This is a genomic window from Nostoc sp. PCC 7524, assembly GCF_000316645.1.
GTDB lineage: Bacteria > Cyanobacteriota > Cyanobacteriia > Cyanobacteriales > Nostocaceae > Trichormus.
Map to the genome: position 1 here is coordinate 2,483,529 of NC_019684.1, position 57,671 is coordinate 2,541,199.

General features: G+C 40.6%; 50 protein-coding genes and 1 pseudogene (2 of these 51 cut by a window edge). 35 read left to right on the forward strand and 16 right to left on the reverse strand.

Going from position 1 to position 57,671, the window contains the following annotated elements; all coding sequences use genetic code 11:
- Window positions 1-99: the 5' portion of a hypothetical protein gene (locus NOS7524_RS29935; protein ID WP_171815363.1), read on the reverse strand. It extends 57 nt beyond the left edge of the window; only the first 99 of its 156 coding nucleotides appear in the window; the start codon lies at window positions 97-99; its stop codon lies off the left edge, out of view.
- Window positions 100-266: 167 nt separating this feature from the next.
- Between NOS7524_RS29935 and NOS7524_RS09835 the strand changes: the two genes are divergently transcribed.
- From NOS7524_RS09835 to NOS7524_RS28495, 3 genes and pseudogenes are all read left to right on the forward strand, one after another.
- Window positions 267-1,067 (forward strand): RMD1 family protein, encoded by an 801-nt coding sequence (locus tag NOS7524_RS09835; RefSeq protein WP_015138326.1) that lies wholly within the window; start codon window positions 267-269, stop codon window positions 1,065-1,067.
- 147 nt (window positions 1,068-1,214) lie between these two features.
- Window positions 1,215-1,736: a hypothetical protein gene (locus tag NOS7524_RS09840; protein WP_015138327.1), complete on the forward strand. Its 522-nt coding sequence runs from the start codon at window positions 1,215-1,217 to the stop codon at window positions 1,734-1,736.
- Window positions 1,733-4,486, forward strand: a pseudogene (locus NOS7524_RS28495) (NACHT and WD repeat domain-containing protein); the annotation flags it as partial. The gene NOS7524_RS09840 and the pseudogene NOS7524_RS28495, both read left to right, overlap by 4 nt.
- 41 nt (window positions 4,487-4,527) lie before the next feature.
- Here the strand turns inward: NOS7524_RS28495 and NOS7524_RS31085 are convergent.
- On the reverse strand, window positions 4,528-9,558 hold the full coding sequence (locus NOS7524_RS31085) for a beta strand repeat-containing protein (RefSeq protein WP_015138329.1): 5,031 nt from the start codon (window positions 9,556-9,558) through the stop codon (window positions 4,528-4,530).
- A 33-nt stretch (window positions 9,559-9,591) separates the two neighbouring features.
- Complete coding sequence (locus NOS7524_RS09855; RefSeq protein WP_015116159.1) at window positions 9,592-10,857, reverse strand: IS701 family transposase; 1,266 nt, start codon at window positions 10,855-10,857, stop codon at window positions 9,592-9,594.
- Window positions 10,858-11,423: 566 nt separating this feature from the next.
- On the opposite strand from NOS7524_RS09855, the gene NOS7524_RS09860 reads away from it, so the two are divergent.
- Both NOS7524_RS09860 and NOS7524_RS09865 read left to right on the forward strand, forming a co-directional pair.
- Entirely contained in the window at window positions 11,424-13,637 is a 2,214-nt protein-coding gene (locus NOS7524_RS09860; protein ID WP_015138330.1) for a phosphoketolase family protein, read from the forward strand.
- 140 nt (window positions 13,638-13,777) lie between these two features.
- Window positions 13,778-14,083: a hypothetical protein gene (locus tag NOS7524_RS09865; protein WP_015138331.1), complete on the forward strand. Its 306-nt coding sequence runs from the start codon at window positions 13,778-13,780 to the stop codon at window positions 14,081-14,083.
- Between the two features lie 228 nt (window positions 14,084-14,311).
- On the opposite strand, the gene NOS7524_RS09870 is transcribed toward NOS7524_RS09865, so the two are convergent.
- Window positions 14,312-14,746 (reverse strand): hypothetical protein, encoded by a 435-nt coding sequence (locus NOS7524_RS09870; protein ID WP_041555265.1) that lies wholly within the window; start codon window positions 14,744-14,746, stop codon window positions 14,312-14,314.
- 351 nt (window positions 14,747-15,097) lie between these two features.
- Between NOS7524_RS09870 and NOS7524_RS09875 the strand changes: the two genes are divergently transcribed.
- From NOS7524_RS09875 to NOS7524_RS09915, 9 genes are all read left to right on the forward strand, one after another.
- The gene (locus NOS7524_RS09875) at window positions 15,098-15,649 is read left to right on the forward strand and encodes a restriction endonuclease (protein ID WP_015138334.1); all 552 of its coding nucleotides are present in this window, start codon (window positions 15,098-15,100) and stop codon (window positions 15,647-15,649) included.
- Window positions 15,646-16,197: a hypothetical protein gene (locus NOS7524_RS09880; protein WP_015138335.1), complete on the forward strand. Its 552-nt coding sequence runs from the start codon at window positions 15,646-15,648 to the stop codon at window positions 16,195-16,197. The genes NOS7524_RS09875 and NOS7524_RS09880 overlap by 4 nt, the downstream gene beginning before the upstream one ends.
- Window positions 16,198-16,250: 53 nt before the next feature.
- Window positions 16,251-16,556 carry a CopG family transcriptional regulator gene (locus NOS7524_RS09885; RefSeq protein WP_015138336.1) on the forward strand — a complete coding sequence of 102 codons (306 nt, stop codon included), beginning with the start codon at window positions 16,251-16,253 and terminating at the stop codon, window positions 16,554-16,556.
- On the forward strand, window positions 16,553-16,969 hold the full coding sequence (locus tag NOS7524_RS09890) for a PIN domain-containing protein (RefSeq protein ID WP_015138337.1): 417 nt from the start codon (window positions 16,553-16,555) through the stop codon (window positions 16,967-16,969). Before NOS7524_RS09885 ends, NOS7524_RS09890 begins: the two co-directional genes overlap by 4 nt.
- A 159-nt stretch (window positions 16,970-17,128) precedes the next feature.
- Window positions 17,129-17,470, forward strand: coding sequence for a hypothetical protein (locus NOS7524_RS09895; protein ID WP_015138338.1), 342 nt, complete (start codon window positions 17,129-17,131; stop codon window positions 17,468-17,470).
- A 93-nt stretch (window positions 17,471-17,563) separates the two neighbouring features.
- Window positions 17,564-17,791 (forward strand): ribbon-helix-helix domain-containing protein, encoded by a 228-nt coding sequence (locus tag NOS7524_RS09900; protein WP_015138339.1) that lies wholly within the window; start codon window positions 17,564-17,566, stop codon window positions 17,789-17,791.
- Window positions 17,792-18,048: 257 nt separating this feature from the next.
- On the forward strand, window positions 18,049-18,642 hold the full coding sequence (locus NOS7524_RS09905; protein WP_015138340.1) for a Uma2 family endonuclease: 594 nt from the start codon (window positions 18,049-18,051) through the stop codon (window positions 18,640-18,642).
- A 346-nt stretch (window positions 18,643-18,988) separates the two neighbouring features.
- Window positions 18,989-19,984 carry a ketol-acid reductoisomerase gene (ilvC, locus tag NOS7524_RS09910; protein WP_015138341.1) on the forward strand — a complete coding sequence of 332 codons (996 nt, stop codon included), beginning with the start codon at window positions 18,989-18,991 and terminating at the stop codon, window positions 19,982-19,984.
- A gap of 102 nt (window positions 19,985-20,086) precedes the next feature.
- On the forward strand, window positions 20,087-20,905 hold the full coding sequence (locus NOS7524_RS09915) for an EndoU domain-containing protein (protein ID WP_015138342.1): 819 nt from the start codon (window positions 20,087-20,089) through the stop codon (window positions 20,903-20,905).
- Between the two features lie 94 nt (window positions 20,906-20,999).
- Here the strand turns inward: NOS7524_RS09915 and NOS7524_RS09920 are convergent, their stop codons facing one another.
- Window positions 21,000-21,557 (reverse strand): alpha/beta hydrolase, encoded by a 558-nt coding sequence (locus NOS7524_RS09920; RefSeq protein ID WP_015138343.1) that lies wholly within the window; start codon window positions 21,555-21,557, stop codon window positions 21,000-21,002.
- Between the two features lie 299 nt (window positions 21,558-21,856).
- Here NOS7524_RS09920 and NOS7524_RS09925 point away from each other — a divergent pair, with 299 nt between their 5' ends.
- Together NOS7524_RS09925 and NOS7524_RS09930 are read left to right on the forward strand one after the other, a co-directional pair.
- Window positions 21,857-26,431, forward strand: a complete 4,575-nt coding sequence (locus tag NOS7524_RS09925) for a PAS domain-containing protein (protein ID WP_015138344.1) — start codon at window positions 21,857-21,859, stop codon at window positions 26,429-26,431.
- Between the two features lie 204 nt (window positions 26,432-26,635).
- A complete protein-coding gene (locus NOS7524_RS09930) occupies window positions 26,636-27,073 on the forward strand; it encodes a hypothetical protein (protein WP_015138345.1) in 438 nt (145 codons plus the stop codon).
- 33 nt (window positions 27,074-27,106) lie between these two features.
- Here the strand turns inward: NOS7524_RS09930 and NOS7524_RS09935 are convergent, their stop codons facing one another.
- Both NOS7524_RS09935 and NOS7524_RS09940 read right to left on the reverse strand, forming a co-directional pair.
- Window positions 27,107-27,523, reverse strand: coding sequence for a hypothetical protein (locus tag NOS7524_RS09935; protein ID WP_015138346.1), 417 nt, complete (start codon window positions 27,521-27,523; stop codon window positions 27,107-27,109).
- Between the two features lie 62 nt (window positions 27,524-27,585).
- Window positions 27,586-28,278 carry a hypothetical protein gene (locus NOS7524_RS09940; RefSeq protein ID WP_015138347.1) on the reverse strand — a complete coding sequence of 231 codons (693 nt, stop codon included), beginning with the start codon at window positions 28,276-28,278 and terminating at the stop codon, window positions 27,586-27,588.
- Between the two features lie 478 nt (window positions 28,279-28,756).
- Between NOS7524_RS09940 and acs the strand changes: the two genes are divergently transcribed.
- From acs to NOS7524_RS09960, 4 genes are all read left to right on the forward strand, one after another.
- Complete coding sequence (acs, locus tag NOS7524_RS09945; protein WP_015138348.1) at window positions 28,757-30,727, forward strand: acetate--CoA ligase; 1,971 nt, start codon at window positions 28,757-28,759, stop codon at window positions 30,725-30,727.
- A 141-nt stretch (window positions 30,728-30,868) separates the two neighbouring features.
- Entirely contained in the window at window positions 30,869-31,354 is a 486-nt protein-coding gene (locus NOS7524_RS09950) for a DUF4365 domain-containing protein (protein WP_015138349.1), read from the forward strand.
- A gap of 4 nt (window positions 31,355-31,358) precedes the next feature.
- Window positions 31,359-31,841, forward strand: coding sequence for a DUF4365 domain-containing protein (locus NOS7524_RS09955; RefSeq protein ID WP_015138350.1), 483 nt, complete (start codon window positions 31,359-31,361; stop codon window positions 31,839-31,841).
- A gap of 107 nt (window positions 31,842-31,948) precedes the next feature.
- Complete coding sequence (locus NOS7524_RS09960; RefSeq protein ID WP_015138351.1) at window positions 31,949-32,653, forward strand: tetratricopeptide repeat protein; 705 nt, start codon at window positions 31,949-31,951, stop codon at window positions 32,651-32,653.
- Window positions 32,654-32,733: 80 nt separating this feature from the next.
- Here NOS7524_RS09960 and hisA read toward each other — a convergent pair whose 3' ends face one another.
- The 3 genes from hisA to NOS7524_RS09975 all read right to left on the reverse strand — a co-directional run bounded on the left by hisA (window position 32,734) and on the right by NOS7524_RS09975 (window position 34,219).
- Complete coding sequence (gene hisA / locus NOS7524_RS09965; RefSeq protein ID WP_015138352.1) at window positions 32,734-33,507, reverse strand: 1-(5-phosphoribosyl)-5-[(5-phosphoribosylamino)methylideneamino]imidazole-4-carboxamide isomerase; 774 nt, start codon at window positions 33,505-33,507, stop codon at window positions 32,734-32,736.
- 65 nt (window positions 33,508-33,572) lie between these two features.
- A complete protein-coding gene (locus NOS7524_RS09970) occupies window positions 33,573-33,875 on the reverse strand; it encodes a DUF3593 domain-containing protein (protein ID WP_015138353.1) in 303 nt (100 codons plus the stop codon).
- Window positions 33,872-34,219, reverse strand: a complete 348-nt coding sequence (locus NOS7524_RS09975) for a DUF2499 domain-containing protein (RefSeq protein ID WP_015138354.1) — start codon at window positions 34,217-34,219, stop codon at window positions 33,872-33,874. The genes NOS7524_RS09970 and NOS7524_RS09975 overlap by 4 nt, the downstream gene beginning before the upstream one ends.
- Window positions 34,220-34,443: 224 nt before the next feature.
- On the opposite strand from NOS7524_RS09975, the gene csaB reads away from it, so the two are divergent.
- Window positions 34,444-35,496, forward strand: coding sequence for a polysaccharide pyruvyl transferase CsaB (csaB, locus tag NOS7524_RS09980; RefSeq protein WP_015138355.1), 1,053 nt, complete (start codon window positions 34,444-34,446; stop codon window positions 35,494-35,496).
- A gap of 780 nt (window positions 35,497-36,276) precedes the next feature.
- A complete protein-coding gene (locus NOS7524_RS09985) occupies window positions 36,277-37,047 on the forward strand; it encodes a hypothetical protein (RefSeq protein ID WP_015138356.1) in 771 nt (256 codons plus the stop codon).
- Here the strand turns inward: NOS7524_RS09985 and NOS7524_RS09990 are convergent.
- Window positions 37,031-37,897 carry a phosphate/phosphite/phosphonate ABC transporter substrate-binding protein gene (locus NOS7524_RS09990; protein WP_015138357.1) on the reverse strand — a complete coding sequence of 289 codons (867 nt, stop codon included), beginning with the start codon at window positions 37,895-37,897 and terminating at the stop codon, window positions 37,031-37,033. The two genes, NOS7524_RS09985 and NOS7524_RS09990, sit on opposite strands and share 17 nt — an antisense overlap.
- A 275-nt stretch (window positions 37,898-38,172) precedes the next feature.
- Between NOS7524_RS09990 and NOS7524_RS09995 the strand changes: the two genes are divergently transcribed.
- On the forward strand, window positions 38,173-39,069 hold the full coding sequence (locus tag NOS7524_RS09995) for a c-type heme family protein (RefSeq protein ID WP_015138358.1): 897 nt from the start codon (window positions 38,173-38,175) through the stop codon (window positions 39,067-39,069).
- 115 nt (window positions 39,070-39,184) lie between these two features.
- On the opposite strand, the gene NOS7524_RS10000 is transcribed toward NOS7524_RS09995, so the two are convergent.
- Entirely contained in the window at window positions 39,185-40,567 is a 1,383-nt protein-coding gene (locus NOS7524_RS10000; RefSeq protein ID WP_015138359.1) for a serine/threonine-protein kinase, read from the reverse strand.
- Window positions 40,568-40,857: 290 nt separating this feature from the next.
- Here NOS7524_RS10000 and NOS7524_RS10005 point away from each other — a divergent pair, with 290 nt between their 5' ends.
- The gene (locus NOS7524_RS10005) at window positions 40,858-41,106 is read left to right on the forward strand and encodes a hypothetical protein (RefSeq protein ID WP_015138360.1); all 249 of its coding nucleotides are present in this window, start codon (window positions 40,858-40,860) and stop codon (window positions 41,104-41,106) included.
- A 10-nt stretch (window positions 41,107-41,116) separates the two neighbouring features.
- Window positions 41,117-42,370, forward strand: coding sequence for a murein transglycosylase A (mltA, locus tag NOS7524_RS10010; protein WP_015138361.1), 1,254 nt, complete (start codon window positions 41,117-41,119; stop codon window positions 42,368-42,370).
- 41 nt (window positions 42,371-42,411) lie between these two features.
- On the opposite strand, the gene NOS7524_RS10015 is transcribed toward mltA, so the two are convergent.
- Window positions 42,412-43,281 carry a DUF5895 domain-containing protein gene (locus NOS7524_RS10015; protein WP_015138362.1) on the reverse strand — a complete coding sequence of 290 codons (870 nt, stop codon included), beginning with the start codon at window positions 43,279-43,281 and terminating at the stop codon, window positions 42,412-42,414.
- Window positions 43,282-43,790: 509 nt separating this feature from the next.
- On the opposite strand from NOS7524_RS10015, the gene NOS7524_RS10020 reads away from it, so the two are divergent.
- The 4 genes from NOS7524_RS10020 to NOS7524_RS29940 all read left to right on the forward strand — a co-directional run bounded on the left by NOS7524_RS10020 (window position 43,791) and on the right by NOS7524_RS29940 (window position 45,517).
- A complete protein-coding gene (locus NOS7524_RS10020; RefSeq protein WP_015138363.1) occupies window positions 43,791-44,165 on the forward strand; it encodes a hypothetical protein in 375 nt (124 codons plus the stop codon).
- Window positions 44,166-44,665: 500 nt separating this feature from the next.
- Window positions 44,666-44,914: a FitA-like ribbon-helix-helix domain-containing protein gene (locus NOS7524_RS10025; RefSeq protein WP_015138364.1), complete on the forward strand. Its 249-nt coding sequence runs from the start codon at window positions 44,666-44,668 to the stop codon at window positions 44,912-44,914.
- Entirely contained in the window at window positions 44,911-45,339 is a 429-nt protein-coding gene (locus tag NOS7524_RS10030) for a type II toxin-antitoxin system VapC family toxin (RefSeq protein ID WP_015138365.1), read from the forward strand. The genes NOS7524_RS10025 and NOS7524_RS10030 overlap by 4 nt, the downstream gene beginning before the upstream one ends.
- A 16-nt stretch (window positions 45,340-45,355) precedes the next feature.
- Window positions 45,356-45,517, forward strand: a complete 162-nt coding sequence (locus NOS7524_RS29940) for a hypothetical protein (protein WP_171815364.1) — start codon at window positions 45,356-45,358, stop codon at window positions 45,515-45,517.
- On the opposite strand, the gene NOS7524_RS10035 is transcribed toward NOS7524_RS29940, so the two are convergent.
- The 3 genes from NOS7524_RS10035 to NOS7524_RS29365 all read right to left on the reverse strand — a co-directional run bounded on the left by NOS7524_RS10035 (window position 45,514) and on the right by NOS7524_RS29365 (window position 48,203).
- Complete coding sequence (locus tag NOS7524_RS10035; protein ID WP_235622416.1) at window positions 45,514-46,251, reverse strand: phytanoyl-CoA dioxygenase family protein; 738 nt, start codon at window positions 46,249-46,251, stop codon at window positions 45,514-45,516. The two genes, NOS7524_RS29940 and NOS7524_RS10035, sit on opposite strands and share 4 nt — an antisense overlap.
- Before the next feature lie 882 nt (window positions 46,252-47,133).
- Window positions 47,134-47,535, reverse strand: a complete 402-nt coding sequence (locus NOS7524_RS30630) for a transposase (protein ID WP_327084611.1) — start codon at window positions 47,533-47,535, stop codon at window positions 47,134-47,136.
- Window positions 47,451-48,203, reverse strand: a complete 753-nt coding sequence (locus NOS7524_RS29365) for an IS630 family transposase (RefSeq protein ID WP_015137665.1) — start codon at window positions 48,201-48,203, stop codon at window positions 47,451-47,453. The genes NOS7524_RS30630 and NOS7524_RS29365 overlap by 85 nt, the downstream gene beginning before the upstream one ends.
- A gap of 93 nt (window positions 48,204-48,296) precedes the next feature.
- On the opposite strand from NOS7524_RS29365, the gene NOS7524_RS10050 reads away from it, so the two are divergent.
- From NOS7524_RS10050 to NOS7524_RS10075, 6 genes are all read left to right on the forward strand, one after another.
- Entirely contained in the window at window positions 48,297-48,554 is a 258-nt protein-coding gene (locus NOS7524_RS10050) for a hypothetical protein (protein ID WP_015138367.1), read from the forward strand.
- A gap of 155 nt (window positions 48,555-48,709) precedes the next feature.
- Window positions 48,710-52,906, forward strand: a complete 4,197-nt coding sequence (locus NOS7524_RS10055) for a CheR family methyltransferase (RefSeq protein ID WP_015138368.1) — start codon at window positions 48,710-48,712, stop codon at window positions 52,904-52,906.
- A 372-nt stretch (window positions 52,907-53,278) separates the two neighbouring features.
- Window positions 53,279-55,045, forward strand: coding sequence for a peptidoglycan-binding protein (locus NOS7524_RS10060; protein ID WP_015138369.1), 1,767 nt, complete (start codon window positions 53,279-53,281; stop codon window positions 55,043-55,045).
- A 41-nt stretch (window positions 55,046-55,086) separates the two neighbouring features.
- Window positions 55,087-55,506, forward strand: a complete 420-nt coding sequence (locus NOS7524_RS10065; protein WP_235622417.1) for a DUF4112 domain-containing protein — start codon at window positions 55,087-55,089, stop codon at window positions 55,504-55,506.
- A 92-nt stretch (window positions 55,507-55,598) separates the two neighbouring features.
- Window positions 55,599-56,534, forward strand: a complete 936-nt coding sequence (locus tag NOS7524_RS10070) for an alpha/beta fold hydrolase (RefSeq protein WP_015138371.1) — start codon at window positions 55,599-55,601, stop codon at window positions 56,532-56,534.
- A 225-nt stretch (window positions 56,535-56,759) separates the two neighbouring features.
- Window positions 56,760-57,671, forward strand: the 5' portion of a protein-coding gene (locus NOS7524_RS10075) for a protochlorophyllide reductase (RefSeq protein ID WP_015138372.1). Its footprint extends 72 nt past the window's final position; only the first 912 of its 984 coding nucleotides appear in the window; the start codon lies at window positions 56,760-56,762; the stop codon falls past the right edge of the window.

The following is a 57,671-nucleotide window of genomic DNA, read 5'->3' on the forward strand; positions in this document are numbered from 1 at the left end:
AGAGCTATATTGAATTGATAACTGAGTCAGGGGGTGAAATTGGGCAGGGTGCGATCGCCTCCAGAGGGTGATGAGAGCAAAGCGATGGGTATCAACCACATCGCTTTGTTTTTTTTAAATTTTGGTATGTAATCGCACTTCCAGCTAAGTCACAAGAATACAAGCACATCTATTGGTAGACTAAGATTGTAGCAATATCCATAATATCGGCTCAATTGCGCTGCCACCACTCAAGATTAATAGGCAAAACCTAGCATAGGGCAACAATGCAGAAACTCCTTTTTAGTGATAGAGATAGTTTTAAAGCACAAGCCCTATTTCTTGGTAAGAAGATTAATCTACAGAGATTGGAAAACTATGAATGTTTGGCAACTATGCCTGTAATAGTGAAAGCAGGTAAGTGCGGTTGTGCTGTGCTGCTGGGCTATGGTGTAGTTGTTCTGTTTAACCTTGAGCCTGTGGAGAAGGTAGCCTTTTTAACCCAACTATCTTCTCAAGTTAGTGACTCTTTTACCGATCCTGAAACAGAAGAAGTGGAAGTTCATCTCAATATTTCCGAAAGTGAGCGAGTCAAGGAAGGAAAAATTTTCCTACATGAATTGAGTGTAGAACGCTTGCAGATAGTGGCTGATATTCTTGCCAAAAGTGTTGTGCTATCTCATTATGAAATTAGTATAGCGGCAGTATTCGATCAAATTGAACCGTTTGCAGCTAGTCTCCAGCGTGAAAACAGAAGTAGGCAACAGAGCCGGGAATTACTGCGCCAACTAGGAACAACGTTGTTAGTTCAACATAAGATAGTGGGTCGAGTCGAGATTATCGATAAGCCTGAGTTGCTCTGGGAATCTCCACAATTAGAAAACTTATATCTGCGCTTGGAGGATGAATATGAAATCCGTGAGCGTCACAATGCCTTGGAACGCAAACTAGAGCTAATTAGCCAAACCGCACAAACGGTACTAGAGTTCATGCAGCATAGTAGTAGCCAGCGAGTAGAATGGTATGTAGTGATTTTGATTCTGGTGGAAATTCTGCTGTCACTGTACGACATTATATTCAAACGCTGAAAATGCTTGTCGGTTTCGGACGGGGATAATTCTATTGTTTGTTGATGGCAGATTTTGGGAATAATCTCAGTCAGTATGTTCCTGTCAAAGATAGGAAAATTGATTTCGTAATTATACGTAATTCTGAGATATTTCTCTACCCTGCCTATGTTTAAGTTGAGCGTTGAACAAGTTTTAGCCAGCATTGCTGCACTTACTCCTGAAGAAAAAGCCCAACTCCAAATTCAGCTACCCAATGTCTTAGCTACTCAATCCCCAAATACACAACCAGGGCAAAACCAAGTTAATACTGTTAGTGGTACCAGTATGGGAGGAGAGAACAATGCTTTGAATTTCTCTCCTATACAAAATCGAGATGGCAATGTGACACTTTCTCAAAGTTTTACTCAACAAACTTCGCCACAAAAACAACAAGCCTTGGACTCCCTAGCGCAACTCAAACAAGCGATTCATGAAAGTGAAGCCCTTGATCCTCTAATTAAAGCTGGTGCTACAGCCCAAGTCGCCCAGGTGGAAGCAGAACTCAAAACACCCGAACCGAACCCAGGTATAGTCGGACAGGCGATCGCTACCCTCAAACAAGGGTTAGAAGGTGTCCAAACCTTAGCCGCCCCTACTTTAGCTGTGGCTTCTTTAGTTGCTAAAGCCTGGGGGATTCCCACTTTATGAATCAACCAGACTCACCCCAATCTCAAGAGAATCTGCTGCAAAATGTCAGTATTAGTGGCCAAGGAAATGTCTTGACTTTTGCCCCCGTACAGCAGATTACGCAAATTGCTACCCAAATTATCCAAATTTCTACCGAAAAAATTACCCAACGCCCCCTCAAATTATCTTCGCCCTACAAAGGCTTAATGCGGTTTAACTCTACAGACCGCGATTACTTTTTTGGTCGAGATAAACTGATTGCCAGGTTATTGAATGCAGTTAACAATAGCAGCTTTAGTGTGGTGCTGGGAGCTTCAGGAAGTGGGAAATCTTCTGTGGTGAGGGCTGGAGTCATACCGGAACTGCAAAAAACTTTAACAGTTGAACAACGATTCTGTAATTTTATTTTTACTCCCCGTCATCACCCCTTTGAATCACTGTATCAGTGTTTGCAAAACGAAGAAAAAGATTACAGATTTACAGAATCAGAAGCTGCGATCGCTCGACAAGTGAATTCACAAACCCTCTGGCAAGTGATTCACACACTCAAAAAACCTCATGAACGCTGGCTATTTTTTATTGATCAGTTTGAAGAATTATTTACTAATGGCAGTGATGCCGAGATGCGTCAGTGTTTCATTGATGGCATTGTCCAAGTTGCCAATGCTGGGGATAGCATGGTGCGAATTGTTCTGGCAATGCGGGCTGATTTTTTAGAGGAGTTTAGTTTCTATCCTACTTTAGGTGCGCTGGCTAATCAGAACAATATTCATCTCGTCACAGATATGCACCCGGATGAGTTGCGTTTAGCCATCGAACAACCAGCCGCTTTACATGGAGTAGTGTTTGAAACAGGTTTGGTAGAACGCATTATTCAAGATGTCCAAGGACAAAAAGGTTATTTGCCTTTGCTGCAATACACTTTAAATTTACTGTGGACGATGGAGTGTCAATTGATGGGGGCAAATAATTACCCCCATATTCAAGACCGACACCTGAATATTGCCAGTTATAACGTTATTGGTGGAGTGAGAGGGGCGCTACAAAAACGAGTCAACGAAATTTACAACGATTTAGCAGCCAACCAACAAAAAGCCACCCAGCAAATTTTCTTGACCTTGGTGAATATTGCCGAGTCGGAGTCTGGACGTAGACCAGTTAGCCGTCCTGCTTATCGTCGTGAGTTTGCCAAAGATACTGAGACATTGGGGACACTGACAACTTTTATTAATGCCAATTTATTGGTGAGTAGTCACGAAGCTACCAATGGCGATGAGGTGATGACACTAAATCAGAAAAATGCCACGATCGCGATCGCCCATGAAATTTTACTGTACTCTTGGGATAAACTCCAGCAGTGGATTCGGGATAAAGAAGAAGCGATTATCTTGAGAAATTGGTTAGCAGATGAAACTAACCGTTGGCAAAAACTGCGCCAAATTGATGAGGAGAAGGCCAGGGAAGAACTTTTGCGCGGAACTCGCTTAGAACAAATCTTTAGCTTCAGAGAAAAGCAAATATTTGCTCAACTGCGAGACTTGACCTGTGAAGAAAACGCATATATTGATGCAAGTATAGCCGAGCGCGATCGCCTAGCTCAAGAAAAAGAAGCACAAATTCTCGCCTTGCAAAAAGCCCTGACTAAAGCCACTTTACAAGAGCAAGCTGCAAAAATACTAAATTTGCTCCGAGTCCAGCCTGTAGAGGGATTAGCCTTAGCAATTCAGACTATGGGTGAAAATTTGACCAAATTACCAGAAGAAATTCTCACTCCAGTTCAGGAAGCTGGAGTCAAAGCGATCGAAATAGCTAGAGAGCAAAATCTTTTGCGGGGTCATACAGCTGGAGTAACAGCCATTGCTAGCAGTCCAGATAGTGAATTAATTGCCAGTGCAAGTGAGGATGGAACTATCCGGTTATGGAATCAACAAGGCCAATCTATTGGTTTACCGTTTACTGGCCATGAGGGCGCTATCACATCAATCGCTTTTAGCACTGATGGAGAATACATAATCAGTGGTTCTCAAGATACAACCTTGCGCTTGTGGGATATGCAAGGAAATTTGATTGGCGCACCTTGGCGGGGAGAAAAATTAGGACGCGGATACTGGCGACTACTGCGGCGTAACCTGTGGTTTTTAGGATTTGGCTTATTTGTTTTTTGGTTAATAGTATTTCCTTTGGGCGATGTAATTAAAACTACATACAAATATTTATTTGGTTTTTTTGGTTTGTGTTTTCCTTTTCTCTGGTTTTCTGTCGTTCGTCCTGGTAACAGTGCAGTCACATCAGTGGCATTTAAACCCAACGACGGATACATCGTTAGCGGTCATGAAGATGGCACAGTCAGATTATGGAATCGTCAAGGTGAATTAATTGATATCCGGGCTTGTTGGGGGTATAAAGAGGAACTGGGGAGAAAATTTCGCTTGTGGTTATACGGTGGTACTGTCACCTCAGTTGCCTTTAGTTCTGATGGTAAGCTGCTCGCTAGTGCCAAGCATAATGGCACCGTCCGGTTGTGGAATATACACAAAAAACTGAGCCGTCGTCAACTTGGTCGAGCAGGGAAAATTGCTGTCACTTCCATAGCTTTTTGTCCTTATGGGCAGAAAATGGTCAGTGGTAATCATGATGGTACAGTGCAATTGTGGAATCACCAAGGACAACCCATCGGTCAGCCTTTCTCTGCACATGAAGGGGCTGTGACCTCAGTCGCCTTTAGTCCCGACGGTGACAAAATCGTCAGTGGTGGTGATGATGGTACAGTGAAATTGTGGTCTAGTTATGGCATGGCGATCGCTGCACCTTTCTATGGACATGAAGCTGCTGTAACTTCAGTCGCAATATCTGCAAAGGTGGGAGTGCTACGGTTTCCCACATCTCGAATAATGATGGGGTTAGCAAAGTTAGGTATAGCAGCTCTACCTTGATTGTGAGCGACAGCAATTGTGCCGTCAAGTGCGCCGATGAATAAGTCTAAATCACCATCGTTATTTTCATCTATAAAGGTGGGAACGCTGTAGAAACCTACATCAACAGTAGATAAAGGATGATTTTGAGGTATAGGTTGCTCACTGGCAGCCATAGTTACAGTTGCACTATTATTAATAGGATCAACAGCATATCCTAAAGCCTCGTTGATATTCAAAGTGATGGTTTCTGCATCTTCTGTGATTAAGTCATCAACGCCAAATAAATCAATATTTAATTGTGATTGTCCCTGGGCAAAGGTAATACTAAAATTGCCATTAACGGGAGTAATAAATCTTCGGTTGACTTCTAAGATGTAATCATCCCCAAAAGTGGCAGTATTTCCAGGATCGAGACTGATATTAACAGTTAATTCTCTTAATTCTCCCTCGCTGTCCGTGCGAGTTAAGGAATATCTGCCTATGTCTCCTCCTCGTTCAAAAGATCGGGAATCAATAGCTCGAATGGCAACAATGGAAAGTGGGTCACTGGGGGCAATCGTTACAGTTCCACTATTATTATTAGGATCAACAGCATATTCTGACGACTGATTTAAGTTCAGAGTAATGGTTTCTGCGTCTTCATTAACAAACTCATTCACAGGAATTAAATCAATATTTAACTCTGATTGTCCTTCTGCAAAAGTGATATTGAAATTGTTATTGATAGGAGTAATAACTTCGCCATTTACTTCTAGATTGTAATCATTAGTGAGAGTGGCAGTATTTCCAGCATCGAGACTGAGATTAATAGTTAATTCTCTTAATTCTCCGTCGCTGGGTGTGCGAGTTAAGGTATATCGCCCTAAATCTCCTCCTCGTTCATTAGCTTGGGAGTCGGTAGCTTGGATAGTTACAATCGAAAGCGGATCACTGGGGTCAATAGTTACAGTTCCGCTATTATTATTAGGATCAACGGCATATTCTATAGCCTGATTTAAATTTATGGTGATGGTTTCTGCATCTTCAAGCAGAATATCATCAACAGGAATTAAGTCAATATTTAATTGTGATTGTCCCTGGGCAAAAGTGATGCTTAAATTGTCATTGATGGAATTAATAACTGTGCCATTAACTAATAGATTGTAATCATCGCTGAAAGTGGCAGTATTTCCACCATCGAGACTGAAATTAACAGTTAATGCTGTCAATCCTTCTCTGCTGGCCGTGCGAGTTAAGGTATATCTGCCAAAATTTCCACCCTTTTCATTCGCTTGGGAGTCAATAACTTGGAAACTAACAATCGAGCGAGTTTCAATATTTGATTCAAATGCACCAATGTCAACATAACCATTTTGAGCGCGAGTAACACCACGCTGATCAACTGGAAGCGGTTCGCTAATGTTATTATCGCCATCTAAATCTGCTATATCTTCAGGTAAATTAGCGTTATTTCCAGAATTTATGGCTATACTATCGTCAAGCAAAGCATGGGTAAATGTTGCACCACCATTATCTTGTAAAGTTCCTAATCTGGGATTGATGGGGTTGGTGTTAGTTCCGACTATATCGCCATTATTGGTATTAATAAAACCTGTACTACCTTCATTACTGCCAATTAAATTATTGCCATTACTGATGAAATTTCCTTCAACATCGAAATGATTGACGAGATTTACATTGCCGTCAATGATATTGTTTCCAGCCACAATGGTATTACCAAGAATTGCAGTACCACTGTTGACAATACCACCACCTTGGGAAGCAGAGTTATTAGTGATAGTGCTGTTGGTGACTCTTAAAGTTCCTGTATTAATAATACCGCCACCGCTATTAGTTGATTGATTGCCGCTAATGGTGGCGTTGTATAAATTGAGTGTGCCACTATTACGAATACCGCGACCATTGTTATTACTAACTGTACTGTTGATGAGGATGAAACTGCTATTATTGAGGATACCACCACTACTATTGTTACTGATGGTAGTATCAATTAAAGTTGTATTTCCTTGATTGAAAATACCTCCACCACCTTCTCCTTCTTCTTCAATGTTATTGTTAATTTTGCTGTTGATAACGGTTAAATTACCTTGATTTTCGATGCCACCAGCGAACCGTCCGCGACTGTTACGGACGATGCTATCACTAAGGATTAAAGTACCGTTATTGACAATAGCAGTATTATCAGCGTTGACCAGAGTTAAGCCACTGATATTAGTGTTTGCATTGTTGTTAATTGAGAAAATGCTAAAAGTATTGTTTCCATCTACTGTGAGATTATTTGCACCTAAACCTTGAATGGTAATATTTCTGTTGAGGTTGAGAGTTCCCAAAGTTAGAGAAATAGTTCCTCCCGTTAAACTTTGTGCAAAGTTAATATTTCCACCTGCTGCTGCGATAAAAAGAGCTTCCCGTAAAGATACATCTCCTGAACTTAAATCTCCATCAAATTCATCAGTGAGATTATCTACAGTGACGGTATCGAGTAATTTAAATTCTACCGCGCCAATATCTATACCATTAGCTTGAGGGCGAGATGTTCCCAAGCGATCGCTCCCTGTTAAACTTGGATCACCTGAATCAAATGCAGGGCCAATAATCGAAGGTACGTGATTATTTTCTAAGCTACCCAATAGCGGGTTAATGGGATTTGTTCTTGTCCCTACAATATTCCCATTTACACCATTAACAAAACCAATACTGCCATCATTAATGCCAATCAGGTTATAGCCATTGCTGGTAAAGAGTCCATTCACATCGGGACTTTCACCACCTTGATCAAAGTTGCTGGCAATAATTGTATTGTTAACCGTTGTCTGACCAATCAAACTGTAAATCCCGCCACCGTTACCGCTATTGACAATATTATTAGTAATGGTATTACTAACCAGTTGTAATGTGCCATTCAGATTAAAAATACCACCGCCATTATTTAGGGCTATGTTGGTACTAACAATACTATTGGTTGCTGTGATAGTTCCTCGGTTAGTAATCGCGCCACCATTAATTCCAGCAGTGTTATTACTGAGAGTAGTATTTAGCAGGTTTAGCGTTCCTAAATTGTTAATCCCCCCACCATCTGCTGTTGTGAAACTATTACGGACTGTGGTATTGGAGAGATTAAGAACACCCCGATTATCAATTGCACCACCATTAGTATCACTAAAACCATTGGTAATGGTTAAACCATCAATATTAACCTCTGCATTACCAGCAATGCGGAAGATTTGAGATTCATTGCTACCACTAATTGTTAGATTATTTTCACCTAAACCATTAATAGTGATGTTATTTGTAATTTCCAACTCACCTAAAGTTAGAGCAATTGCACCACCATTAAGAGTAGACGAAAAAGCGATCGTTGCCCCATTGCCAGCAATAGAAATTGCCTCCCGCAATGACACATCCCCTGGTGTTAAATCACCATCATTTTCATCAACCAACGTATCCACCAAGGGAATAAATCCGCCCCGTCGTCCATAGACAACATAGCTTTGACCTGAAAAATCGCCATTAGGGTCAGCGTAGGGTGCGCCAATAATCAAGTCATCAATACCATCACCGTTAATATCCCCTGCACCACTAACGGAGGCTCCTGACACATCTTCTGAGTTAATACCATTGAGAGCAAAGCCGTTACCACCATTTAAGTCTGCTAGGTTCAGACTGGGAGCAAATCCCCCCTCCCTTCCATAGACTACATAGCTTTGACCTGAAAAAGCGCCATTAGGGTCAGCAAAGGGTGCGCCAATAATCAAGTCATCAATACCATCACCGTTAACATCTCCTGCACCACTAATGGCAATGCCGGATAAATCACTACTGCCAATACCGTTGATAGCAAAACCATTACTACCATTCAGGTTTGATAGGTTAAAACTAGGGCTAAATTGCTCCCGTCGCCCAAACACCACATAGGTTTGACCTGAAGCAACACCATTAGATACTGCTCCAAATGCCCCAACAATCAAATCATCAATCCCATCACCATTGATATCCCCTGCATCACTAACTAAGCTTAAACGATCTCCGTCAGTGCCGTTGAGAATAAAGCCGTTACTGCCATTAAGTCGTGAAAGGTCAAAACTAGAGCTAAATCCTGCTTGGTTGCCAAACACCACATAAATTTGGCCTGTCCGACTACTGCCAAATCTTTGTGCGCCAATAACCAAGTCATCAATGCCATCACCATTTATGTCTCCTGCGGCACTAACAGAGAGTGCTACGCTCTCGTTTAAGTTAATGCTATTGAGAACAAAGCCGTTACTACCATTTAGGTCTGCTAGATTTAAACTAGGGCTAAATCCCTCTTGCTGACCATACACCACATAGGCTCGACCTGGGTTAGTTGAGAATGGGGATGTTCCCACAATCACATCGTCAATGCCATCACCGTTAATGTCTCCTGCATCACTAACGGAGTTTAACTCATATCCTGCTACATTGTTGTTGAGGGTAAAACCATTACTGCCATTCAGGTCTGCTAGGTTTAAACTAGGGCTAAATCCTCCTTGTTGACCAAACACCACATAGGCTTGACCTGAAGGCAAGCCATTGACACCTGCTCGTGATGCGCCAATAATCAAGTCATCAATACCATCACCGTTAACATCACCCGCACCACTGACTGGAGTTCCTGACAAATCGAACAAGTTAATACCGTTAAGTGCAAAACCATTACTGCCATTCAGGTCTGCTAAGTTTAAACTAGGGCTAAATCCTCCTTGCTGCCCAAAGATCACATAGCTTTGACCCGAAGAATCACCATTGACATCTGCTCCTTGTGCGCCAACAATCACATCGTCAATACCATCACCGTTAATGTCTCCTGCATCACTGACCACGCCTAACAAATCTTGGGCGCGAATACCGTTGATGATAAAGCCGTTAGTACCATCTAGTTCTGAAAGGTTGAAAGATAGAAGTGTCATGATTTTTTGTAATTAGCGGGACTTAGACAAAAATCAAGCCCAAATGTAACCCAAACTAGCTTTGTAAGCAGCAAACACGTCACGATTTAAGTTCAACCAATCAATAAATCGAAAAGACATGGCTGTTCTGAAAGCTTCTAAAGCTTCAGTAAAAGTATTTAAAGGTTTGTTTGCCCACCGTCGTCTTAATCCTCCAGTTAACTGATGCCAAAGAATAAAAGTATAGGCACAGAAAACCAAAATAAAATGGCGCAGTAAACTCCTTTTATCACGAACTTGATATTCTTTAAGTCCTAACCATCCTTTAGCTTCCCTGTAAAAAACTTCTACCCAATTCCTTTGAGAATATGTATCAACTATCCATTGTGGTGTAACAATTGATGAAGATATATTAGTGATGAAGTAGTCAATATCGGTGGCTGCTGAGAAAGTAGAAGCATTCATGACGATAGCAATATTTCGCTTTCCAGTTAAACTTGATATTTCCACTTCACAAGTTACTACCCATAATGTTTTGGGTTTATCCAAATCTGTTTGAATTTCTGTGAAAGCCTCTTTGGGTAAGCTCTGGGCTAATTCATCTAACCGAATTGTTTGTTGAATATTATCTGTTTGATTAACTGTTACTTTTCGATTTTTAGCTAATCCTCCTAAATATTTTAATTGCCGTTTTTCCAACTCTAATAAAAATGATGTATTGTTGCCATATCCAGCATCTACAATTACTATCCCAGGTTGATATTTTCTGTTTAGGGCTTGATCTATTAACTTGATTGCTAGTTCTGGTTTTTTCTCAAATAGAGGATCTTGTTTTCCTTGAGCTAAAGAATCAGCGTGTTGATATAACTCTATATCTAACGGTAAGCTTTTTCTGCCATCATATAAATGCGTTGTTACTACTACGATTCCATTATCTGTTTTGCCAATTTCTCCAATATACTGTCTCCCCACACCAGCAGTAAAATTACCACTTTTTCTATGACCAGAATCATCAATTATTAAGCTAAAACCTCTACTAATTCTCGTTTGACTGCACTTATTCATGATTTCCAATCGACGCTCATTCACCTGCCCACTAGACCAAGGTGCTTCGGTCAAAAAGTGATGTAATCGGTGGTAAGTTACACCTACAGCATTATCCGCCATTTGAAACAGGTTTTTTCTCTCACTTTCCCCCAGTAATCCCCCTATATAGTGTCTAAACTCTCTTTTTTGAGCTTTATGAGTAAACACATCATCAAATCTTTGACACCATCTTTCAAAGCACGGGGGCATCGCTGTGGGAGTGGTTTCTTTCATGAGCTTTTTCTAACGTGAAAGCTATGTTAGTTAAGCATTATACTCTTTTTGGGCTTAATTTTTGTTTAAGTCCCGTTAGAAAGATTCGGATTTTATGTATAGTCTGACCATTTTATCTGGACAAAAGACGGGATAAAAATTGTCGGTACAACTCCTACAGGGAGAGCTACAGTCAGCTTTGGTAATGCGTCCGCAATACTGGTTCTTTCGCTTGGCGGTAGCCTGTCTCTAACTCTTCCAAACTCAGATGTGGCTCAATTTTTATGACTTTTGGCATTACAACCGCACCCATTTATGCACCGATAACTTTATTACGGGTGATTTCCCAGACATCATATTAGATGTGCATGGCGCATGGGGCATTGAGGTAAAACTTCCTTGTCTCCCTTGTCCTTTTTGTTTCCCCCACACCCCCACACCCCCACACCCCCAATTCCCTACCATTTGAACTACTTATCTTTAGCATCACAAAACACTGATAATTGTTAACATCCCTAAAGATGTAAAATTTTTGTTAAATTCAACGAGCATCTATATTTACTCGTCATTATTACAAGGTACTCAGCATGACTGCAATCACACCAAAGGCATCTTCGGCACTTCCACATTTTTGCGAAGGGATTCAATATTTTGGGGAAGTGCTACCAAGTTTTGAAACTTATGGTGCGACTCCTGCAATAGCATCAGGACAAGTAGCGATCGCAGATCCTCAAGACCCTCAAGCTGTGTATCAAACTTTGCTGGCTGCTGATGCTTTGCGCTACTTAACTCTACAAATCACTGGCAGTAAGGCATCTGGACACCCAGGCGGGTTTGCTAGCCAAGCGGAAGCTTACGCAGCTTTGGTCATGCTGGGGTATAAAAATATTATTACAGAAGTCGGACATCACGCACCCGGTTTTTATAGTGCTATGTTCCTTGACCGTTCATTAGAGGACATGGGCATATTTACAGTACAACAATTGCGCGATCGCTTCCGCGAAAAGCATGGACTTTTGGGACACCTTTCCGGTTACATCCCCGGTATTCTCGCCCCCGCCGGGCCTTTGGGACAAGGACAGCACTTTGCAATGGCGGCTGCACTCCTCCACCGAGACAAACTTTTCCCCTTCACCCTGGGCGACGGTGGACTAGGTGAACCCTACATCATGAGTTCAATGGCGCACTTTAACACCGCCTATCCCAGCGTCACCAACTTCTTACCCGTGTTGGTATGGAACGGTTACAGCCAAGAACATCACAGCATGGTTTCCCTGAAAACCAACGCCCAGATGACAGCTTATTGGCAAGGTAACGGTTTTGAGGAAGTCATCTTAGTCGATGCCAAAGAATTTGACGACCAAAACCAACCAGGAGACTATGTAGATAGTACCGCCTTTTCCTTCGAGCAACGCCTTGCCTTTACCAAAGCCGTACTCGTAGCAATGGATAAAGCCGCCCGTTCCGCCCTCAGTGGAAAACTCACAGTCTTTATTATCAAACAACTCAAAGGCGCAGGCGTTCACGCCAGAGGTGCGAAATCTCACAACCTCTATCCGAAAGATACCTTAGACGCGCCCCACATTGTCAGCGCACTCCAAACCCGTGCATTACCCCCAGAAGCTTGGCAAATCGTCAGAACCAACGCCGAACGCGCCGGAGGTGGCCCCGCCGCTAAAACGGTGGTGACAGAATTTGAGTTACCATTGCCAGATTTAGGTACATTACCTTTAGAAGAATATGCAGTAGGCGGCGAACCCAAAGTTTCAACCACCGCAATGGGACGACTAGTCGGTGTAGTCGGACAGAAAGACCAAAATTTCCTCGTCACCAACGCCGACGGTAACGAAGCATCAGGTATAGGTAACATCAACCAAGCTTTAAAGATTATCCACCCCACCACCGACGAATTATATAACCAAGCACCCAACGGGCAAGTTTACGAACCCTTAAGTGAAGATGCTTGTGCAGGTTTAGCGGCTGGTTTATCCTTGATGGGTGCAAGAACCCTGTGGTGTTCCTACGAATCTTTTGCCATCAACGGTTTACCCATTTGGCAAACCGTCACCCAAGCAATGGCAGAATTACGCCGTCAAACTCCCTCAACTATTACCTTATTCACAGCAGGCGCATTAGAACAAGGACGCAACGGCTGGACACACCAACGTCCAGAAATTGAAGCTTACTTTGCTTCCATGATGCGGAACGGTAATGTATTTCCTGTATTCCCCCCCGATGCTAACAGTATCCAAGTTTGTTATGACTGGGCGTTGACAACTAAGAATAAAGGAATTGTCATCACCGCCAGTAAATCACCCTTACCCATTCGCACCACCTTAGAACAAACCCGCCAAGGTTTAGAGGAAGGTGCAGTAGTGTTGCATGAAATTCCTGGTGGAAAGCAAGTTGTGTTTGCTGTCATTGGCGACATGACATTAATTCCCGTATTTGAAGCCGCCGCTTTCTTAGAAACAGAAGGTATCGGAGTGAAGATAGTTTCTGTAATTAATCCCCGTCGTTTATATCGTCCTCATGATGTTGCTTGGGATACCTGTTCTGAAGCTGATGGCAATTTCATTGATGATGCGAAATTCGCTGAATTATTTGATGGTGATGCGTTAATTGGTGTAACTGGTGGTGTGGCTTCGATGTTAGAACCCATCATGTTGCGGAGTAACAGCAAGCGCGATACTTTTGCCTGGAAGCGTGGGGAGACTACAGCTAGTGCTGGTGAGTTGATGGCGTTTAATGGTTTGACTGCTGAGGCGTTGACGAAGCGGGCTATTGAGTTGGTGCATTAAGCTGTGTTTTAACAATAAAAATTAACCGCAGATGCACGCAGATGAACGCAGATAAATTAGCGTTTTTACGTGTATTTGCGGTTAGATATTTAAATGAACATGAGATTCAATAAACGTAATTAATCAAATGACAAAAAACTATGAACTATTTTTCAAGTATAGAACAATACCTTTTATTGTATAAAATAGAACCTTCTGAAGAATACTATAGAGCTATAGAAGATACAATGGCGAAATATCAAGCCAATCCTCCCGATATAATTCAAGAAAACATGAAACATGAAGCTACAATATCAATTATGGGAAATCCAACATTCAAACTCATTCCTGGGTCGAAAGGCGGAGATAAGCTAACTGACTTATTCAGTCAATTTATCAATTGTCCAACTAATGTAACATATAACGCTTTTCTAAAGGCATTAGTAGAATATAAAGCGAATTTTTGAACAATACTAAACTCAATCCCTTTTCTTAATACACATTAAAAATTACTTTAGTCATTGCATAGTGGACTATCTAGACTAAAATTTGGTATCAACCGCCTTGGTCTGCATCATCTGCGGTTAATTATATCTAATTTATAATTCGTAAATATTTAGTGTGTTTAAGTGTAGGTGTTGACAAAATCAACTATTAAAATCAAAGGCTTCAAAAGCCTAGATTTATTTTTCCATTTACTTTAAGCGATCTTTTAGAGGAATTTGTCCAACATCTCTATGATCGGGACAATATGATTTTTGTGCTGCCAACTCTATAGAAATGTTTATAATATCTATATCTGCCGATTCTTCAGGTGTAAGTTTTCCTTGAGATATTAACTCTAGTCCAGTTGCTATATTATGACTTCGTATTTCATCTTTGCTTATACCCTTATTTAGCATTTGGCAATATTCCATGCCTTGCTTTTTTGCCTTTTCCCAACCGTACAATTCATCAAAAATTTTCTTTTGTCTTGCATTTATATCATTACTTTTACTACTGTTCAACAATTGATTGAGTTCAGTATTAAATACTGAATCTTTACTAGAACAACTGTTTAAAAAAATTAATATTAAGATAAAACTTAGATACTTGCCTAATTTAAAAGTTAGTTTTAGCATTATATTCATAATTAATTAGATATACGAAATTTACAAAATAAAAGTAACACATTAATCATAATTTCAACCCAGTGAAATTGCGTAATTTATTGTGTAGTATGGGTTAGCGACAGCGTAACCCACCAAAGCCGTAACTAATATGCAAAACCAATTGATATTTGCGCCGTAACCCAACACTAAATCACCTTAATTTCCAGCATATAGATTTTTGTTGTGAAGATTGAGATAATTTGTTGGGTTTCACTTCGTTCTACCCAACCTACAGGGAGTGCTATGTTAGCCTTAGCATCAATTCTAAAATTTGCAATCATGTAATATTAATTTAAATATTTAACATATGACTACATCGAAAATACAAGCATGACCACAGATGCAGATTATCAAGCAAGAATTATCACTTATGGCTGGGATGACTTAAGGATATTATGGTCAGAAATTAAAACAAAAAGTACCTCAACCTTTTGGGATGAAGGTAAAGCATTAGAATATTTAGTTTTACGTGCATTCCAACTTGATGGCGCGGAAGTCGCTTGGCCTTATACCGTAAAAATTCAAGATACAATAGTAGAACAAATTGACGGGGTAGTATATACAGACGGTCTAGCCTGCTTAGTAGAATGCAAGGACACAGCTAAAGAAGTTAATATTGAACCCATAGCAAAGCTACGAAATCAACTACTAAGAAGACCAGCAACAGCTCTTGGTAGCGTGTTTAGCCGTAGTGGCTTTACAGAAGCAGCAGTGACTTTAACTGGATTTGTTGCACCCCAAGCTATTCTATTGTGGCGAGGAGAAGAAATTGAATACTCACTCACAAATCAATGTATATGTAGATTTCTAGTCAAAAAATACCGTGTTTGTGTTCAAAAATGTATCCCTAATTACGACATTAAAACGGAGCTTTTTCTATGACATTGGTATACATAATTACAGTAGGTAATAAAGATAAAGAAATTTTGCAAAAATTACTGCCAAAAAATCTGACTCAAGAGATTCAATTTATAGCGGGTGAAAGCTCTTATGGTGCGCGTTCTTTAGCTAGTTCATTGCTTGCGACTCGCAACACACCTGTTGCTCTTATCTTAAATGCAGATACAGATAACGAATCTCAAATATGGGAAAGACATGATTTAATTAACTATGCACTAAATCAAGCATCACCTGGGATTCCTTATCAAATCTTTTTTGCAGTTCCCGAAATAGAAATTATATTTTTGCAAGATAAATCATTAATCGAAAAAATAGCACAACGGCAATTTAATGATTTAGAATGGCAATTGGCTCAAAGTAAACCTAGAGAGTTTTTGGAGACAGTATTTGGAAAAGGTGAACAAATAAATGCCAAAATATTTGACAACATCACAGAGCAAGAGATAGAAGTATTACAGAAACATCCATTAATAGAATCAATAATAACTTTTATTGCATCACTGATTCCATCCTCTGTTGCAATTAATTGAGCATCTGTAGAAGGAATTACGCGATTAGATATTTAGCAACCTACATTAGAACAATGACAGATACACATGGAAAAGTTCAACTAACCTTAGAATTAACACCCGAACTAAATCAAACCCTCGAAGAACTAGCCAATACAATAGGTACTACTAAAAGCGATGTTCTCCGTCAAGCTATCACATTAATGCAAAGTATAGTGACAGCAAAAGAAGAAACGCTGACTTCTACTTTTTCTCCGCCAACCCTAGAAGCTTTATCTGAACTTAACCCCTGGACACAAAACCTTATAGGTGTAATTCGTCTAGACTCAGAAAATCCAGAGGAAAGTTATGTAAATTACCTAGAGGAGAAATATAGTTGAAGCGCGTATTGTTTGACACTGATGTATTACTTGATATTTTAGCACAGCGTCAACCTTTTGTTGTCGCTTCTGCACAAGCATTGAATACAGTAATGACAAAACAAGTGCAAGGTTTTGTCTCAGGACATGGCGTTACTAATATTTTCTATATTTTACGTAGGCAAATTGGGAATGAAGTAGCACGTAAGCTAATAGAAAATTTATTGCTACACATTCAAATTGCTAGTGTTACAGACACAGTTATTCACCAAGCATTGCGAAGTTCTATTAAAGATTTTGAAGATGCCGTAACAGTTGCAGCAGCGATAAATGCAAATTTAGAAATAATTATTACAAGAAATAAGAGTGATTTTATACTTTCACCATTGCCAGTAATGTTACCAGAAGAATTTTTAGAAATATTTTCTGAGTAACCATTAGAGGCTATTTTTCAATGTTTTTTATCACATCCACCATCAAGGAATCACGCGATTAGACTGGATACAGAATCTCTATTCACCTATTCTAGATGCAGGTTTAGAGTTTCAAATCACAGAAAGTTACTTTTAACCTAGAGAATTAGTGAGTTAAGTATGAATGATTTCTACAATTTACTGCAAAAAATCAAAAAAAGACCTGCGATGTATTTAGGTAAAAATTCTATTTTTAGCCTGCAAGCCTTTTTAGACGGCTACTACTTTGCACGTCGAGAGATTGGTATTAACTTAACAGAAGAAGAAATACAATTCCAAAATTTTCTACAATGGATAAGACACAGATTTAATGTAGAAACAGGTCAGTTATGGTCAAGTATTATTCTTTTTCATTCAGCAGATGAAAAAAGTGCAGTGGATAGATTTTTTACTTTGTTTGAAGAATTTAATCAACAGCAGAAAAATCAGGAAATAGAGAAAATTGATCAAGTAGTTCTGTAACAATTCAGATACCAGCATTCTAAGATTGATAATTTTTATGATAGCCGTAGTATTTCTAGGCTATACTACCAATAGTATGACTTTGAGTAAGATATGGCTAAAATCTCAATTTCATTGCCAGATGAATTACTAACTTACATTGACCAAAAAGTTGAAAATCGTAGTGCGCTGATTGAAAGTCTCTTGAGACAATGGCAAGAAAAACAACAAGATGAAGCACTAGCGACAGCCTGCGCTTTGGTTGATGAATTAGAATTAGGTTGGAAAAGCGAATGGCAGAATTATTACGACAGGTACAAAACATTCTGCGAAGATATCTAAGTTTAAACGTCTAGAAAATTAATTCTCATCATAATACGCAAGATAATTGCTAATTTTATAGTTAAAAAATAGTGGCGATCGCCTACTCTACATAAAACGCGATCGCCATCAAAACTATACCATCCTCACCAATATCTTTCATAAACCCTCTGCGCCCCTCCGCGTCAACCTCCGCGCCCCTCTGCGTTTAAAAATCAAACATCGATAACCCACCGCAAGCCCTATAATCAAAATAAAGTCATAACCATCATTTAACTATGACTCTCCAAGCCTTAGATAAAAATACCTCAACTCCAGAACAGCGATTTCTCCTACCTGGTTATTACACTTGGGAAGAATTCGAGACTATAGAAAACTTAACCGCAGATGCAGCAGGGTTGCGGATAACTTATTTTGATGGGTGCATTGAATTTATGACGCTAGGTGAACAACACGAAATGATTAAAAGCGTGATTGGGATATTATTAGCATTATACTTTTTTGAAAAAGGTATAAACTTTATCCCAGTAGGTAGTGCTACGCGTCGCGCCAAAGAAAAAAGTGCATCCTTTGAACCAGACGAATCTTATTACATAGGGGAAAAAAAAGACAATCCAGATTTAGCAATTGAAGTTAATATCACCAGTGGCAGTATTGACAAACTAGATAAATACAAACGATTTAATATTACTGAAGTTTGGTTTTGGGAAAATAATCAATTATCTCTATATTGCTTGAAAAACGATAACTATGAGCAAATTAATCAAAGTGAATTATTCCCAGATTTAGATACAAATTTATTAGCAAATTGTGTTTTAATGCCTTCAATTATTGATGCTAGAAAATACTTCCTGCAAGGAATTAAAAAATAGCTGTAGTTTGGTTTGCCAACACCAAAAAGATCATAACTTAGAAGCGGGAAGCCAACTGAGCCGTTTCCTATCACTCTGGCAAGAGAAAAATAAATTTTAGGTTGGGTTATGGCTTAATTCCCATAGACTACAGCGTCAACCCCAAAAATACTAAGGTGTTTCGGTGTTGGGTGACTGGTCGAGAAAGCCTAGCCCATATCATTAAACTATATAACTCCTGAGTTTTGATCCATCCACCCCAACGGATCAACTCGATATTTAATAGTTAATCCGTGGTAGCACGATTTAAGGTACAATCAAAAACCTGCCAATAAATGACAAAGCTTGCTGACAGGAGATGCTTGATATGGCCCGGATGTACTATGACGAAGATGCAAATTTAGACCTTTTAGCTGGAAAAACCATTGCAATTATCGGCTATGGCTCCCAAGGTCATGCCCACGCCCTAAATTTAAAAGATAGTGGTTTAAATGTAATTGTAGGGCTATATCCGGGTAGTAAGTCGGCAGAAAAAGCCCAAGCAGCTGGGTTAACAGTCAAAAGTGTAGCAGATGCTGCTAGTGCTGCTGACTTCATTATGATTTTGTTACCTGATGAAGTCCAAAAAACAGTTTATAAAAACGAGATTGAGCCAAATCTCAAAGCTGGTGATGTGTTAGCTTTTGCTCACGGTTTTAACATTCACTTTGGACAAGTTGTACCACCTGCAAATGTAGATGTGGTAATGGTTGCACCCAAAGGCCCTGGCCATTTAGTAAGACGCACTTACGAACAAGGACAAGGCGTACCAGCTTTGTTTGCAGTATATCAAGATGCCACTGGTAAGGCACGCGATCGCGCGATGGCATACGCTAGAGGTATCGGTGGAACTCGCGCCGGGATTCTGGAAACTACTTTCCGTGAAGAAACCGAAACCGATTTGTTTGGTGAACAAGCAGTATTATGCGGTGGTTTGAGTGCCTTAATCAAAGCTGGCTTTGAAACTTTAGTAGAAGCCGGTTATCAGCCAGAATTAGCTTATTTTGAATGTCTGCACGAAGTGAAGCTAATTGTGGACTTGGTTGTCGAAGGTGGTTTAGCCACAATGCGCGATAGCATTTCTAATACTGCTGAATACGGCGATTATACCCGTGGACCCCGGATTGTCAACGCCCAAACCAAGGCGGAAATGAAGAAGATTCTCAGCGAGATTCAATCTGGACAATTTGCACGGGAATTTGTGCTGGAAAATCAAGCCGGTAAACCAGGATTCACTGCTATGCGTCGTCAAGAAGCAGAACACCCCATTGAAGAAGTTGGTAAAGATTTACGGGCAATGTTTAGCTGGTTGAAGAAAGTTTAAAAAATTCTTTTAAATCGCATATAAAGGCACAAAGCGGCTGAAAACTGCTTTGTGTCTTTGTTTTTTGGTGTTAAATTGTCATCAAATACTAAATTTACATCTATGTCAAACCTGAGATTGCAGCAGCTAGCTAAAACCTTAGCTTTTGTCCTCCTAACTGCTCCATTGTGTTGGCAAAATCCAGTTGCAGCCCAGCCAGAACAGAAATTATTACCATTCTTTGATAATGTAGATAACCCTGTGCGTGTAGGTTTCCCTAGAGGACAACAAGTAGATATTACACCACCACTACCTAAGTTGAATTCTTTCGACCAAGCTGTACTTGCAACGTGCGGCCCTATCGGTACAAGAGTCAGCCCTAATAAATTTAAACAGTTAATGGCTGCTTATCCAGAAGTATTGCAAAAACTGCAAAAAGTTAGTGGTGGTGAACTAATCTCAGGACGCAAAAACAAGGCTCAATTTTTGGAAGATTTAACGAATATTTGGTTTAAGCGTCGCGGATTTGAACATATTTTCTGTGGCGAGATTTATAACGCTAATGATATTGGGGGGTTGCATTTTTATGGCAGATATTTACAACTCCAAAATCAAGGCATTGGTGGTAGATTACCCAACAATCAGCGACGAGAAGAAGTTGTTCCAGGTGTAATTTATACAATGGGTGTAGTTATAAAACAAGGCAATCAGACAGTAACAGATGTCATTAAAGGTTACAGTTACATCAGCAATGCTGAAGAAATGCTATTAGATGCTACCCAAGCATTTAAAAAACAAAAAAATACCGAAGGTGCGTGTATTTACAATGTCCAAGATCAGGACACAGACAGGACTTTTCCGACAGTTTTTGTGAGGAAAGACCAGGCTATTATTACTTTCTACCCTGATGCTACTCCTCAAGGGGCAAAATGTAGAAATTGAGATGAGATCAGGGACTAGGAAGAAGCAGCAGGACAAGCGAAGGGTGGAGCAGGGGGAAAATCCCATGCCCAATGCCCACCCTTCACTGTTAACGCTAAATTATTAATATTCTTGCTAAGTTGTTGAGCCTTTGATAAACAGGGATAATTCGTTCACCTTCAAGTTCAACAGTATCCTCTGGATAATTACGAATAGCTCCTATGAGTGTAACTTTACCATCTTGGCTAATAGATGCGGTGACAGCACTTCGGAGTCCTTCCTTGTCTAGTGGTTTTGCAGTAGGACGAATTACCTCGCCAATTTGGGAAACTAAAATCTGCCCTGTCCAACCAGACAGCAAATTATTTAAAAGAGCAGGGTTAGCTTTGATGCCCTCTGTGAGTGCTTGACGAGCTAAAACTGGATCTTGTTGAGATGCTTGGAAATAGGCTTCTAGTGTCGGCGTAATTTCACCAGTAACGGCAAATTTATTCAACTCTTCTACAGAGATAGGAGCTTGAAAATTGCCATACTTTAAAATTACTTGTTCCGCAGCATAAGCATTAGTATTTAGCAGGAAAACACTAATTCCCATACCTAAAGCTGCTGTTTGAGATATTAGTTGCTTGAATGGATATTTGTAGAGTCGTTGAAGAATTGGAAAAAACTGCATCTTGTTGAATTTCCTAGTAGTAAAAGCGGACACAAGCGTAAAATCCGAATTTTATTCAAGGGCGATATATCTACTAGGTTATCTAAAAAAAATCAGGTTTTTTAAATTTATAAAGAGGGATTTTCCAGATCCAGTGAAAAGTCAGACGCGTTTCCCGGCATCAACCAAGAATCATGGACAGACATAAAAGTGCTGCGTCTCTACCAGGATTTCAGGTAACGCATCATTAACTTCTGGAAATGTTTAACAGTTACAGCATATAGTTCAAGAATACTGAAAATGTTACTCCTAGTCTGCATATGTTGGAGCAAAACTATCAACAACCATTGGTGAAAGTAGCACATCATACGCCAATGGTAGAAGCGATCGCCCAGATGTATCAAGCCCAAAGTAGTTGTGTGTTGGTGCTGAATACTCAAGAATTAGTCGGTATTGTTACACAAACAGATATTGTACGGGCGATCGCTCACCAAATTAACTTTGCAGACATGACTATTGGAGAACTCATGAGTCAACCTGTGATCACTGTGAGTGAAACAGAAGCCCAGGATATCAACACAGTCTTAGCACTTTTCCAGCAACATCCAATTCGTCATTTACCTATAGTTGACAGTGGTACAGGGGTGCTAGGTGTAATCACTCTAGAGGCTGCCAAAACAGCACAGATGGCTCAGTTACTCTCACACACAGAAACTAGATTAAATGATATTCTCAATAGCGCGATCGCCACTTCCATTGTCAGTTTTCGCGTATTTCCCAATTCCGATTGGGAATATGACTACCAATCTCCTGGCTGTGAAACCCTCTTTGGCTATACATCACAGGAATTTCTCAGCAATAAGCATCTGTGGTTGTCAAGAGTACATCCCCAAGATTTAGAAACGGTGATTATGTCTGGGTTTGCAGATATCTTTGCCGGGAACACGTTCAATTTTGAGTATAGATTTCATCACAAAGATGGTTCTCTGCGTTGGATTGGTGCTACTCATAGTTCCCGTTACGACGCAGAGGCAAACTGCTGGATGGTGACAGCAACTAATATTGATATTAGTGAACGCAAACAAACAGAAGCCGCATTGCGACATAGTGAAGAAAGATGGCAATTAGCGATCGCAGGCACAGATGAAGCCATTTGGGATTGGGATGTAGCTACTAATTATACCTTTCGCTCAGACCGTTGGTTTGAAATGTTGGGATATGAACGCCACGAACTCAGTAGTTTTGATGATGAGTGGAGTATTCGCCTCCATCCCGATGATTATGAGCGAGTCATGGCAGAGCAAGCAGCTTATCTACATCGGCAAGTGCCATTGTATAGCTCAGAGTATCGTCTCCGGCGCAAAGATGGCAGCTACAGGTGGTTTCGCTCACGGGCTAAAGCTGTGTGGGATGAGGCAGGAAATCCCATCAGATTAGTTGGTTCCTTGGGGGACATTACCGAACAAAAAGCTGCACTGTGGGAACTGCAACAAATTGAGGCAGAACTGCGGGAGAGTAAACACTTTATTGAGCAAGTTATTAATCATTCCGCCCAGCTTTTATACATTTTTAACCCGATAATTGGTAGTAATGTTTTTCTTAATCGCCAATCTGTTGAGATATTGGGTTATACCCCCGAAGAAATTCAGGAACGAGGCGCACAATTTTTTGTTGATGTTTTGCATCCCGATGATTTACCTCTACTTGAGCGCAACCTGAACTACTGGAAAAAAGCCGCCGATGGCGAAGTTCTAACCACTGAGTGCCGCATGAAACACAAGGATGGTGCTTGGCGGTGGTTGCGATCGCGGGAGGTAGTATTTGCTAGAGATGAGAATAATCGTCCTAGTCAAGTCTTAGGTACAACCCAAGACATTACTGATAGCAAACTGGCTGAATTAGAAATTCTTCAGAATCGCGACTTACTAGCAGCTATTTATAGCGGATCAGCCGATGCTTTGTTTCTGGTAAATCCCCACACACTGCTGATTATGGATTGTAATCAACGGGCAGTGGAATTATTTGCTGCCTCCAGCAAAGCTGAATTGATTGGTACTGATGGTCAAAATCTCCAAAAACGACGGTTTACTGATGAAGAAGTAGCTAGTGTCATTGAAGAACTACATCATCAAGGTTTTTGGAGTCGAGAAGTTGAATACATCACCAAACAAGGTAATTCTTTTTGGGGAAACCTAGCTGTTAAACAAATTTACGTTGTTGGTGAGGAGATTCATTTAGTCCGCGTCACAGATATTACCCAACGTAAACTAGCAGAACTCGCTTTGCATGAGCGAGAAACCATGTTGCGGAGTATTGGTGATAACCTGCCTAATGGGGCAGTATATCAGGTAATTCGAGAACTAGATGGGAGCGATCGCCTCACTTACATCAGTGCTGGAATTGAACGCATCAAAGAAATTAAGGTAGAAGATGCACTCCGAGATATAAGTTTCCTCCATAGCCAGTTTATTCCAGAGGATGTTCCAGGCTTTCAGCAAGCCGTTGATGAATCCATGCGTCATCTATCTATATTTGATGTTCAGATGCGTATCCGCACCCCTAGTGGTGTACTAAAATGGCTGCACTTTCGTTCCACACCCCGGCAATTACTAGATAATCGTGTAGTTTGGGATGGGCTAATTGTTGACATAACTGATATCAAGCGTACTGAAGAAACTCTCCGCCAAAGTGAAGCCAGATTAGCAGAATCTCAGCAAGTTGCTCGACTGGGTAATTGGGAGTATGACTTAGCTACCTGCAAAATTAGCTGGTCAAAGGGACTTTTTGACCTCTTCCAGCGAGATCCAGCCTTGCTAGAACCAAGTTATGAAGGCAATTTACAACTGTACCACCCAGAGGATAGGCAAAAACTGCACCAAGCTGTAGAAAGGGCCATTTCCACTGGGGAAGCTTATAAATTGATTTTGCGTGCATTCAAAGCTGATGGCTCTCTGATGTATGTTGAAGCAATTGGACAGGTAGAATTTAATGCACAAGGACAAATAATTCGCCTTTACGGAACTGCCCAAGACATTACTGAACAGCAAGTGGCATTGCTTGAGCTACAACAAGCAGAAGCAGCTTTACGAGAGAGTGAGCGACGATTTCGGGCAATTTTCAATAATACATTTCAATTAACCGGACTACTGACAGTTGAGGGAGTTTTGCTAGAAGCAAACCAGACTGCGCTGGATTTCGCAGGTATCAAATCTGAAGATGCCATCAATCGTCCATTTTGGGAAACATACTGGTGGACAATTTCACCTCAAACTCAAGAGGAATTAAGACAAGCAATTACCCTTGCGGCTCAAGGTGAGTTTATCCGTTATGAGGTGGATATTTTAGGAGCAAATAACCAAGTCGCAACAATTGATTTTTCCTTGCGCCCACTTCATGATGAGACAGGGAAGGTAGTTTTGTTGATTCCTGAAGGACGAGATATTACTGAACGACAAGCCGCTTTACGTGAACGCCAGCAAGCAGAACAAGCACTTCAAGAAAAAGAGCATTTTTTAAGCAGCATTTATGAAGGTGTTGGTAATCCGATTTTTGTTGTAGATGTTGTGGATGGTGATTTTCATTTTGCCGGTTTAAACCCCGCCCATGAAAGGCTTACAGGTTTACTCTCTAGGGAATTAAACGGTAAAATCCCTGAGCAGGTTCTCCCACCTGCGGAAGCTGCAACTGTACGCCAGCATTATCAGAATTGTCTGAAGGCGGGGCAAACTATTACTTATGAGGAAAATTTGTATCTGAAAGACCAAGATACCTGGTGGATCACTAGCATCACTCCTTTAAAAGATGAAAATCAAAATATTTACCGCATAGTTGGTAGTAGCATAAATATCACTGAACAAAAACGCGCTCAAAAAATGCTAGAGTTACAAGCCGTCATAACTCGCAACATGGCAGAAGGACTTTGTTTAATCCGAGAAAATGATGGTGTGATTGTCTACACCAACCCAAAATTTGAGCAGATATTTGGTTATGACGCTGGAGAATTAATTGGTGAGCATATTTCAATTATTGACTATGAAGATGAACATACCACGGCTGAGGAAGTTCATGAGGCGTTAGCGAAGCTGTCCGAAGAAATCGCAGCTGCTGTCATGCAATATGGTGAAGCAACCTATGAAGTCCAAAATATCAAAAAAGATGGGACTCCCTTCTGGTGTCAAGCAACCACATCTGTCTTTGAGCATCCTGAGTATGGAACAGTATTAGTTGCTGTGCAGCAAGATATCACTGAGAAAAAACAAACACAAGAGAAAATCACAGCCTCATTGAAAGAAAAAGAGGTACTACTCCAAGAAATTCACCATCGAGTCAAGAACAACTTAGGCATTGTCAGCAGTTTATTACAAATGCAGTGCCGACGGACACAAGACCTCCAAGCAACTGCTATCCTGCGAGATAGTCAAAACCGCATTGCCTCAATTGCTCTAGTACATGAAAAACTTTACCGCTCTGACGATTTAGCTAATATAGATTTTGCCCAATATATTCCTGACTTAACAACTCATTTATTTGACTCTTATAACGTTAGCTCTAGCTATATTCGACTAAATATTCAAGTTGATGATGTCAGTTTAGATATTGAAACAGCTATTCCTTGCGGCTTAATTATTAATGAATTAGTGTCCAATGCTTTAAAATACGCTTTCCCTAATAATCTCACAGGTGAAATTACCGTTAGATTACATCAACAAAATCAGAGTTATTTGACACTGATTGTCCTAGATAATGGTGTAGGGCTACCTGAAAACTTTGATACTAAAAAAGCTAAAACATTAGGTATAACTCTGGTGCGTGGTTTAGTTCAACAACTTAAGGGAACCCTTGAGATTAAAACTCTCCCAGGAACAGAATTTAAAATTCATTTTCCCAAAAATTAGGTATAAAAGTTAAGTTTATTCCATTTCCCCCCTTTTTAAGGGGGGTAGGGGGGATCAATAAGTCTCTAAAATCACAGCCAATCACTTCTCACACAACCTCTTAGCACTTACCACTGTGCCATAGTTGATTTGCGGAGAAGCAAGATTAGTGTAAAATCATGCCATTGGAAAGATGAATCATACTTAATACTTAGGTCATTCTCAATGGTCATTAATCAGAATAAACCCTATCCCAAAAAGTTAATCTTGTGTTTAGGTGTTTTGTGTGGTGCTGTGGGTACAGTGATTTCCCAGCCAGTTTATTCACAGCAGACTAATAATGTACCTTCCTTCAGAATTCTCAGAGTCACTGCTACGGGAGGTACAACTTTCAAGCTTCAAGACAACTGGTTTCGCCAATCTAGTGCAATTACAGAAAATAGTAAAAAGTGTCCTGTCAGATCAGGCGACAAGTTTTTTATTGCGTCTATTAATGATAATCGCAACAGCACTACAGAGTACCGTGAAGGTAATCGGGTAGAAAAACTCAGAGATTACTATACTGTCACGTTTGATAAAACACTGGCTTGTAATCAGCAAAATCAAACATGGTATATATTTAAAAACCATGTACAACAATTACAAGCTGTGCCGATTCGCTAGTTTTTGATTGCTCAGATTTATCTCTTAAGATTGTTACAGAATATCTGTTAATTTCTCTAACAATCTATCTGCTAAATCTGAGCTTTCAGTCTTGCCTAACAGATTTTTTACAGCAGTTAACCTGTCTTGTGCGGGAGTAATTCTCCACATTTCTTCTAAGTTTACTGCTACATCAAAAAGTGAGCGATCGCCTAAATATTGGCGTAACCTGATGGCGACAGCATCATCACTGACTAAAAACTCTTTAATCTTGTCTAATACCACATTACAGAAGAGTTCATCATGTCCCCAAGTTTCTAGCCAGTCGCTATCCACATCTTCTATATAAACATGGATGAAATTTACACCATACCTCAACCAGTCTTGCTGCATTTGTCTGGCTGTTGCTAAAGCTTCAGTAAATGTTTCCATCTGATTGTTGTAGCTATTGGTTGGTTTGTTGTTAGCCATATCAAGCCGTGATGGGCAAATAAATTATGTAAGTCAAGACAAAAATGCAAATTTTTAGATCATTAAGAGAATTTCAAATACTTGCCCCCAGCCAGATAATCACTGTTATAAAGTGCTATGGTTACTAACTGGTTAATAAAATTATCACCTTGGGGATTGTAACTTAAGAATAATCCTCTTTCTATATCCCAAGAACGTAGCGTATTTTCCCATGCTTGGTACTTTTGGTTATTGAGTTCTTCACTAACACTGGTCAATTGAATGCAGAGTGGTTGCCCGTGATGATTACTTACAATTAAATCTGTTGCCATAGAAAGATCTGCAATATAACGCTGCCAAAAACTTCCATCTCGACTGGCAATATTCTGCGCTATAGCTTTAATGATATCATCATCTCCTTGATTAAACTCACCTGCCATTAATTTTTGTTTCCAAATATAAAACTTGGAATCACTGGCGTTAATCCACCTAGGGAAAAGATCACCGTACCAGTATCTTTCGTTAGGGGTCATTTGGGCAAACTTGGCTGTTTGCGCTTCTATCGATGGTAGTGATTTAATCATCAGCCAAATTGTAGAATCAGTAATTACCTCCAACAGAAACGCCAGGACAAATGGTTTGGCAGTCAGCGAACCAGGCTTGATATTTTTTACCCAACGATTAATCTCATCTAATTTTTTGGCTAAATTAGGATCTATCGAGGCGGCTTGCTCGATGAGTAATTTTAATTTTTCCTTAATATCTTGTGCTTGCAAGCGATCGCCTACTTCCTAATAACTAGAGCTTTTGATCAAAAATATCAATATCTCAGTGCTGAATATCTTTCATCAAGTAAAAAGTTAATTATGATTTTATATTTCATGAATACATGAGCATTGGGTAATTTTCAGCATTGATATCAGAGATTTTACCTGGGATTAACAACGGTAGATTCAGAACCTCTAAGGATTTATCATACCCTCTAAAGCTCAGTATAGCCAAAATCGCCATGAATTGATATGCGGTAAGCCATCCGCTATAAATGCAAGAAACATTCTCTTTCTCTCTTCACTGTCACCTGTCATCTGTCACCTGTCACCTGTCACCTGTCACCTGTCACCTGTCACCTGTTACCAAGTCCCATAACTTATCCATTGTTTCCTCTTCTAGCCTACTTAACGAAAATCAAAGCACTGGTGGGTAACTTTGGGTACAGAATAGTTTTCAGTCACAACATCTTTACACACGAAAGTTATGTCTGAGTCAACCATAGAATCTATCCTACAAGAGAAGCGTTTATTCCATCCCCCAGGAGAATTCTCACAGCAAGCCCATATTAAAAGCCTAGAAGATTACCACCATCTCTACGATCAAGCCAAAGCTGATCCGCAGCAATTTTGGGCGCAATTAGCAGAAACTCAGTTGCATTGGTTCCAAAAATGGGACACAGTGCTAGATTGGCAACCACCTTTTGTGAAGTGGTTTGTTGGCGGTAAGATTAACATTTCTTACAACTGTCTTGACAGACATCTGACTACTTGGCGCAAAAATAAAGCCGCATTGATTTGGGAAGGGGAACCAGGGGATTCTCGGACTCTCACCTATGCCCAACTGCATCGGGAAGTGTGTCAATTTGCCAATGTCCTCAAGCAATTGGGAGTAAAAAAAGGCGATCGCGTCGGTATTTATATGCCCATGATTCCCGAAGCGGCGATCGCCATGTTAGCCTGTGCCAGAATTGGCGCACCCCACAGCGTTGTCTTTGGTGGTTTTAGTGCGGAAGCACTGCGCGACCGCTTAAATGATGCCGAAGCAAAATTAGTGATTACAGCTGATGGAGGTTGGCGCAAAGATGCCATTGTACCTCTCAAGGAACAAGTAGATAAAGCGATCGCTGATGGTCTTGTCCCTAGTGTTAAAGATGTACTTGTAGTACAACGAACTGGGCAGAAAACCCACATGGAACCAGGACGTGACCATTGGTGGCATGATTTACAAAAAGGCGTATCGGCTAACTGTCCCGCCGAGCCGATGGACAGTGAAGATATGCTGTTCATTCTCTATACTTCTGGCAGTACAGGGAAACCCAAGGGCGTTGTCCATAGCACTGGCGGTTACAACTTATACACCCACATGACCACCAAATGGATTTTCGACTTGCAAGACACAGATGTTTATTGGTGTACTGCTGATGTCGGTTGGATTACTGGACATAGTTATATTGTTTACGGTCCCCTTTCCAATGGCGCAACTACATTAATGTATGAAGGTGCGCCCCGTGCTTCCAATCCCGGTTGTTTTTGGGATGTCATCGAAAAATACGGTGTTACAATTTTCTACACCGCACCAACAGCAATTCGGGCATTTATCAAAATGGGTGAACACCATCCCAAAGCCCGCAATATGTCTTCCCTGCGCTTACTGGGAACCGTCGGCGAACCGATTAACCCCGAAGCTTGGATGTGGTATTACAAAGTGATTGGTGGTGAACGCTGTCCCATCGTTGATACTTGGTGGCAAACGGAAACCGGCGGGATCATGATTACACCCTTACCAGGGGCAATTCCCACCAAACCAGGTTCAGCAACTCTCCCCTTCCCTGGGATTCTGGCCGATGTGGTGGATTTAGATGGTAACTCTGTCGGTAATAACGAAGGCGGTTACTTAGCAGTACGCCACCCCTGGCCGGGAATGATGCGGACTGTCTACGGTGATCCGGAACGCTTCCGCCGCACCTACTGGGAACACATACCCCCCAAAGATGGCAAGTATACTTACTTTGCTGGGGATGGTGCGAGAAAAGATGAAGACGGCTATTTCTGGGTCATGGGGCGCGTAGATGATGTACTGAATGTTTCAGGACATCGCCTCGGCACGATGGAAATTGAATCAGCCTTAGTTTCTCACCCAGCAGTAGCAGAGGCGGCGGTAGTCGGTAAGCCTGATGAACTCAAAGGCGAGGACGTGGTAGCATTTGTGACTTTAGAAGGCACTTATCAACCGAGTGACGATTTGAGCAAAGAACTGAAAAAACACGTAGTTGCAGAAATTGGTGCGATCGCCCGTCCCGGTGAAATTCGCTTTACTGACGCACTACCCAAAACGCGATCGGGTAAAATCATGCGGCGATTACTGCGAAATCTCGCCGCCGGACAAGAGGTTTCTGGTGATACTTCCACTTTAGAAGATAGAAGTGTCTTAGATAAGTTACGGGAAGGAGCTTAAATCATTCCAGATTTACAGTACAAAATTTCTCAAATGTGGAATCTGTTAGTCACAAAGTAAAATATAGCACTGTTTAATGATGTGGGGTGGGCAGAAAAGCCTACCCTTTATTGTGCTAGCAAAATTAAAATAGGTATATACATGAGGGATGCACTAGGACAAAGAGGGGAAGCAATCTTCACAGTATTAATGACAGAGTTTCACTCTCATGCTGGCCCTATTTTTAAACCGCAGTTTTTAGGAGATAAATGGCAGTATGTTGATTTTATTGTAGAGTTGGTAGGATGTAGTCAATCTGTTCCTTACTTCTTCGTACAAGTGAAAACAACAAGAGCAGGCTATACCAAAAAACTTAATCGCCTCAAGGTTAAAGTCAAAAAAGAAAGCGTAATTGGTTTAGCGTTGTATCCTGCACCCACTTATATAGTAGGGATTGATGAAGTTCAAGAGAAAGGTTACATAGTTTCTGCAAATGGCGAAATTATTGCTTCTCTATCAAGCCTCTCCACAGAGTTTCCAATTAATAAGCAGAATAGAGAAATTTTATGGCAAGAAGTTAATGATTTCTGGAGTAGATATGATAGCACTCTGTTAGCCTCAAGATTTACTGATCAAGACTGGAGATAATATCATGAAAACTAAAACACCTTGGTATATTGGTCAACGAGCCGAATCTCTTGCAATAGTTTACTTAACTCGTCGAGATGATTTAAAAGCCTCTAAGCAAACAGCAGGGCAAGGATTAGATTTTTTAGTAACAATTACCAAAGATGGTATTAATAGTGGTAGGCTTTTTGGCGTAGAAGTAAAAGCAACAGTTTCTAACTCTGAATTAATTGCACATGATGAGACATGGAGCCTTAAAAATCATAGTTATCTTAAGATCAGATCTCTCATTGATTTACCATTTCCAGTTTGCTTATTTTTCTTTACTTTAGACAATGACCAAGGATACTACAAATGGGTTTTAGAACCTATTTTTCAAGCAGAAAATCATGATAATTTGCGTTTAAATATAGATAATAAATTCAAAAAACTTAATGATCAAGAAATAGCTAATATTGTTGCCAGTGTCAATTATTGGTATGACAATAAGCATAAATTAATGTCTTGATTCAGGCAATTACCAAAATCACTCATCTTTTGATGTAGGTTTATTTGTGCGTATACTACCAAACTCGTTGTATGATGGGGATCAGAGCATGATTGAGGGATTGGGCGGTGCAACAAAACAGGCAAGTAACATCATTGTTTGTTCAACCTCTGAGCTATTTATCGTTGAGTATCATCGCTGTAATTGGGGTATTCCCCATCACTGCACAAGCACAGGAACAACCAGCACACAAGTTAGCCTGTGAAGAAGTTTTAAATAATCGACAGCAACAATCGCAACAGAAACAAGTCCAAAAACTGGCACAATTTACCGATTCATCCCAAGAGCGATCGCAACTGATTCAACAAGCAAATGAGTTATACAATCGGCGCGACTTCAAAAGCGCAGCAGAAAGTTTATGCCAGTTAATTAAAAAATATCCCAGAGACGCTTTTGGACACTTTCAGTTAGGTAATGTATTTTTTCGTCGCCAACAACCGGAAGTAGCAATTAGCTCCTACCAAGAAGCAATCCGTCTTAACTCTCAATATGCCTTAGCTTATAATGGGATTGGTGTAGTTTATGCTAGTCAAACTCGCTGGCAAGATGCCATTGAGGTATATGAAAAAGCTCTGCAAATTAATCCCAATTATGGCGATGCGTTGATTAATTTTGGTCAAGCATTATGGCAAGTAAATAGAAAAGATGAAGCTAGAGCTTCTTTAGAAAAAGCTTTAAATATCTTCAAATCACAAAAGAGAAACGAGAAAGTTTACCAAGTTGAACAAATTTTACAACAGATAAAAACATTAGATAACCCTAACATTTCTTAGTTAGTAGGGTGCGTCAGTCACGGAAGTTGTGAACATGGTAAGGAATATTTTGTACTGACGCACCCTTGTATATTGACAGTTTATGCCAAAGAAGAAAACCCTAAATTAGGGGGAATATCTTGAATGCGTCCTTGCCCGATCGCCTGTAATGCTTCTCTTAAGCTAATATCACCAGTATATAAAGCACGTCCCACAATCACACCTGTAACACCCTGCGGTTCTAACGCCAACAGACTCAGCAAATCGGTGACAGAACTCACACCACCGGAAGCAATCACGGGTATAGAAATTGCGCCAGCAAGTTCTCGCAAAGCTTCTAAATTCGGGCCAGAGAGAGTACCATCACGGTGAATATCAGTATAAATAATAGCGGCTGCACCAAGTTCTTGCATTTGTACAGCTAGTTGGGTAGCTAAAACTTCCGAAGTTTCCAACCAACCGCGAGTGGCTACCAATCCATTACGCGCATCTATACCGATAATAATTTGTTCGGGAAATTGTTGGCAGAGTTCTTGGACTAACTGGGGTTGTTCCACAGCGACAGTACCGAGAATCGCCCAGCGTACACCCAAATTAAACACCTGTTCTACACTGGCTTGATCCCGTAGCCCTCCACCGATTTCAATCGGTACAGAAATAGCTTCAGCGATTGCTGCAATTGCCCCTAAGTTTACTACTTTACCCGCTTTTGCCCCATCTAAATCGACGATGTGCAATCTCGTTGCACCTTGATCCACCCACTGTTTAGCAACATCAACCGGATTTTCGCTAAAAACTTGTGAGCGATCGTAGTCTCCTTGATACAGTCGCACACAGCGACCATCCAGTAAATCAATCGCTGGAATTACATCCATAGAAATTTCCCCTGTTTAATTAAGTAGTGCCGAGTCAAAATCCCAATCCCCAGTCCCCAGTCCCCTTACACCTGCTTTCTACCTTCCTTTAACTGCCTGACAGCTTGAGCAAAACCCACAACAATTAAAATATTGGAAAGAGTCAAGAAAACTTCCGCGCCACCGTGTAGCCAATCTACATTAGCTAAGGCTTCCCCATAATGGACTTTGGCATAAATTCCTGCCGGAATTGTCACCGCCACAAAAACCAAAGTGCCGTAAAATCCATACAGTGCTAAACGGGGCATTTGTTGACTGCGGCTGATAAACCACAAGAAACCCAAATAAGGAAACAGTGATACAGCAAATAGGGTGTCTTTAGATATCATCGCTCTGATTTAATAGATTTTGCCTCAAAAGAATTCTCTGCTATTTCGGTACTGCGGGAAGAACGCCAAATCAACACCGCCGCAGCCCAAAGGGTAAAATTACCAACTACAGTCATGGTAGCTTGCAGTGTTACCAACCATTCTAAAGATTCGGCATTGTCGAAATAATGCCAAGTACAAGCACACATAGCACTCACCAAAGCTGGTAACATCGCCAGGGACAATCCCCACCAACTGCGATTCCCAGTGAGTTCACCGTAAGTCCAGATTAACCAAATCGCGGCAATCCACTCAATAACGCTAGAAACATGAATAATCCAAGTAGGAATTGAAAGGGCGTGCATAGAAATTCAAAATTCAAAATAGTCTACGACAAGGCTTGCGCCTACAAAATTCAAAATTCAAGAGTCATTAGTGACTCTTCCTTGTCTTCCTTGCCTCCCTCATTTCCCCAGACTCATCTTCATCTTCCCACAGGTCAATTCAACTTTTTGTAGCAAGATGGCTGACATCTGGTGAACTACTGAGAAAAACTTGATAACCTTAAATCCAACATCCAAAATTTGCAATGGGAACGATGCGATCGCTATTATCTGGATATTACGGCAAAGGTAACGGTGGTGATGAGGCTTTATTAGCCACACTCCTGCAAATGCTACCATCTCATGTTACTCCTGTGGTGCTTTCTGGTAATCCAGAGGAAACGCGCGATCGCTACAATGTAGAAGCATACGATCGCATGGCTCCCTTGACTGTACTGCAAGCTTTACGCTCCTGTGATGCTTTGATTTGGGGTGGTGGCAGTTTAATCCAGGATGTTACTAGCACCATTAGCCCCTTTTATTATGGTGGGTTGATGGCGTTGGCTCAGGGCATGGGTTTAAAAACTATTGCTTGGGCGCAGGGTATTGGCCCCTTGGTACGCCCGCCAACACGTTGGTTAGCCAGACGTAATTTTGCTGGTTGTACCAAAGTCAGTGTACGCGATCGCGCCAGTGCTGCCTTATTATCTGATTGGAAAATTCCCCATATCATCGCACCTGATCCGGTTTGGGCTTTAGCAGCTAAACCAGTTCCAGAACTTGCTGATTTACCTACGCCTAGAGTAGCTGTCACTTTAAGAAAGCATCCGCAATTAACAGCAGCACGTTTAGCTAATTTAACTCGCGCTTTAGTAGAATTTCAAAAATTAACGCAGACTTACATTCTCTTGCTACCATTCCAAAAGAGTGAAGACTTAAGTATTGCCGAAGCAATTCAATCGCATTTACAAGACGTAAGCCAAATTTTATGTTTAGAAGATCCGCAAATTTTAAAAGGCGTTTTTCGCAGTGTAGAAATGGCAATTGGGATGCGGTTACACAGTTTAATTATGGCAGCTAGTGAAGGTTGTCGCTGTTTTGCCTTGAGTTATGATCCCAAAATAAATCGGTTGATGGAAGATTTAGCAATACCAGGATGGGATTTATTTGATATACCAGATGATGCAAATGTAATTACTAAAACTTGGTTGGAGTGTTACAACAAGAGTGAGGCATTATCACCTGATAAAATTAAATCTTTAGTTGATGGTGCTTTAATACACAGGCAATTATTACAGGAAGTTTTCAGTTTTTCATAGGACTCCTATTTAATTTCTGTTGGCGTAGCCTGCGCTGGCACATGGATCAATTCAAAATTCACGCATAGTCTACGACATCTCTACGAGAGGCTAACGCCAACGCGTAGCGTCTGTCTTTGCTATGCAACGCTACTGCGAACGACACGCTCCGCGAACGTAGAGAAGGCTTGCGCCTACAAAATTAAAGTTTCAAAACTTAAAAATAAATGAGTGATTGCTTGAATTGAATGGATAATTTTGATATTTTTCCTTAGCTCTGTAATGGAAATATACTAACGCTTTGAGATTAATCCTCTCTTGCTAAAAGTAAAGTTTATTTGCAACCACTTCCATACAAATTTAGAGGTGCTAATCTAGTAATTGAAGCTACAAAGCTTCCCTGGCAGATGTAACAGCTAGAGTGTAGTTCAGTATAAGAGGTAAAAAACGCTGTTTAATTTGAAGTCTGTCTCGTTCAAAACCGACAACACCCAACGCGAAAGTTGATATTTCCTCAAATAGCCAAAAATGAGGGCGCTGTAACTGTCTTTCATTCCTTTTTTTCAAGTGATGAAACTGATTACATCCCTAGGTAGGATGAACAAGGAGAGGAAATTAAGAAGACGAGTAGATAGTTGGGTGTTGTTGTGTTTAAATTAAACCTTGTTCTCTATCATACCTCATACCCAGTCCCCAATCCCCAGTCCCCAGTCCTAGAAAAATTTTTTGACATCTGCTCTGCTCCGTGTAAAATTATACGCAATGGAATAAACACAGACAGTTAAGATAGCGCCTTACCTTATGTCAATCATTGCGCTCAGAGCATGGTATCTCCAGGATTATGAGCCGATTTCTGAACTGGAAAAACGTCCTCCAGACATTCGTCTTAGTAAAAAAAGTCTGCTGAGATCAGCGTTGCGTGCAGATTTTTTAGAAGATAGTGATGAAGTGAAAAAGTCTACTTGGTTTGGACGTTATTTAGAGGGGGAAAACATTGAATTTTATATCGAAGGGAGTGGTGGCTACTGTGTGGCTAACATTGACTTGATTAGCCATGAAATTTATTTTACCAAGCAGACACTATTGGCACAGTTAGAACCAACGATTTTTTTCTCATATCAAGTTGAGTATGCTACAGCCAGTGATGCGCTCAAAGAAGGATTGCGAAACAGTTTAGAAACATTAAACTTGCGATCGCGCCTTCCACTGACTTTAGTAGAATCATCTCGTCCCAGCAATGCACCTATCCGGCTCAATCGCACAATCATGCGTAAAATCCGGAAAAGTTTGTTGTTTATCGCCGATACTACACCCATTGCTAGTATCGATGGAGAGGAAACCCAGCAACTACTTCCTAGTCCTAACGTTTGTGTGGAAATTGGCTATGCAATTCAAAGCAAGCGTTCCGAACAAATCTTACTAGCACAGATGCAACGCCAAGGCATGGAAGGGCAATTTCCTTTTGATTTACCTACCCAACAAATTTTACAATTTCAAGATATCAAACAACTGAATAAAATCCTTACTAAGTCACTGGAAACTCAACTGGCGAGATTTAAGTTGTTTTTTTAAATAATTGTACAGGTTTATTTTGCAGTTCAGTGGCAATTAGTTGAACTCGTTCTACAACATCAATCATGTATTGATAATCTGGGACTTTCCCATTGGGGATATAGCCAACTGCTTGGGCTGAGATACCCGGAAACTCACTCATAGCTTTACGGATAGATTCCTGGCGATTGCGCTCTACAGTAGGATTAATTAAAACTACCCCAGGTGGAACATAGTGAGGATCTGTATAAAGGATATGGAACTGGGTTTGACTCAGTTGGGATCTGTAAAGATTAAATTCTGCTAGTGAAACAGCACCAGCTGCAACTTTCCCATCTGCTACCCACTCTAACAGCGTTTTCGGCGTGGGAGCAAACATGATTTCTGCTAGTGTCAATCCATAAAGATTATACAGGGGTAAGTAATATCCTGTGGCTGACCCTGGTTGACCTAAAGCCACAATTTTACCTTGTAGCTGTTTTAAATCGCGAATGGGATTATCTTTACGAACCACGAAGACTGAGCGTAAATTACTCACACCCATCAATGGAAAAATTGGGACATATTGAGAACGTGTGATCGCGATCGCTGCTAAACCTGGTGGTGCAAACACTAAAGACCAAGCTTGAGCCTGCAAACGTTCAATTGCTTTATTTTCATTAAACGTCGGCTCTAGTTGAATACTGGCTTTAGTTTTTTCCGCTAAATAACGATTGAAGTTCGCATATTTATTAATAATTTCTGCATCCGCATCGTAATCAACCACTCCAATCGTTAACTTACCTTGATAAGTTGGTGCTGATGAGCATCTAGCAACTGTAAACCCTAGTAAATTTAAAAGAAATAAACGCCGTGAAAATCGCCACACCATTACTATTTATGTTTAAATACTTTGTTTGTAGAACTGCTTAGGAATTAAGCATGATTTAAATCATACATAAGTTACAAACAAAAACAAACTTAACATTTATTTACCTTGATTTAGTTATACGATAACCTTCAATATGTTAAAATACGCTATCGATAAAATTGAAGTTAATCAAAATTAAATTGCTCTCATAAAAATTAACTAGGCTAAAAACCACTGCCGATTTAGTCCCTGCCTTATTCTAACTAACAATATTTACATCAGCTTAATTATCAATCATGTTAAATAACTTAAAAATAGGTAGTAAGTTCAACTTGCTTTTAATGGTAGTGTTCATATTTAGTATTTGTTTAAGTGGTACTATATTATCAAGTGTGTTACAACAAAGAGCGAAAAATGAAGTCAGTTCTCAAGCACTGATTTTGATACAAACTTTGAATTCTGTAAGAAGTTATACACAAGATAGAATAACTCCTTTATTATCATCTCAATTAGAAACAGCAACAGCCTTTATCCCAGAAACGATACCATCTTTTTCAGCCACAGAAGTATTTGAAAATTTTCGTAGAACAGAAGGAAATGAAAACTTCCTCTATAAAGAAGCTACACTCAATCCTACTAATTTAAGAGATAAAGCTGATGATTTTGAGACTCAACTGGTAGAGCGTTTTCGTAGAGAAAGCCAGACAAAAGAAATTGTAGGCTTGCGCTCACTACCTGAAGGTGAAGTATTTTATATTGCAAGACCACTAGCAATTACTAAACAAAGTTGTCTGCGATGTCATTCTACACCAGAACTAGCTCCTAAGAGCCAATTGACAACCTATGGTACACAAAACGGTTTTGGATGGAAACTCAACGAAATCGTGGCGGCGCAAATCATTTCTGTCCCTTCTAAAAAGATTTTTACTCATGTCCAGAGTAGTTGGTCATTGATTATGGGACTGTTAATTGCTATTTTTGCGATCGTTTTGTTTATAATTAACTTTTTAATCAAAAAAACTGTCATTCAGCGAATTAAAAATATAGAAAAAATTGCTCAAAAGGTTAGCACTGGTGATATGAGTGCTGATTTCGATGAAAACTCCAAAGATGAAATTGGTGGTTTAGCAGCAGCATTCAATCGGATGAAATCTAGCTTGAAAATAGCGATGGATATGTTAAATAGTCAATAGGCAATAGGTAATAGGTAATAGGTAATAGGTAATAGGTAATAGGTAATAGGCAATAGTTTTTATTTCTTCTCCCCTGCTCCTCTGCTCCTTTGCTCACCATTTCATACTCTCTGATTCAAGTTAAGAATTTTTGTTGGAATTGCAAAGCTTTTTGAGGTTCTGGAATGTCGGCAGCTAAAGTTTTGACAAATTCTGGACGGGAAATTTGTCCATTAGTGGATTTGATAGCTTTTTGAACCAGAAAAACACCCATTGGCCCAATTATATTTACTAATTCTCGCTCACACTCACGGATAAAACTATCACTGATTGTTGAGTTGATTGTGGGAGGAGTGATACTTGGTGAAGGTTGCAAGGAAGTTTCTGACTGACTAGGGGATTCTTCTTGTAGCAACAACATCGCTTGTTGTTGAAACCCAAGGCGTTGATTTTCTGGTAGATGTAGGGACAAATTATCTATAAGTTCTTGGTAATTGGGTGCTGATGCGGCCCGTCGTAATAATGTCGTGGCTACGGGGCCAACTAATTCTAACAGCATTTTCTCCAGGCGATCGCTCTTAGCTGGCGGCAGAATAGAACCAGTTTGATTGCTAGTTGCTTGTTGTTCGGATACGGAAATTGGGGGCTGTGATGTTAATAATGATGGAGTTTGAAATAATTGAGTTTTGATTTCAGGACAAACATTCTGCTCAAGTGCTTCTAAGACTTGTGTGGCTGACTGGTAACGCTGTTTGAAATTGTTTAGCACCATCTTCGATATGATAGCTGCCAACGCTGGATTCACTGTTGCCCGATGTTGCCAGAGAATTTCTCCTGTGTGGGGGTCTTCTTCAAATTCTCTGGGGTGCAATCCTGTGAGTGCTTGGATACAAACCACACCCAAAGAATAAATATCACTATTGGAGTGCGGTTTACCGCGCCCCTGTTCTATAGACATATATCCTGGTGTACCAATTGCCACAGTCATCTGGGTTTGTCCAGGGGATGTAATCATTTGTGTGTGGACTTGTTTGACTGCGCCAAAGTCAATCAGCACCAAGTTACTATCATGTAACCGCCTGATAATATTTTCCGGCTTAATGTCTCGATGGATAACTTTGTGGTGATGAATAAATTTGAGGATATTTAATAGCTGCTGCAAAAGAAAGATAACTCGATCCTCTGTCCATTTCTGACCGGATATCATTTCAGCCCTGAGAGAATGCCCCTCAATATACTCTTGCACCAAAAAGAACTCTTGGTGTTCTTCAAAGTATGCCAAAAGCCGGGGAATTTGCTCGTGATAACCAAGTTGTTCGAGAGTTTCGGCTTCACTGGTGAATAATCTTCTGGCAGTTTCCAGAAATTCGGGGTTATGAGTCACAGGCCGAAATTGCTTGACAACACATCTGGGAGACCCTGGACGTTGAATGTCTAGCGCAATGTATGTTTGACCGAATCCTCCTCCCCCTAGGATTTGGAGGACTTGATACCGCCCAGCTAGTAAGTTTCCTAACATCGTATGATTTGTCTAAGTCCTCACCTATCATATTGACATAATCACCAATATAAAGGGCTGGGAGTGGGGAGTAGCAGGGGTGCAGAGTGACTACAAAAAAGTCTGGGGAACTGGTGAAAGTATTGACCGTCTATGGGGAAAGTAAAAGTGAAGAGTTAAGAGTAAACTGTTATGACTGATTAATTCATAACTCTGCCAAAAAGCTTTACTTGCTCCCGTATGCTTACCCTTTTCATTCTGGGGTATCGTGGTTAACAATGGGTTGAACGTTTTTCCAAAGATTCAATCTTATGCCGAGAACTCCGAATGAATACGCAGTCTACCTTTTACTAGAAAGTGGCCATCGTGAAGAAGTGAGGTTTCCCACTATTCAAGAATTTCAAAAATGGTATAGTGGGGAACTTGTACCCAAGTCTGCTTCTAGTGATTTTATCAGTGTGCCGATCAAGAATATTCAAGGGGAGTATATGGTGGTGCGTCCATCTCGGATTGTAGCTATCCGGGTAGAACCAGTGTTTAGTTCTAGTGTTGAAAGATAGATTCAACTAAATGATGAAAAAAACCCTTGCTTTGCTTTCCTTGAGTCTGGGAATTGCCTTTATAAACTCAATCGCTGTTGCTCAGGTAATCATTAATGTCCCGTCGCCCAATTCCCCAAGTCCTGAATTACAACCGCCACTCAAGCCAAGCACTCCTGAGAATGAGCCACCACTCAAATTAGTGAATATTGGCAATTGTACTGCTCAAAGTGCTTGCTTGGGTTGGGATGAGCAAATTTTTGGTGGCAGGGGTAAAAGAGGTGATCGCCAAGCACTGCTAAGATCAATTGATCACAGCCTGCGTTATCTAGGAACGCCCACCGCACAACGTATCTATCAAAATTATCCAGTGCGGGGGATTACTCTGGATCGTGTACGACGCAGTTTGTTGCGGTTTCGGCAATTGGTTGTTAATTCTAAATCTACAGCCCAATTGCAAGCGGCTGTGCAGCGAGAGTTTGCCTTTTACCAGTCTGTAGGGAATGATGGCAAGGGTACTGTTAAGTTTACTGCTTATTATGAGCCTGTTTATCAGGCTAGCCGAGTCAGGACTTCAGTATATAAATATCCCCTTTACCGACTACCGCCTAATTTCAACCAATGGCCTAAGCCCCATCCTACACGCCTACAATTGGAAGGCAAAGATGGTTTATTGGGGAATAAAAGCAAGTTACGCGGTTTAGAATTGTTTTGGTTTCGCGATCGCCTGGATGCGTACATGGTACATATTCAAGGTTCTGCCCGCATTCAGTTACCCAATGGTAGTATGACCTCTGTTGGCTATGCTGGCGGAACTGATTATCCGTGGACAAGTATCGGACGAGAATTAGCAAAAGACGGTAAATTGCCATTACAAGGCTTGACAATGCCTAGAATGATCAGCTTTTTCCGTCAACAACCCCAGGAGTTAAATAACTATCTACCACGTTGGGAACGGTTTGTTTTCTTCCAAGAATTTCAGGGAAGACAAGCCACTGGTAGTATTAACGTACCAGTCACCGCCGAACGTTCCATTGCCACAGACAAGTCTTTAATGCCTCCAGGCGCACTAGCATTAGTTCACACATCACTACCATATCCAGGTGCTAATGGAAGGCTAGAGTATCGCAGAGTTAGCCGATTTGTGCTGGATCAAGATACAGGTAGCGCCATCACAGGCCCAGGCAGAGTAGATTACTTTATGGGAACTGGTAAACTAGCAGGCGATCGCGCTGGCGTTACAGGCGGCAATGGCTCATTATATTATTTACTGTTGAAAAACTAGCTAAAGGGCATGGGGCATCAACAGTCCCCAATCCCCAGTCCCTAATACGGAGGATAACCAAAATCATCTTCATCCGGATAGATATAAGAACTAGCAACCCCAGCCACTGCCATTTTTGGCGTTTCTGTTCTCACAGGTTCCTTACCAAATTCTTTGTACTCTTCAAACGCCTTACAGATAATTGTCGATTCGGGCGAATCGGAAGCAATCAAGTAATTAGTTAAAGTTCCCACTGTGGGATGTTCATAATCTACAGTGGAAGCCACCAAAACCGTATTTGGTTCAATCCCTCTTTCCTCACACTCAATAATCGGGCAGAAGATGCCATGAGCATGAAATAAGGGGCCTTTTGGTGTAATTGGCTGTTTGCGGAATAAAGCATAAGCTCTTTCCAGTTCTGCCACAAAACCACTAACGATTTTACCCTGCTGAAATTCACAATAAGTCTTGCTAAAACTCGCTCCGGCTGCACCATTGAGAGTTAATTGCAGTGGATAATCATGTAAAAACTTTTTATTTTTATCTACTAAGAAAATCAGGTAACGAGTAAAGGTTTTAAACTTTAATTTATCTGCTAAAAACGCATCATAATTATCTTTGAGTGTCCCCAATTTTATCCCAGTTTCTCGGTCTTTAACAGACAAAGGCCCCCGACGTACTATGACTATCCGGGGAGTAGTAGTCATAAAAACTGTTTCCACGCCGGAACTAAATTCATGTTCTACTTGCTGCCAACTATCATCAGGCTGAAAACCGACAGATTGGGCATTATCCAGCTTAATCGCTAAACCGTAGGACTGAAGACCATCTGCGCCATACCGAGGATTAATCATCTGACACCAGGGGATGACTTGAGATGGCGGTGCATTAAATTTCTCATCTTCAAAGTCGAACTTAGCAGATGCTTTCATCGTTTTAGGCACAGGAGTAATTTACTATACAAGTTTATCAGTGAGCAAACAGGCGTACTGTTTTTCTCCAGATTAAAGCAGAATCAATCTCGGTTGCAATCCCTGTTTTGTTTTTTAACAACTGATTTTCATCTGCTTAGTGCTGTATGGTGCGTCAGTGAGAGATAACCTGGAATTGAGGAGTTAACGGAGATATTTACAGCTCAACGAAAAAGGACAGGGGGCGATCGCGCTTCTGAGATAGTAACTTGGGCTGACAATAGGAATTATTTCCTAAGTAGGTGAATTGAATGTCTCGAAAGACTAAACAATATTTACTTTTGTAGCCTAATTGCTAAAGAAATCTAAGGAAAATGAGAGAGCAGTCAGAGTCAACTATATAAACAGTTGTAAGGGAGTGAACGGACAGGACTCAGAGGTTATGTTTCTACCTAATGTAACTGACAATTTCATCAACATTGTTGAGCTTACATTAATCTACCAATCCTTTGCAATTAGGGCGAAAATCTATGAAGCAACCATATCTCTCTCCCGACGATTTGCCCACACATAAAACTACTCTAATTAGTGAAATATTAATTAGTCAACTGGAAGAGGTAACGAAAAAAAGCTTTTATTTAGCTTGCAGACACAAAGTCAGGATATTGTTATCCAGTTGTCATTGGTATTTTAAAGTTAATAGCGGCATTCTCATGTTAATCATGGTGTGTCATGATATCGAAAGTTATCAGAACATTATGATGAATGTTCCTTACTTGGCGAGCAAATTAAAACTGTTTGCTAACCACGCCAAAATTAGTATTAGTTCTCCTGTTAATGAAGGGATGCCTTGGGTAATTAGCATTAATCAAATTTTACCGGGAGAAGATGTTTCTAGCACCTAAAAAGGATAACGCTTCTTGTTAGATGCTGTACGCTTCTAGCCAATTTTCACCCCTCATCGCCGATGGTGGGGGGATTTTGGTTTTTAGAGAAGCAGGGGAGCAGAGGAGCAGAGGAGCAGAGGAGCAAGCCCTAATTACTAATGCCTATTGCCTTCGCTCTACGAGGTGAGGATATTTCATCACGGAAAACAGTGCAAGCTTTGGCACGGTTGTTGGTAGATTTGAGCCAATGGGGAATTATTAACCAAGAAATTTAATATAAAACTAAAAACCCTCATTTATAAACGCGATAATACATCTACTATTAATAGCATCACAAATCAAGTGAAGCGATCGCACCCCTCACACCCCCCACACCCCCAAATTCCCAACCTCAAGAGCGATGCCTACGGCGGGCTGCGCCTACGCTTTTACCAATTGACATACAATCACAGCCTATAAATTTAGAAATTATGCAATTGATATAATATTTTTAAATATCAAAAATTCATCAACTCATCATGAACAGTATCACTATTTTTAACCTAGATGAAAACATCAAAAAGATTCTGCAACAACAAGCAGAAAAAAATGGTCGTTCTGTAGAAGCAGAAATCAAAGAAATTTTGCGTCTTGCTTTAACAGAAAATCAACAAACCCCCCCCAACATTGTTACCATGCTAGAAAAACGCTTTGCCCACTTGGGAGAATTTGAAATACCAGAAAGCAAACGAGAAGCTATACGCCCTATACCTAATTTTGAATCATGATTGTTCTTGATACTAATGTATTGTCAGAACTAATGAAACCCCAAGGGTCTATAGTAGTTCGTCATTGGGCAGCCCAGCAGCCTGTAAAACATTTGTTTACTACAACAATTACACAGGCTGAAATCCTCTATGGCATAACTATTTTACCAGAAGGAAAACGTAAATATGAACTCTACCAAGCCGCTACTTTAATGTTTACTGAAGACTTTTTAGGACGTATTTTACCATTTGATGAATCTGCTGCTATAGCTTTTGCTAATATTTCTGCCCAAAGACGGCTCAGTGGTACTCCTATCTCTCAAGCTGATGCTCAAATTGCCGCTATTTGTTACTCTCATAATGCAGCCATAGCAACTCGTAATGTTAGTGATTTTATAGGCTGTGAAATCTTTATTATTAATCCTTGGGAAAATAAATCTTCGTAATTAATGACTTTTATTAATGATGATATTAGGAGAGAAGTTAAGCGATCGCACCCCTCACACCCCCCACACCTCCAAATTCCCAACCTCAAGAGCGATCGCACCCCTAAATTTCCATGAATCAATGTGGCGTAATCTCCCGAAAGGTATTCCTCTATCCGTACAAGTATCGAACTATTAAGGGTAAACTCCTGGTTTTTTGAGCATTTGTCTTTGGGATGGCGTGAGGTTGGGGTAATCATCCGCATGATATGGGTTTCTCGCCCATGCAGATGGATGGGGGGAATATTTGTAAAATAAAGTCCGGCGATCGCTCACTCCCCGCCAAGGCAAAGTACCATGAGTTAAAGCTTCAGTAAAGATAATCGCGCTACCAGCTTTAACAGTCACAGCCTGAACGCAACTACAAGGAAACTCTAAATTGCGCCATTCCTCTGGTAAAGGCAAATTACTTTTATGACTACCGGGAATACAAGCGAATCCTCCCTCACCAGGATGAACATCATTCAACTCGTAAGCGACAGCCGTTAAGCCATTGTACATATTGCCATTTTTAAATAGGTAATACTGGCAAGGATCATAGGGAGTTCCGCCACCATGCAATTGCGAACCGATGGGGCCGATACCTTGGCGGATGACATGAACATAATCATGATCTAAACGAAACTGCTCCCCTATTAACTCTTTTAAATAAGGCGTAATTCGAGGATGATCAATCAGTGCTTGGAAAGCTTCACCCCAAGGTAGCAACCCATCAAAGCGGAAAAATGACCGTTCTGGCTGATTGTGAAGGGCAATCTGTTGATCTAACACTAAATTCAGAGCTTGAATATGGTCGCTGCTCAAGGCATTCTCAATAATCAAGAATCCCTGTAAGTCAAACAAATAGCGTTCAAATTCTGTCATGGTATTCATTGCCAACAGTTAATGATTCAGTGTCTGCACCGCAACATATCATCTCATCAGCAACTATATGGAGTTCTTCTAGTCAAAAGCAATCTTTGGTTGTCATCAGGGAAGTAACTCCCTACACTCCACTGACAAATTGCTAGTTGTGAATATCATCCTTGGTTGAGACATAGAAGATACCTGATAGCAAATTTTCCTGTTGTGGCGGATCTTCTGGAAGGAAGCTACCCAACTATTCTGACTTTTCACGTTATGTGGAAAAGCTAACGTGAAACCTAACCCCCTAACCCCCTAACCCCCTTCCCTGCGAGGGAAGGGGGAAAATTAAAGCCTCTAACGAGAAGCCGCTCCGCGTCTTTGGAGAGGGGTTTTCCAGATCCCGTGAAAAGTCAGCCCAACTATTGAGTCCAAAACCTTGTGGAATACACGATAATTATCTATGGGTTTTTATACTAAAAGTTTTAATTGTTTGTTTTTTTACTGAGTTTTGTTTGACACATACAACAGTGCTTTGTTTTTGACTGGTGTCAGTTGATAAACTGTCACGTACTCAATATGTTTTTTTATTTTAAAAGAGATATTCTTAATTAGTGCAAGGAGTGATACCGCTTCACCTTATGTTTGTTACAAATGATCCTTGCAATGCTTCTTAGTTAAGTTAAGACGGTATTGCAGATTCTCAATGTGGCATCAAACAAGTGAATTGGTATAATACTACACAAAAGAGCGATTAGTTAGCAAAATTCTAATCGCTCTTTTGTGTATAAAATATACTTTTATCTACATCACACTTGCTAGAAATTTTCAGTATTTAAATATACAAAGTTTTTAAGTGAGAGGGATGAGAAGGAAAACCGCTCTCGTTGTTGGCTACGGTGTAATACCAATTCACGAAAAGCCTGATACAAATAAAGCATCAAGAATAAAATCCCAACCTGTGATAGAAGCAACAACTGATGTGTTTAATTGTTCCAATCGCTTCCAGATAAATTCTCTTAATTCATCTAAATTTGAGAAGCTTTCCCAAGTTAGATGCCTTTTAACTTCTTCCCACAATCTTTCTATTGGATTAACTTGAGGTGTATGTGGAGGTTGAAATAACAAAACTATGTTTTCTGGTATTTTCAGATGCTGACTTAAATGAAAAGCCCCATTGTCTAACTGAAGAATATGAATATCTTGAGCATAAGTCTGGGAAAATTTTTCTAAAAAATATTGAAACAGGCTGTATTCAAATGAGAGAATTCCCAGATAAAATACTCTCCAGTTAAGGGTTCCACTAATCCATATAAGTAAAAATTATCCCGCTTCCATTGCATAATGCCGATGGGCTTGACTCCTTTTTTAGTAATTAGTCTCCCAGCTTCAGTCTTCAATCCCACACGGCTTTCGTCCCCACACCAATATCTCATTGTTTTTTGCCTATCTACTGGTGCTATGACGTGTTTTTTATTACTTCTAGGTATTGTGGCAGTTTTTTTAAATTCTGATTCTGCTTCGCTATCGTATTTAATACCTACTGCTCGCGGCACTTTTAGCTTTGCTTTCATTTGATAGCGCACTGTATCATGTACTACTTTATATGATGCTTCTATCCCTTCTACTGCTTTTAACCATGTTCGGATTTCCTCATAACTTTTGAATCCCTCCGATTCTTGAAGCTCTTTGTCTAGCTGCTCTCTTACTTGTAAGCTAATTATTGCAGGTCGCCCTGGACTCTTTAGAGTTGTTAATAGACCCTTGATTCCCGACTCTTGATAATTTTTTAACCATCTTTGTACCGTTACCCTTGCCCTTCCTACTACCACCGCTACATCTTGTATTGTTTTCACTTGTCCTATTTTCAGCAAATACAAAGCTTGAATCCGTTCAAAACTTGATGCTGTTTTTTGTTTTAAGAGCAACTCATGTAATTCCTCTACTGACTCTTTTATTTCTACTTTGGTTACTCCAGCCATCTTTGCTCGTTAATATTTATTCCTTATTTATCTGTATCATACTTTTCGTGAATTGGTATAAACTAAGTCTGATCACCTTACACTTTGTTAAAAATGTCAGGTATTGCATTGGCAATGTTAGGCGTTGCATTAACAATGTCAGGTGTTGCATTGGCAATGTTAAGCGTTGCATTAACAATGTCAGGCGTTGCATTGGCAATGTTAGGCGTTGCATTAACAATGTCAGGCGTTGCATTGGCAATGTCAATGAAGCAATTAACGATGATCCTGGTGAACTCGCCCCTACAAATGTTTACTCATAATTTTGCAGTGCGATCGCTCTCAAGTCAAAATATTAATTCCCATAAATAAATTGAGCCGGAAAATAATTTATTTTTCAACCCCTAGATAGATTTATTTCTTGTTTGTGTATAAAGGTTACATAAGGTACTTAAGTTTAGCTAAAGTAGGACAAGACAAAGCTTGCAGATCAATAGAATCTCGGAAATCCCAGTTAGGGAAGCATCATGAACCCGCGCCCATCTACCAAAAAATCTCAATCTAACTCATCTGACGAATCGCATGAACAACAACAAGAATTATTTCCCATTGTAGGTATAGGAGCTTCTGCGGGAGGATTAGAAGCATTTACAGAACTACTCAACCATTTGCCCACTGATACAGGCATGGGATTTGTCTTCATTCAACACTTAAGTCCCCATCAAACAAGTTTATTACCGGAAATTCTGTCTCGCACAACCTCAATGCCTGTATTGCAAGTACAAGATGGCATGGTTGTCGAACCAAATCATGTTTATGTGATTCCCCCCAATGCCATGATGACGATTTCCCAGGGGATACTCAAACTCACTCCGCGTCAAAAAATTCGCGGACAAGTGATGAGCGTTGATAAATTCTTGATATCCTTAGCAGATGATCGGGGTAGCAATGCTATTGGCGTGGTACTGTCGGGTGGGGATGCCGATGGCGCAAAGGGACTAGACATGATTAAAGGGGCTGGTGGTATTACCTTTGCTCAATGTGAGTCATCGGCAAGAGTTAGTAGTATGCCTAATACAGCTGTAGCTTCTGGTCATGTAGACTTTATCTTGACACCCCAACAAATTGCCGCAGAATTAGCCAATATTAGCTCTCATCCCTACATTAATCATCGAACGTCAGTCAAAGCAGTGGATATCATACCTGAAAGCGGAGATGCCCTGACAAATATTTTTAGTTTGCTACGAACAGTTACCGGGGTTGACTTTACTCACTACAAACAAACAACCTTAAAGCGGCGCATCCTGCGGCGGATGGTTTTGTATAGACTAGAAAATTTACAAGACTATGTGCGTTACCTGCAAGATCATCCCGCAGAAGTTGGTGCTTTATATCAAGATGTTCTCATCACTGTCACTAGCTTTTTCCGTGATCCTGAAGCTTTTGAAGCTTTGAAAACCAAAGTATTTCCAGTCATCACCAAAGAGAGAAAACCCGATACACCCATCCGCATTTGGGTAGCAGGATGTTCTACTGGTGAAGAAGCCTACTCCATAGCCATTTGTTTGCTAGAGTTTTTAAGTAATCAAGTCATTACTACATCCATTCAGATTTTTGCTACTGATATCAATGATGTAGCCATTGAAAAAGCAAGAACTGGCATTTACAAAGCGTCTCAATTAGCAGATGTTTCACCAGAAAGATTACAGCGTTTCTTTATCCCGGTAGAAGGTGGTTATCAAATTAGTAAGCCTGTGCGGGAGTTGTGTGTTTTTGCTAGACAAAACCTCATTAGTGATCCTCCATTTTCTCGACTGGATTTAATCACTTGCCGCAACGTGCTAATTTATTTGGGCAGTGCAGTACAGAAAAAGTTACTGCCCATCTTTCACTACGGTTTACAGTCAAATGGCTTTTTGATGTTAGGTACTTCTGAAACCATCGGTGAATTTACAGACTTGTTTACTTTGGTGGACAAAAAGTATAAAATTTATTCTCGTAAGCTAGCTCCGGCTCGACTAGGAATTGATTTAGTTAGCAGTAACTACCCTCTACAAATCGCTACCTCCCAACCACCATTGAACAAAGATGCCTCAGATGATTTAGAAATGCAGAAAGAGGCTGACAGGATTGTGTTAAATCAATACGCTCCAGTTGGTGTAGTAATTAACGATGATTTAGAAATTTTGCAATTTCGCGGACAAACTAGCCCTTATTTGCAACCGCCTCCAGGTAGACCGAGTTTTAATTTGCTACGAATGGCTAAAGAAGAATTACGGATAGAATTACGCACCGCTATTCATCAAGCCAAAAAACGCGGAGTAGCTGTTACCAAGGAAGGTATACAAGTTAAAGAAAATGAGCAGTTGAAGCAAGTAAGGATTAATATAGTCCCATTTCAGTCTGGTAACAGCACAGAACGCTACTTTTTAGTGATGTTTGCAGATATGCCTAGCTCAACTACAATGCTGTTAAATGCAGGTGGTAGCAATGTTAGCTCTCGGCGACGGAAAAAAACCAATAATGAAGAAGAAAATAACCAACTCAAACAGGAATTAGCCAGCACTAAAGAATATCTGCAATCAATTATTGAGGAGCAACAAGCGACAAATCAAGACCTGAGAGCAGCTAACGAAGAAATCCTCTCCAGTAACGAAGAACTACAAAGTACCAACGAAGAACTAGAAACAGCCAAGGAAGAAATTCAAGCTACTAACGAAGAACTTAACACCATCAACGACGAACTACAACGGCGTAATATTGAATCTACTCAAATCACTAACGATTTACAAAATTTCCTCAGTAGTATCAATATTCCCATTTTGATGTTAGGGGGTGATTTGCGGATTCGCCGCTTTACTCCCGCAGCCGAAACCATTTTTAATTTGATTTCCAGCGATATTGGCAGACCAATTAGTGATATTAACCACAATCTGAATATTCCTGATTTAGAAGCACAAATTTTAGAAGTAATTCGCAATTTAAATTTTAAAACCCAAGAAGTGCAAGACCACGAAGGGCATTGGTATGATTTGCGAATTAGACCTTATCGCACAATTGATAATAAAATTGATGGTGCTGTGGTGGTGTTAGTAGAAATTGATGCCCTCAAACGCAGTACGGAGAGTCTCACAGCTTCTAGAGATTATGCCCAAGCAATTGTCGATACCATGCGGGAATCTTTAGTAGTGTTGGATGTAAATTTACGGGTGATGAGTGCCAATCAATGTTTTTATGAAAAATTTCAGGTGATACCAGAAGACACAGAACAACGCCTAATTTACGAAATTGGCAATGGGCAATGGGATATTCCTTTATTGCGATCGCTCCTAGAAGATATTCTCCCCCATCAAAGCCACTTTCAAGGCCTGGAAGTTGAGCATCACTTTGAGCAAATTGGTCACAAAGTCATGTGTCTCAATGCTCGCAAAATGGTCATAGAAGACGACAGGGAAATGATTCTCTTAGTTATTGAAGACATCACCCAGCAAAAACAATTAGAAGCAGAACGCACCCAACTATTAGCCCAAGAACAATCAACCCGCAATGCCGCAGAAGTTGCCAACCGTGCCAAAGATGAATTTTTATCAATTCTCTCCCACGAACTGCGTAACCCCCTCAATTCTTTGTTAGGTTGGGCGCAGTTATTGCAAAGACCCCAAATTGACGACAATATGATGACTCAGGGGTTGCAAGCCATTGAACGCAGCGCACTAACTCAAGCTCGTCTCATTAATGATCTGTTAGATATCTCCCGCATTAGCTCAGGTAGGCTGCGTCTAGATGCCGAACCAGTTCAGTTGGTACCGATAATTGACGCTGCAACTGAGGTAGTTCGCATCTCCGCCGAAGCCAAAAACATTGAAATTGTATCGCGGTTAGATCCTGCACCTAAAACTATAGTAGGTGATGCCACCCGCTTACAGCAGGTAATTTGGAATTTACTCTCAAATGCGATTAAATTCACTCCCCAAGGCGGCAGAATTGACATTACCTTAGACTACACTGATCTTTATGCCCAGATTCAAGTGAGTGATACAGGTAAAGGTATCAATGCTGACTTTCTTCCCTATGTGTTTGAGCGATTCCGTCAAGCTGATGGTAGCAGAACTCGCTCAAATCCTGGTTTGGGGCTGGGATTGTCAATTGTACACCATTTAGTAGAACTCCACGGCGGTATAATTGAGGCAGCAAGCCTAGGAGAAGGCCAAGGGGCAACTTTTACAATCAGGCTACCTCTGCAAACTAATCTACAAGAAAATGCTGTAGCCACACCAGCGCCAGTCGTCTCCCCAAAGGAGCCAGAATTACCAACAGATAATATTCCATCCCTGGAAGGTGTGCGGGTACTTGTTGTTGAAGACGAAGCCGATATCCGCCAGTTATTTAGAATCGTGTTGGAAGATGAAGGCGTGCAAGTAACAGAAGCCGCATCAGTACAGGAAGCACTAGCCAAGCTCACAGAAAACCCTGGTGAATACGATGTCATGTTATCTGACATTGGTTTACCCAAGGAAGACGGTTATGCACTGATTCGTCAGGTGAGAAAGTTGAGTGACGAAGTTAGAGGGCAAATTCCCGCCGCCGCCCTCACCGCCTATGCTGGCTATGCAGAGCATCAAAAAGCGGTAGCAGAAGGATTCCAAATGCACCTTGCTAAACCGGTCGAACCTCCGCAACTGTTATCTGTAGTGGCTAGATTGTCCGGCAGGTTAATTGATTAACTAGGCAATAGGCACTCTTGCAATAGGTGTAAGGTGCGTCAGTGCGAGAAAACCTAACTGTACCAAGAAATTATTCATACTGACGCACCCTACTAACTGTAGAGACGTTGCATGCAACGTCTCTACAACAACCTATAAATTGCATCTTCATAAAGAAACGGTATTAGAGACTGGTATTAGAGGCTGAGAGTTGAGGCTGACATAATGGATAGCATTGCTAAGGGGAGGGTGCTGTCAGGGGGGTGGGGTATCTGTCGCAAACATTTTTTGAATTGGTATTACTTGACAACAGCCTGACTTTTTTAAGTATGAGTGATAAAATAAGTTGTAAATTTTACATTGATATAACCAAGTCTTGGTTATTCTTTAACTATGGATACACTTGCATACTTGCATCTAGCCGAGAATTACGAAGCATCTACAAATTTAGAACAAACAACAATCACTGATTCTGATTTATACATTCAGCAACCAGCTTGGGAAAATCACCGCAGTGGAGCAGTTATACTAGCAGTTTCTGTGGCTCTGGGTTCTTTGAGTTTATCTAACCCAGCTTTGGCTCTCAAAAGAGGTGACAGAAGTCCTCAAGTCATGTCCCTTCAGCAAAAATTGCAAGCTACTGGATACTTTCAGCGCCAACCCACAGGATATTTCGGTTCTTTAACAGAAACCGCCGTGATACGCTTTCAAAAAGCCAATGGTTTGACTGCTGATGGCATTGTGGGAGCCAAAACACTGGCGGCTCTAGAGTCTAGTTCTGAATTGGATACATTCACCTCATCTTCCTCCCAACCCACATCTGCTGTCACCAATGATGAGCAATTACCAGCAACATCAAAGCGAGTGCTAAAAAGAGGCGACAAAAGCTATCAAGTAATGTCTCTGCAACGACAATTGCGAACAGCCGGATATTTTGAGGAACCCATCACAGGTGATTTTGATGTAGCTACACAAGCAGCAGTGATTAAATTTCAACGAGCTAATCGGCTGATTATTGATGGTATCGCGGGGCCGCAAACATTATCTGCGCTGGAATCAAATACCAGTAAGTTAGCCTCTGCACCTTTTCTGGCTACTACCCCTGAGCCTGTGATTACAGAAAATCAGGTAGAAGTAGAACCCCAGCCTGCGACAACTCCCAGTCGTCCCCAGCGCATGAAGTTGATTAAAACTATTTCTGGGAAAATTTCACCTAAATCGGTGGTTTATTCGGGTAATGGTTTATTTTTTGCCCAAAACATGATGTATAACCACACAATCACTGTGTATAACCGGAATTATGAGTTAGTGAAAGAAATTCCTGATGCAGTCGATTTATCCAAATACGGTTATGCCAAAGTTAAAGGTAAATATAGAGGCGCTCCAGTTGAAGCTAGTTTTTCCCATAATGGCAAGTATGCTTGGGTGTCTAACTATCAAATGTATGGCCCCGGTTTTAATAACCCTGGTAGTGATAACTGTCATCCTTCTCAAAAAACAGACAAGAGTTTTTTATATCGCATTAATACAGACACTCTAGAAATTGATAGCGTTATTCAAGTTGGTTCTGTTCCCAAATATGTTGCTACTTCCGCCGATGAGCGACTGATATTAGTAAGTAACTGGTGTTCTTGGGATTTGAGCGTGGTTGATGCGGCTGAAAATCGCGAAATTCAACGGATTAAATTAGGTAGATACCCGCGCGGAATTGCCGTAGATGCTAATTCTGAAACAGCTTATGTAGCGGTGATGGGTTCTTATGATATTGCGGCAGTTTCTTTAAGAGATTTTTCAGTGAAATGGTTGAGAAATGTTGGCCAATCACCACGACATCTGAATATAGATCCTAATGGTAAGTATCTCTATGCTTCGTTAAATGGTGAAGGAAAAATTGCCAAAATTAGTTTATCTCAAAGAAAGGTAATAAATAAAATTTCTACAGGGAATGCTCCCCGTAGTATGGTTTTATCTGATGATGGTCACATACTTTATGTTGTGAACTACAAAGAAAATACCGTTAGTAAAGTGCGGACTAGGGATATGAAAGTGTTACAAAAAGTTAATGTAGATGCTAATCCCATTGGCATTACTTACGATCCCAAAACTAGAGAGGTTTGGGTAGCTTGTTATTCAGGTAACATTATGATTTTTCAAGACTAGCGAGTAGTTTCCAGAAAAAATCGCCAGTTAGCAGTAAAATATTGGGCAATTTCATTTTTGATGAGCGATCGCCTATAATGCCTCATGTTTCTTCTGCTGACTATAATGCTCAACTAGCGACTTTAAAGCGTCTGCGTCTATTGAGTCGTCTATTAGATAAAGTTGTTGCTGTTCCCGGTACACCAATTGCTCTGGGTTTAGATCCTATTCTGGGATTAATTCCGGTTGGTGGTGATGTTTTAGGACTCGTACTTGCTAGCTACATTGTGGTAGAAGCAGCCAGACTGGGAATTCCTAAAAAAACTTTAAGTAAAATGGTTGTGAATATTATTATTGATAGTTTAGTAGGTAGTATCCCGGTTTTGGGTGATATCTTTGATTTTGCTTGGACAGCCAATGAATACAATCTCAAGTTAATCGAACAACACTTAAATTTTCCGCGATCGCATCATGTTAAGTAAATAATTCCTGACTACTATTGTCGGATTTACCTCAGCCGTGATACTAATTAGACTTCTGTAAACTGCCTAAAAAATTTTAAGTTAACTCATTGATGAAAGATTGGTGGCAAGCGACTTTTCCCAAAGGGCGGCAAAGTCTGGTGATTAGTGATGTTCACGGTTATCCTGTGCAAATTGCATACGGTGAAAAAGGTGCAGGTAAACCGCTATTTTTATTACACGGCATGGGTAGTTGGAGTTACAATTGGCGTTATAGTGTAGCTCCCTTATCGCAACATTTTCGAGTCATTTGTTTTGATGCGAAAGGCTTCGGTTTTTCTGATAAACCTTGGTTGCGTCGAGAACAAAATGGACATCAAGTTATTGAATTAGCAAGAATTATTCAGGCTTTATGTGATGAACCCGCCATCATTGTCGGTGAATCTATCGGGGCATTAATTTCTTTAGCTTTGGCTCAAGAAAATCCTGAATTAATCGAGCGATTAGTCGTGATTAATGCGCCCATTTTTACCAAGCGCCTACCCCATTGGGCAATGGAAATCCTGGCTCAAACACCCCTAGAAGTAATACAAACAATTGACGATTTACGGTTAGCGTATTGGTTCGCGCCGCTAGTCCGAGAAATTATGGCCATAGAAAGGCGCAAAGTTCTATTTGATCCCTCTATTCTTACCCCAGAAGATGTTTATTGGATTACTTATCCATTTATTGAACTTCCTGGTACTCTGGTCAAAGTTGCAGAAGAATTACAGATAGCAGCACGAGAGATTAAGCATTGCCAAGCCAATAAACCCAATATGCTCAGTCAAATTCAACAGAATTTAGACCGGATAGATTGCCCTACTCTAATTTTATGGGGCGATCGCGATAGTTGGTTTCCCGCTAGTCATGGCGAAAGATTACATCAATCACTACCCAATTCCCAATTCCAGATTTTGGATAACTGCTGTCATGATGCCTCAACTGGTGCTGCCAAAGTAGTGAATCAGGCAATTTTAAAATTCCTTAAAGATACTGATTGCTTGTAAATATGTATCGATATATTTAGGGATTTTAAAAATTGAAAACTAATAAAAAAATTAACACGTTATGCAAAGAAATATTAAGCCATAAAACCCTTTTCCTTCCTGCTTTTCACCTTCTACCGTTTGTCTCCTGCCAGCTAACTCCCAAAAACAGCACAGCTGATGGCAAACATGGTATGAGATCATAAAAAAACTAAACTCAACGACACTTAGAGAAGTCCCAAGAGAATGGAAGCACGCAAGTCAACAGTTGTGATTACAGGAGCCTCTTCGGGGGTTGGTTTGTACGCCGCCAAAGCCATGGCCGACAGAAACTGGCACGTAGTTATGGCCTGTCGCGATTTGGAAAAAACCCAAAAAGCTGCCCAAGCTGTAGGAATGCCAGAAAATAGCTATACCATCATGCACATTGACTTGGCATCTTTGGAAAGTGTGCGGCAGTTTGTGAATAACTTCCGGGCTAGCGGTAAATCCTTAGATGCTTTGGTGTGCAATGCGGCTATTTATATGCCTCTCATTAAAGAGCCACTACGCAGCCCAGAAGGCTATGAATTAACCATGGCCACAAATCATCTCGGCCATTTTCTGCTGTGTAACCTCATGCTGGATGATTTGAAAAAATCATCTTCTCAAGCCAGACTGGTAATTTTAGGAACTGTCACCCATAACCCCAATGAACTGGGCGGCAAAATTCCACCTCGCCCAGACTTGGGAGATTTGCAAGGCTTTGCTGAAGGCTTCAAAGCGCCGATTACAATGGCTGACGGCAAAAAGTTTGAACCCGTGAAAGCATATAAAGATAGCAAAGTCTGCAACATCCTCACCATGCGAGAACTGCATCGGCGATATCACGACTCTACAGGAATTATCTTCAGTTCTCTATATCCTGGATGTGTAGCGACAACAGCACTATTCCGCAATCACTATCCCTTATTCCAAAAACTGTTCCCCATCTTCCAAAGATACATTACCGGCGGTTTTGTATCGGAAGAACTAGCTGGCGAACGGGTGGCAATGGTAGTTGCTGATCCTGAATACGCCAAATCCGGCGTATATTGGAGCTGGGGCAATCGTCAAAAGAAAAACCGCCAGTCATTTGTACAACAAGTCTCGCCCCAGGCTAGTGATGATACCAAAGCC

Excerpts from the sequence above, each read along its gene's own strand:
- NOS7524_RS31085 (WP_015138329.1), bottom strand. The coding sequence starts at position 9,558 with ATGACACTTCTATCTTTCAACCTTTCAGAACTAGATGGTACTAACGGC.
- NOS7524_RS29365 (WP_015137665.1), bottom strand. The coding sequence starts at position 48,203 with ATGGCTGGAGTAACCAAAGTAGAAATAAAAGAGTCAGTAGAGGAATTA.
- hisA (WP_015138352.1), bottom strand. The coding sequence starts at position 33,507 with ATGGATGTAATTCCAGCGATTGATTTACTGGATGGTCGCTGTGTGCGA.
- NOS7524_RS09865 (WP_015138331.1), top strand. The coding sequence starts at position 13,778 with ATGAACTATTTTTCAAGTATAGAACAATACCTTTTATTGTATAAAATA.
- NOS7524_RS09930 (WP_015138345.1), top strand. The coding sequence starts at position 26,636 with ATGGTCATTAATCAGAATAAACCCTATCCCAAAAAGTTAATCTTGTGT.
- NOS7524_RS09995 (WP_015138358.1), top strand. The coding sequence starts at position 38,173 with ATGTTAAATAACTTAAAAATAGGTAGTAAGTTCAACTTGCTTTTAATG.
- NOS7524_RS09875 (WP_015138334.1), top strand. The coding sequence starts at position 15,098 with ATGACCACAGATGCAGATTATCAAGCAAGAATTATCACTTATGGCTGG.
- NOS7524_RS09925 (WP_015138344.1), top strand. The coding sequence starts at position 21,857 with ATGTTGGAGCAAAACTATCAACAACCATTGGTGAAAGTAGCACATCAT.
- NOS7524_RS09900 (WP_015138339.1), top strand. The coding sequence starts at position 17,564 with ATGGCTAAAATCTCAATTTCATTGCCAGATGAATTACTAACTTACATT.
- NOS7524_RS09975 (WP_015138354.1), bottom strand. The coding sequence starts at position 34,219 with ATGCACGCCCTTTCAATTCCTACTTGGATTATTCATGTTTCTAGCGTT.
- NOS7524_RS10015 (WP_015138362.1), bottom strand. The coding sequence starts at position 43,281 with ATGAAAGCATCTGCTAAGTTCGACTTTGAAGATGAGAAATTTAATGCA.
- NOS7524_RS09950 (WP_015138349.1), top strand. The coding sequence starts at position 30,869 with ATGAGGGATGCACTAGGACAAAGAGGGGAAGCAATCTTCACAGTATTA.
- NOS7524_RS09860 (WP_015138330.1), top strand. The coding sequence starts at position 11,424 with ATGACTGCAATCACACCAAAGGCATCTTCGGCACTTCCACATTTTTGC.
- NOS7524_RS10050 (WP_015138367.1), top strand. The coding sequence starts at position 48,297 with ATGTCAGGTATTGCATTGGCAATGTTAGGCGTTGCATTAACAATGTCA.
- NOS7524_RS10020 (WP_015138363.1), top strand. The coding sequence starts at position 43,791 with ATGAAGCAACCATATCTCTCTCCCGACGATTTGCCCACACATAAAACT.
- NOS7524_RS09955 (WP_015138350.1), top strand. The coding sequence starts at position 31,359 with ATGAAAACTAAAACACCTTGGTATATTGGTCAACGAGCCGAATCTCTT.
- NOS7524_RS10070 (WP_015138371.1), top strand. The coding sequence starts at position 55,599 with ATGAAAGATTGGTGGCAAGCGACTTTTCCCAAAGGGCGGCAAAGTCTG.
- NOS7524_RS10030 (WP_015138365.1), top strand. The coding sequence starts at position 44,911 with ATGATTGTTCTTGATACTAATGTATTGTCAGAACTAATGAAACCCCAA.
- NOS7524_RS10035 (WP_235622416.1), bottom strand. The coding sequence starts at position 46,251 with ATGAATACCATGACAGAATTTGAACGCTATTTGTTTGACTTACAGGGA.
- NOS7524_RS10055 (WP_015138368.1), top strand. The coding sequence starts at position 48,710 with ATGAACCCGCGCCCATCTACCAAAAAATCTCAATCTAACTCATCTGAC.
- NOS7524_RS09920 (WP_015138343.1), bottom strand. The coding sequence starts at position 21,557 with ATGCAGTTTTTTCCAATTCTTCAACGACTCTACAAATATCCATTCAAG.
- NOS7524_RS09880 (WP_015138335.1), top strand. The coding sequence starts at position 15,646 with ATGACATTGGTATACATAATTACAGTAGGTAATAAAGATAAAGAAATT.
- NOS7524_RS10005 (WP_015138360.1), top strand. The coding sequence starts at position 40,858 with ATGCCGAGAACTCCGAATGAATACGCAGTCTACCTTTTACTAGAAAGT.
- NOS7524_RS09870 (WP_041555265.1), bottom strand. The coding sequence starts at position 14,746 with ATGAATATAATGCTAAAACTAACTTTTAAATTAGGCAAGTATCTAAGT.
- acs (WP_015138348.1), top strand. The coding sequence starts at position 28,757 with ATGTCTGAGTCAACCATAGAATCTATCCTACAAGAGAAGCGTTTATTC.
- NOS7524_RS10025 (WP_015138364.1), top strand. The coding sequence starts at position 44,666 with ATGAACAGTATCACTATTTTTAACCTAGATGAAAACATCAAAAAGATT.
- NOS7524_RS09935 (WP_015138346.1), bottom strand. The coding sequence starts at position 27,523 with ATGGCTAACAACAAACCAACCAATAGCTACAACAATCAGATGGAAACA.
- NOS7524_RS09985 (WP_015138356.1), top strand. The coding sequence starts at position 36,277 with ATGTCAATCATTGCGCTCAGAGCATGGTATCTCCAGGATTATGAGCCG.
- NOS7524_RS09915 (WP_015138342.1), top strand. The coding sequence starts at position 20,087 with ATGTCAAACCTGAGATTGCAGCAGCTAGCTAAAACCTTAGCTTTTGTC.
- NOS7524_RS09895 (WP_015138338.1), top strand. The coding sequence starts at position 17,129 with ATGAATGATTTCTACAATTTACTGCAAAAAATCAAAAAAAGACCTGCG.
- NOS7524_RS09885 (WP_015138336.1), top strand. The coding sequence starts at position 16,251 with ATGACAGATACACATGGAAAAGTTCAACTAACCTTAGAATTAACACCC.
- NOS7524_RS10060 (WP_015138369.1), top strand. The coding sequence starts at position 53,279 with ATGGATACACTTGCATACTTGCATCTAGCCGAGAATTACGAAGCATCT.
- NOS7524_RS09970 (WP_015138353.1), bottom strand. The coding sequence starts at position 33,875 with ATGATATCTAAAGACACCCTATTTGCTGTATCACTGTTTCCTTATTTG.
- NOS7524_RS09905 (WP_015138340.1), top strand. The coding sequence starts at position 18,049 with ATGACTCTCCAAGCCTTAGATAAAAATACCTCAACTCCAGAACAGCGA.
- NOS7524_RS10000 (WP_015138359.1), bottom strand. The coding sequence starts at position 40,567 with ATGTTAGGAAACTTACTAGCTGGGCGGTATCAAGTCCTCCAAATCCTA.
- ilvC (WP_015138341.1), top strand. The coding sequence starts at position 18,989 with ATGGCCCGGATGTACTATGACGAAGATGCAAATTTAGACCTTTTAGCT.
- NOS7524_RS09840 (WP_015138327.1), top strand. The coding sequence starts at position 1,215 with ATGTTTAAGTTGAGCGTTGAACAAGTTTTAGCCAGCATTGCTGCACTT.
- csaB (WP_015138355.1), top strand. The coding sequence starts at position 34,444 with ATGGGAACGATGCGATCGCTATTATCTGGATATTACGGCAAAGGTAAC.
- mltA (WP_015138361.1), top strand. The coding sequence starts at position 41,117 with ATGATGAAAAAAACCCTTGCTTTGCTTTCCTTGAGTCTGGGAATTGCC.
- NOS7524_RS09835 (WP_015138326.1), top strand. The coding sequence starts at position 267 with ATGCAGAAACTCCTTTTTAGTGATAGAGATAGTTTTAAAGCACAAGCC.
- NOS7524_RS09855 (WP_015116159.1), bottom strand. The coding sequence starts at position 10,857 with ATGAAAGAAACCACTCCCACAGCGATGCCCCCGTGCTTTGAAAGATGG.
- NOS7524_RS09990 (WP_015138357.1), bottom strand. The coding sequence starts at position 37,897 with ATGGTGTGGCGATTTTCACGGCGTTTATTTCTTTTAAATTTACTAGGG.
- NOS7524_RS29940 (WP_171815364.1), top strand. The coding sequence starts at position 45,356 with ATGATGATATTAGGAGAGAAGTTAAGCGATCGCACCCCTCACACCCCC.